Below are 49,971 nucleotides of genomic sequence, written 5' to 3' on the forward strand. Positions count from 1 at the left end.
TGTATCAAGTATACAACCTGTAAAGTTAAGAGAAATTATAAAAACAACTAGGTATTTTATTAGTATTTTTATTTTCATTTAAATGGCTCCTTGTAATATAACGATTGAAATGAGCCAATAAATTTCCCGCAGGGTCAAATATTTCTCTCCAATGATTTGTTATATAATTATCAATTTTTTTTATTTAATAGATTCTTTTTTCTTTGTTCAAAATAGTTTGTATTAGATTGATACTTATTTTTTATAATCGATACTTTAATAATAGAATACATAAGAACGAATATAACTAAATAAGGTAAAAATAGTTGCAACATATAGACAGTGTAAAACTCTAATTCAGTACCAACAGTACTTAAATATAATGCAATTCCAAAAAGTGTAAAAATATAAAACCTTGAATAACGATACAAATCATTACAATTATAATTTCTAAAATCTTTTTTAATAAAATATTTATAATACACAATAAATCTAAAAAATGCAAAAACAATTGCACTTAAAATCAGCACTACATATCCCACAAACGTAAAATGGTTAAATAATGGATTTTGAGATAACGTACTATTTGTAATAATTGCAATTATTAAAGATAAGCCAAAATACAATGGATGCCCAAACACCATAATAAAAACTAAAAAATAATTAAGTAATTTATTTGAAAATTTGTACTTTTTCAGCAATAAGTCTAATAAAATACCTGAAAAAAATAAAAGAATAAAATATTTCAATCAATTTGCCTTTATATAATGTTTGAATTAAGTGGACGAGGGTATTGACCACTTGATTATTTGAACTACATTCTAGCTTTTTTAGGCTTTAAAGCTTAAATTATCGCAAGTATACCCTCGTTCACTTCTAGGATTTGTTATAATTCTTTTTGAGACAAAATTGTTCTTCGACTATAAACTTCACTAGATTCCATATTCATTAACATTATTTGATTGATACAATTTTTATAATAATGAATTACTATACCAATTTTTGAATTACCTTGAGTTATTTCCCATTGAAATCTTGGTGAATCTTGCCTAATTCTAACTACAGGTACTTGAGGTTTTATTTTTATATAATTTAGTAATTTTTGTTCACTATTTTCAATTGCTAAAGTATCTAAAAATACAATAAGTTTTTCATTACTTTTGGGAAACTCTTTTGTAATATCATCAATTAATATACGATTTGATATTCCTTTTTCCCATGATTTTACTTCAGCTAATTTATTACAATATTCTGTTGCAAAAACAATAGAAAAAGAGATTAGCAACATAATTAAAGTTTTCATTTTCTTTTCTCCAAATTATAACTATTTATTGAATATACATTATATAAATAAAGTACTTAAATTAACTTGTTTATTATATATTCATCTAAATAGTTTATTTTAAGCATTTTTACAGATAAATATTACAAAATGAAATATTTTTTCTATGTATATTTATTATAGATTATAATTATGATGTTTATTTTATATTGATATTTAGAACTTTAATATACATAATGTATGTTAAAAGTGAAAAATTTAACTTTAAATAACATTTTTTATAATATAGGAGTTATTATGGGTAAAAAACTGCTTGATATAATGAGGGATAAAATAAGATTTAAGAATAAAAACTAATCTCTCTTGCGCCCTTTCAGGGTCACGCCTTGTTACTTTTTCCAGCGATAAAATAAGTAACCAAAAAATCTGTTTTCAATTGCTAACGCTAATGTTAGCTTTCATTTGTATTGTTATATTATTATGAGATTAGGTGAAGTTTTCTATTTAAAAAAGTTAAAAGTTTTAGATAAGTATTAGAAATCTGAATAAAGCTGTATATTTTAGCTTCAGACAAGGAAGAGAAGAAAATCAGCGATTGAGCATACAAATAGTATGTGATTGAGCTGATTTTCTTATTTGACGCAGTATCAAGTTAAAAGATACTGCTTTATTTTATTCCCACTCAATTGTTGCTGGCGGCTTTGATGAAATATCATAAACCACTCTATTAATCCCATCAACCTCATTGATAATTCTTCTACTTATTGTCTCTAAAATATCGTGTGGGATATGTGCAAAGGTTGCTGTCATACCATCTGTTGCTTCTACTATTCTTACACAAACAGTGTTGTCATAAGTTCTGTTATCACCCATAACTCCTACTGATTTTACATTTAATAGTACTGTAAATGCTTGCCATGTTTTATCATAGTATCCAGTTGCTCTTAGAACATCTAGCATGATAACATCTGCTTGTCTAAGTAACTCTAAGTCTGGTTTATTTACATCTCCCATAATTCTAATAGCAAGTCCAGGTCCAGGGAAAGGGTGTCTTCCTATCATATCTTTTGGAATACCAAGTTCAAGTCCTAAAAGTCTTACTTCATCTTTGAAGATTTCTCTTAGTGGCTCTATTAAATCAAATGTCATCCAATCTGGAAGTCCACCAACATTGTGGTGAGATTTGATAGTTTTTGAAGGACCTTTTACAGATACTGACTCAATAACATCTGTATAAAGTGTCCCTTGTGCTAAGAATTCTATACCATCATGTTTTTTTGCTTCTTCATCAAATACTTTGATAAATGTTTCACCGATGATTTTTCTTTTAGTTTCTGGGTCTGTTACACCTGCTAGTTTACTTAAGAATTGCTCGCTTGCATCAACTGTGATTAAAGGAACACCTCTTGCTTTAAACATAGCTTCTACTTGTTCTCTTTCATTTGCTCTTAAAAGTCCATTATCAACAAATACTGGGATCAATTGATCACCTATTGCTTCTGCTAAAAGAGTCGCAACTACAGAAGAATCAACTCCTCCTGATACACCACAAAGAACTTTTTTATCTCCAACTTGATCTTGGATTTTTTTGATTTGTTCTTTTGCAAAAGAACCCATGTTCCATGTGCTTTCACAACCACAAATATATTTTGCAAAATTTTTAAGTAGTTTTGCACCCTCAACTGAGTGGTAAACTTCTGGGTGAAATTGAAAAGCATAAACTAATCTATCCAAATCAGCAATAGCTGCATAAGGAGAATTTTCACTTGTTGCGATTTTTTCAAATCCTTCAGGAATAGTTTCTACTCTATCACCATGGCTCATCCATACAGTTTGCCCATCTGTAGTATCTCTAAAAATATCACTTTGTTTTTCAAAATTTAATTTTGCTTTTCCATATTCATGATGATCAGCTGGTATTACACTTCCACCAAAATATTGAGAAATAAGTTGCATACCGTAACAAATACCTAAAATCGGTAATCCAAGCTCAAAAATTTTGCTATCTGGATGATATGAATCTTTTGCATAAACAGATGCTGGTCCACCACTTAAAATTATACCTTTTGGAGTTCTAGCCTTTATATCTTCTATACTTTCACTATATGGAACAATTTCAGAGTAAACTCCTGCTTCTCTTAGTTTTCTTGCTATGATTTGAGTATATTGACTACCAAAATCTAATACAACGATTGGTACATGTTTCATTTATTATTTTCCTTCATATTTTACACTTCTTGGTGTTTGGGTATTACAATTTTTAATGAGGGATTTTATCTAAATAGTTGTAAAAAATTGGTTAAGCGATTATTTCATCTTTTTTTCTTGAAGATTTGTTTTCCCACATTTGGGACAAGGATTTCCAGGGTTGCTATAACAAGAGTAACAAAACATAGCATCACAACCTTCACAAGTATGTTTACAATGCTTACAGACATAAGTTCTTGCTCTTTTAAATTTTTCTTTTTTAGAAGTTCTAAAAATCCAAGAAAACATTGAAACTCCTTTTAATAAAAAAAGGCTACTAAGAAAAAACTTAGTAACCTTTTATTTTGTTTATTGATAAACTATATAGTTTATCCTGCGTGATAAAAACCTATAATTTCGTATTGTAAATACCAAATAGCTACAGATGTAAAGTATCCAATTAAGATAGTCCAAGCATATTTCATATGTGAACCAAAAGTATAAATACCATGTAATTTACCCATAACACCAACACCAGCAGCAGAACCAAATGAGATTAAAGAACCACCAACACCAGCTGTCAACGTTACAAGCATCCATTGGTCAAGTCCCATTTCTGGTCCTGCTTTTAAAACAGCACTCATAACAGGTACATTATCAACTATAGCTGAAAGGAAACCAACACAAATATTTGCAATCGTTGGTCCTAAAACAGATGGTTGATAAACATGAACTGCTAATCCTAGCCATCCTATAAAATATAACGCACCAACTGCTGCTAAAATACCAAAGAAGAATAATAATGTATTATTTTCAATTTTAGCCATTGAATGGAAAATATTAAAGTGGTCTTTCCCATATTTTTTCTTTAAACCATAAGAATAAACTTTAAGTAAAGCTAAACCAAACATCATACCCCACATAGCTGGTAAATGTAATACTTGGTGTCCAACAACTGCAGAAAAAATCGTAAATATACCAAGTCCCATAACTACCTTTGCACCTTCAGCCATAACTGGAACTTTTTCAGTAGAAACATCAAATGCTGGAACTTCATTTGGAACAAATCTTGATAAAATAATTGCTGTAACTAAATATCCACCAATAGCTGCTGGAAATAAGAATAAGAAATCAGAAAAATCACCTTTTCCTGCTGTCCATGCCATAAGAGTAGTAATATCACCAAAAGGAGACCATGCACCACCTGCATTTGCAGCAACTACGATATTTATAGCACCTGGAACTAAAAAGTCTTTTCTAGTCTTTTCAATAGTGATAAGAACTGTTGATAAAATCAAGGCAGTTGTTAAGTTATCAGCAATTGGTGAAATAAAGAAAGCCAAAAGACCAGTTACCCAAAAAAGTTTTCTATATGTATAACCTTTTGATACAAGATTATATTTTAACTTATCGAATACACTCATATGAATCAAAGATTCAATATATGTCATTGCAACAAATAAGAAAAAGAAAATACCAGCAATCTCTAAAATAAGATGTGATGCTTCATTGTGTACAGCATCCATATCTAAGCCATTCATTGCGTAATAAACAGCAACTAACATGAACATCAATGTACCTATTAGTAAAGCAGGTTTCGCTTTATCAATTTCATATTTCTCTTCTGCAGCTACAAAATAATAACCTATAACAAAAATAAACAAACATGAAATACCAACCCAAGTCATAGTAAGATCAGGGTTTACTTGTGCTTCTCCTCCACCACTAGATGCAAAAGATGCAACAGTAAGTAAAAGTAATGACACCAAAACTTTTAACATTAATTCTCCTTAATAAAATGTGCACCCAACGATTTTTTTCGTCCAAGGGCACTAGTTAATATAGATTTTGCCGTAAGCAATCTTAAAAACAACAGCCTACCAACATCTTCTTTTAAAAATATTTCTATTTGATTTAAAGCAGTGCGTAAATCTGACTCATTTCGTACAATAGACGCACTTTCCCACATAAGTTTTCTTAATAAATCTTTTATATCTTTATCGATAATTTTATTTCTTATATGGGTATTTATTTTTTTATCATATGATTTTGAATCTATTTCGAAGTGATTTTTCATACTATGCTCAACTGCAATTTTTGAGAAAACAATTCCTTCTAATAAAGAGTTTGAAGCCAATCTATTTGCCCCGTGAACACCAGTACAAGCACATTCACCTATTGCATATAGGTTTTTCATACCTTCTACTTGTGCATCTAGATTTGTAGGAATTCCTCCCATTGTATAATGAAAAGCAGGAGAAATTGGAACTTTTTCAAATGGAAGTTCAAAACCTAGATCTTTTAGGTTTGCATATATATTTGGGAATCTTTTTTTGAAAAATTCTTTTTCAAAGTTTTTAAAAGAGAGAAATACACCTTTGCCAGTTTTTGTAGCATAATCAAATATTGCACGACTTACAATATCCCTTGGTGCTAACTCTCCATCTTCATGGTATTCAAATAAAAATCTTTTATCATCATCATCAACTATATGTGCACCCTCACCTCTTAAAGCTTCACTTAAAAGTGGTTTTCTAGCAAAGTGAGTTCCCCTTACAACCGTTGGATGGAATTGAATCATCTCCATATCTTTTAGTGAAATACCTTTTTCCAAACATATACCTTGTAACTCACCAGATATTGAAGTTGAATTTGTATGATATTTATATAAAGAACCTACTCCTCCACTTGCTATTATTGTATTGTGGGCATAGGCAACTTTTTCTTCTGTCTCATTTATAAAGTATTGAACTCCATAACAAACATCATCTTTGATAAGTAAATCACTTACAACAACATTTGTAACTAACTCATGGGGAAAGTGTTCTATTAAGAACATATGTATCATTCTTCCTGTTGCATCACCATCTGCATGTAAAATTCTACTTCTACTATGGGCTGCTTCTTTTGTAAGTGCAATTTGTCCTTTTGCATTTAAGTCAACTTTTAAACCAGCTTTTATCATGTCATTTACTGCTTCATTTGACTTTTCACTTAGAAGTTTTACAGCAGCTTGATTATTATGATGAACACCCGCATTTAAAGTATCTTCTATGTGAGCTGGGATATCTTCCCTATCAACAGCAAAAGCAACACCACCTTGAGCCCAAAAAGTATTGCACTCCCAAGGAGATTTTTTAGACAACAAAAGTACTTTTTTATCTTTAGGGATAAGTCTTGCTGCATTTAAACCAGCAACCCCAGAGCCTATAATTACATAATCATAGATCACTTCTTAATTACCTCTTTTGTATTGTCAACATACTTAGGATCAGCCTTAAAACCACATCCTGACAAACTTAATAAAAATAGTGTTATAATGATTGCATGAAAAATGCTAGCGAAATTCTTACTCATTTGAAATATTATCCTGAATTTAAAAAAATTAATACCAATATTACAATAGAAAGATTAATTAAGTCCTTACCTCTAAAACTAAATAAAGGCATAAAATTTGGTTATATAAAAAACCAAACTCTTTTTTTCGTATTAAAACATCCTGTTTATAAAATGGAGTTTGAGTATAACAAGAGTTTGATAAAATCACTTTTAAAAAAAGCAAATATTGCAAATGTAAATGACATAAAATTTTTCGTAACCAATGTTATTGAAAAAAAAGAAGAAGTAAAAAAGGATGAAGATTTTTACAAAGAACGTTCTTATGGTATCTTTGAAAACTTTTGTGAAAATGAAGATTTACGAAAGAAATTTGAAGATATTAGAAAGATAATTAAAAAGTCTTAAGTACTTTTTCGCAATTTTTATACTCAGGGCAGTATATTTCCACCAAATCCCAAAACTTTTTAGAGTGATTTTTATGTTTTATATGAGCCAATTCATGAATTACAACATATTCTATGACATTTGCTGGAAACTTTAGTAAGTTTAAATTTAAATTTATAGTGTTGTCATAAGAGCAAGAACCCCATCTTGACTTGTTGTTTCTATATTTAATATTTTTGGGGAAAAGTTGCATAATTTCTGCTTGATTATTTACTATTGGAGTTATGATTGAAGAGGCTTTACTTTTGTAAAAAGTAATTAAATCAAAATCAGTAAAATCTTTTTTTTCAAAAGCTTCACCCAAATAATAAAATTTATCAGCAGAAATTTTTGTCGATTTTTTATTCAAATGCTTTAATATCCACATTTCTTTTCTCTTTATCAAATCTTTTGCTTCATCTACGGAGAAGTATTTATTAGCTGTAATTTGAATAGAATTATTCTCTATTATTCTTAAATAACAATGTCTTACATTTCTTTTATTTATTAATTTTGCATCTACTTCTTTTTCCTGCAATAAAACTTTAAATTTCAATATTATCCTTAAGTATTTTTTTGATAAAATCCGACAACTATTATATTCAAATATAATAAAAAATACATTGAGGAAAATAATGAAAATTGCAAAAAGAATGGAGAACCTATCTCCGTCGGTTACAATGGCTATTACTGCTTTAGGAAGAGAGCTTAAAGCACAAGGTAAAGACATTCTAAGTTTTAGTGCTGGTGAACCAGATTTTGACACGCCTGATATAGTAAAACAAGCAGCAATAAAAGCGATTCAAAATGGTCATACTAAGTATACGGCTGTTGAGGGTATCACAGAAACTAAAAAAGCAATCATTAATAAACTAAAAAAAGACCATGGATTAAATTATACTTTAGATGAAATAATAATCTCAAATGGAGCAAAACACTCTTTATTTAATCTTTTTCAAGTATTAATTGAAGAAGGTGATGAAGTTATTATTCCTTCGCCTTATTGGGTAACTTATCCAGAACAAGTTAAATTTTCAGATGGAGTACCTGTTTTTATTGAGACAGATGATACTACAAGTTTTAAAGTAACTGCTGATCAAATAAAAGAAGCTATTACTCCTAAAACAAAAGTGTTATTATTAAATACTCCTTCAAATCCAACAGGAGCTGTTTATACTAAAGAAGAATTAACTGCTATTGGAAAAGTTTTAGAAGGTACTGATATTTTAGTTCTTTCTGATGAAATGTATGAAAAAATTATATATGATGGGAAAAAGTTTTGTACAGCAGCTGAAGTAAGTGAAGATATGTTCCAAAGAACAATTACTATCAATGGACTTAGTAAAGCAGTTGCTATGACTGGTTGGAGATTTGGATATCTTGCAACTCCACAAAAAAACTTAGTAAAAGCTATGATAAAACTTCAAGGTCAAGTTACATCAAATGTAAACTCAATCACTCAATATGCTGCAATCCCTGCACTTGAAGGTGAAGCTGATGATACAATCGAAATCATGAGAAAAGAGTTTGAAAAAAGAAGAGATATAGCTGTTGAAAGATTTAATGCTATTAAAGGGATCACTTGTCTTAAACCAGATGGTGCTTTTTATCTGTTTATAAATATCAAAGAACTTACATTTGATTCTATGAAGTTTTGTTCAGATTTATTAGCAGAAAAAGGTGTAGCAGTGGTGCCAGGTCTTGCATTTGGTACAGAAGGATATTTTAGATTTTCTTTTGCTACAGATTTAGATTCTATTTTAAAAGGTATCACAAGAATAGAAGAGTTCGTAAACGAGAACTACTAATATTATGTCTCCACAAAGGAAAGCAACCGTTATATCATCTAGCGTTGCAGCAATTCTTACACTAATAAAATTAGCTGTAGGAATTGCAAGTGGATCTGTGGCAGTTTTAGCTTCTGCTGTTGATTCAATCTTAGATATGTTTGTATCTGTTTTTAACTACTTTGCTATTTCAAATGCAGAAAAACCAGCTGATAAATATTTCAATTATGGAAGAGGTAAAATTGAAGCCCTAGCTTCCGTTATTGAAGGTACAATTATCACTCTATCTGGATTTTTTTTATTATATCAAGCCATTGAAAAAACTATAACAGGAGAAGTTTCAAAGTACTTAGAAGAGTCTTTAACTGTGATGATAATTTCTTTAATTATTACTACATCTTTAGTTATTTATCTTAATTATATAGCTAAAAAAACAAATAACATGGTTATAAAAGCTGATTCTTTGCACTATAAAACAGATGTATATACAAATGTTGCAGTATTGTTATCTTTAGTTTTAGTTAAATTTACTGGATATGAAATAATTGATATATTTATTGGTGCTTCAATTTCATTATATATCATATATTCGGCCTACGAACTAATCCAAAATGGAGTATTAGTATTATTAGATAAAGCTGTTTCTCAAAAAATAGTAAAAAGAATTGAAAATATTTTTATTGCAGAAGAGAGGGTAAATAATCATCATCTACTTAAAACAAGAGAAGTTGGAAACAAAATATTTGTTGAAGTTCATTTAGTATTTGATTGTCTTATTACTTTAATGGAAGCACATAAAATTTCAGATAAAATAGAAAATAAAATTAGAAAAATTGATAAAAAGAAAAAATGGGTTATCAACATACACATGGATCCATATGATGATTTTGATTCAAATGACGAAGGGAATGAGTTACATTAATGTAAACAAATACAATGAAAAATAAAATTATAAAAAAAGTATTATTATACTCTTCTATTTCAATACTTCTTTCTTTATTTCTTTCATTTACTTATATATTTTTCCCACAACTACCCCAAACCTTTGATAATAGTATAAGAGATAGCCTTTTTAAAATAAGAGGAGAAATCCCAAATAGTGAAAATGTTTTTATTGTTGATATTGACGAAAAATCTATCCAAGCTTTAGGTCAATGGCCTTGGTCTAGAAATAAAATAGCTAAAATCTTAGAAAACCTTACAAACGCAGGGATTGGACTCATCGCATTTGATGTTGTTTTTGCAGAAAAGGATAGAAGTTCTCCAAAAGAAATATTAGAGAAATATAATATAAAAAGGGACGATGTACCAGATTATGATAAAATTTTTGCAAAAACTGTAGCAACTACACCTACGATATTGGGCTATCAATTTAATCTAGAAAAAAATAATAATCATACAAATAAAAAAGCTCCTTCTATCCCTGCAATTTTTATAGAAAAGAATAAGAACCCAGAACAAAATTATCTTATAAAAGCCACTGGAACTATTTTAAATATTCCAATGGTTCAAGATAATGCATACTCAAGTGGATTTTTTAATAATGTTCCAGATGAATCAGGAATTATAAGAAGTGTACCCTTAATCATCTCATATAATGATATTATTTACCCTTCACTTGCTTTAGAAGTATTAAGAGTCATTACTGATACAAAAAGAGTTATCATAAATTATGACGAAGATGGTGTTGAAAATGTAAAATTAAATGACATAACAATTCCAACAGATAGACATGGAAGAATAATTGTAAATTTTAGAGGAAAAGAAGGAAATTTTAAATATATCTCTGCATTAGATATATATAATGAGAATTTTGATAAAAAATATATAGAAGGTAAAATAGCACTTGTAGGAACTTCTGCTGCAGGATTACTTGACCTTCGAGCCACTCCTTTTGAGTCTGTTTATCCAGGTGTTGAAGTTCATGCAAATGTTATTGATAATATTTTGACAGGTGATTTTATTTATAAAGCGTCTTGGATAGATGGAGCAAACTTAGTGATAATTTTTATATTATCTTTAATTCTTATATTAGCTATAACTTTTACACCTTTTTGGTATAATCCTTTTATCACAATAGCATTTTTAGCAGCTACTTTTTATACTTCTTATTATGCCTTATTTACGAAAGGCTTGGTATTTAATATATTCTTTCCTTTGATTACTATTATTTCAGCAGCTATTATTTCTACACTTCTTGATTATCTTTTTGAAATAAGACAAGAAGAAGCTATAAAGAAAAAATTTGCTTCAAAAGTATCAAAAGATGTAATGGATAATTTACTTAAAAATATGGATAATAAAGGTTTTCAAGCTATGGAAAAAGAAGTTACTGTCTTTTTTAGTGATGTTAGAAGTTTCACTCAAATATCTGAAAAAATGGGAGATGCCAAAAACTTAATTAAATATTTAAATCAATATATGGAACCTATGAGTAATATAATTACAAAATACCAAGGAACTATTGATAAATATATTGGTGATGCTATCATGGCGTATTGGAATGCCCCTGGAAATGTGGAAAATCACCCAGATAAAGCTGTTCTTGCTGCACTTGAACAAATAGCTCACCTAGAACCTTTAAATAAAGAGTACGACAAAGATAACAAACCCCATATCGATATAGGAATTGGTCTAAATACAGGTATGGCAATTGTAGGAGAGATGGGAAGTAGTGGAAGAAGTGATTATACTGTTATTGGAGATGCCATAAACCTTGGTGCAAGATTAGAATCCCTATGTAAATTTTATAACTCAAAACTAAATATCTCAAACTTTACAAAAGATGCTTTAAAAGAAGACTATATCTTTAGGTTTTTAGATTTAGTAACAGTAAAAGGTAAAATAGAACCCGTAGAAATTTGGCAAGTATATGGAAAAGGTCAAGCACAAGGGGCACAAAAAGAAGAGTTAGAAAAACACCATGAAGCAATTGAATTATATAAAAACTCACAATTTAAAGAGGCTTTAGTTATTTTTGAAGAGTTAGAAAATAGCCAAACAAAAACTAATAATAATGTTTATAAAATCTATATAGAAAGATGTAATGAGTTTATAAAACACCCACCAGAAAACTTTATTGGAGTTTACGAGCACACTACTAAAGGCTAAATTTTCAATTTCTTTTCAATTTGGTTATACTAAATAAAAAGGATAAGAAATGCAAACAGCTATAATTTTAATCTATATTGTTATGTTTATAATAGCCTTTTTCTTAAGTCTTTCTAGTGTGAGATATTTTATTACTATGTGGAAGTATAAAAATAGAAAGAAAGATGGAAGTGAAGATAAGGATTTTAAAAAGTTTGATTAAACTTTTTTATGACCATAATTGCAATTTTGGCAAGTGAGAAACTGCTTTTAAAATATCTGTTTTAGAGATAATTCCAATTAAAATATCATCATCAACGACAGGAATAGCATCAAGTTTATAGTCAATCATAACTTTAGCCACTCTTCTTATATCAGAAATTGGATCTGTTGTTATAACTTCAGGTAAAAATATATCCTCTAATGTTCTATTTAATATTGCAGTTGAATTATCCATATCAGCCATCAAAAGGTTTAGTATTATTTTTTTACTTATCAAGCCTATTATTTTTCTCTCAGTTGAGATTACGGGTATTTGCATTACTCCATACTCTTTTAAAAGGTTATATGATTCTTCTATACTTGCTTTTGTATCAATAGTAAATACATCTTTTGTCATAATATCTTTTACTTGGTAAATAGGTTCAGATGTATCCATATTTGCTATTTTTTTATAGGAATTTATTACTTCATCATTATTTCTAGGATTCTTTTTTTTATGTGAAAAATGTTCAACAAGTTCATCATCTGGACTAAATTTTGCCCCAGTTGATTTATCAATTGGTTTAACTTTATATAAATCATCAGCTGTTGTCTGAACACCTATTATTCCATTTTCATATATTGTAAACATTGTATTTCCTTTTAAAAGTTATTAATTGTAACATCATTTAGAGATTAAATACAAATTATTTAATATAAAAAAATCTGATTAAGTTCATTGTACCTTTTTCATATTTCATTTTTATCTTTTAAGCTTTCTTTATGGAACAAAAAAATATCCTCTTGAAGACTTAGCAGTCTTCGCTTCTCTTACTTTTGTATTGACGAAAAGTAAGCAAAAACAACTACGGCTTCGAAGCCAAAGGTTCCCTCACTTATTATTTTTATCTTTTCTGATTGGTAAAACTCGTTTATTAAAACTTGCATTTAGCAACTTTTAAACACTCAGGCAGTTACCAATCTTATTTAGAAAAGAGAAAAATAAACGCTCGGCTTCTGTAGATGTAGCAATATTCTTTGATGTCGTAGCATTACTTTATGAATTCACAGTTAAGATTCTAATGGATTTCTTTCTGCCTTTGATGAAGCTAAGATTTTAGGCTTTATTTTCGGTGAAAAGTGAGAATATGTCTGAGCGTGAAGAAAGAGTGCTAAACGCACTCTTTTAGTGAGTCTTCGAACGCAGAGAAGAAAGACTAAAAGCTTAGGTAGCTTTGCCTTCATCAATTTGGCAGTCTTTTTTGCTTACTTTTTTGAGACCATGCGGGAACGCAGTGACTAAATCCCGAAGGGTAAAAAGTAAGAGAAACGAAGACCGTCAGGTATTCATGATAATTTACTTAAATAAAGAACCTTCATCTATTATCTTTCTAAATTTCTCTTTTGTCCAAATTAAATTATAATATACATGTTCACTATATTGAATTGCTTTATTATAAGATTTTTCATCTTTTGGGATAAATAAAGCTCTTACTTTATTTATACAGGCATCTTTAAATATTTTATTATCCCTTGTCATAAAAATTGCATTATTTACCTTTGATAACAAAGCAATAAATCTATCATTTCTATGTTTTTCTGATGTATTATTTATAAAGTCATCATATTCATTTGAATAAAAAGAACCTTGCCCAAAACCTAATGCATTTGGGTTATCAGCAAAACCAAAAAAACCAATTCTTTTAAATTCTATTTCTGATAATTTATTTATAAGTTTTTCTTTTTTAGAATTTAAAATTTCATTCTTAACATAAGTTGGAACCCAAATTTCAATATCTAGTTTTTCAAAAAAACTTTTTGTCAAACCTAATTCACAACAATAATCTATTATATTTGAATCAATAACTAATCTATTCATTAATATTATTTCCTATCTTTATATAATTATAACCAATAAGTTTTAATGTAACTAATATCTTTATAAATATTAAAAGCAGGATATAACAGATATTTAGATACTATACCTACCCAAATTAATAAATAATATATAGGATTTTAAAACTCATATGGCACTAATAGACTTACAAAACATCTCAAAACAATACGACATCAAAGTAATACTTAAAAATGTGAACTTTACACTAAACCAAGGGCAAAGAATCGCTGTCATTGGACAAAATGGTCAAGGAAAATCAACCCTTCTTAAAATCATCACTGGTGAAGTGGAAGTTGATAGTGGGGAAATGGCTATTGATAAATCTCTTAAAATAGAGATGCTAGCCCAACAACCAAAATTCAAAGACAACTTGATGGTAAGAGATGCTATTGAAGAGCAACTTGTTGAAGTAAAAAGTGCTAAAGATGAATATGAAGAGATATCTAATAAACTAATGACTGATTATGAAAATAATGCCCTCCTTCATAGACAAAGTGAACTAGCTACATTTTTAGAGTTTCACAATGCTTGGGACTTGGATAATCTGATTGAACGAGTATTGATAGAGTTCCACCTAAAAGAGTTTGAACACAAAGATGTAAATCTCTTAAGTGGAGGAGAACAAAGACGAGTTAGTCTTGCTGGATTGTTACTTAGAAAACCAGATGTTTTACTTCTAGATGAGCCTACCAATCACCTTGATGTTTATATGGTAGAGTTCCTTGAAGAACTACTTATTAAAAACAACTTTACACTTATCTTTATCTCACATGATAGATACTTTATAGATAATATTGCAACTGAGATTATAGAAGTAGAAAATGGTGAAATCAAAAAATACAAAGGTGGATATACTGCTTACTTAGAACAAAAGCAACAAATGCTAGAAATCATGGAAAAAGAACACCACAATCTAATAAGAATGGTAAAAAGAGAAGCTTACTGGATGCAACATGGAGTTACAGCTAGAAGAAAAAGAAATGAAAGAAGAAAATCAGAATATTTTGACCTAAAAAAACAAGCTAGATCAAACCCCTCACTTATAAAAAAGATGAGTGTAGAACTTCAAAGGGAACAAAAAGCATTTAATAGCGAAGATGTAAAAATTCAAAATAAAAGAAAGATGCTTTTTGAACTAGATGACATATCAAAAACACTTGGAAATAAACTTCTCATCAAAGACTTTACAGCAAGAATCCTACAAAAAGATACTATAGCAATAGTAGGACCAAATGGTACTGGAAAATCAACTATGCTAAGAATCTTTATGGGCAAACTTCAAATCGATAGTGGTAGCTTTAAAAAAGGCGATTTTAAAATCGGATATTTTGACCAACATAGAGAAATGCTAGATGATAACAGAAATCTTTTAGAAACCTTTTGTCCAAATGGTGGAGATAGAGTTGTACTTCCAGATGGAAGAAACTTACATGTATTTGGATATTTAAAAAACTTTTTATTTCCTAGAGAATATTTAGATAAAAAAATTGGCGTACTAAGTGGTGGTGAAAAAAATAGAGTTGCCCTTGCCCTACTTTTTACTAAAGATATTGATTGTATGGTTTTAGATGAACCTACAAATGACCTTGATATTCCGACAATTAATATCCTTGAAGAGTATTTGCAAAATTTCCAAGGTGCACTTATATTTGTATCACATGATAGGTATTTTGTAGATAAGATTGCAAAAAAACTTTATGTTTTCAAAGGTAAAGATGGTGAGATTTTTGAATCATTCCAACCATATACTGAATATCTTGAGATAGAAAAAGAGATAAAAGAATTAGAAGCTTATGAAAAAGAGTTAGCAAAAGAAGAGACTACAAAAGCAAAACAAACAACTAACACTAAAAAGCAAACAAAACTAAGCTACAAAGACCAAAGGGATTATGATAATCTCCCAAAAGAGATAGAAGACTTAGAATCAAAAATAGAAGAGATAAATGAGTGTTTATCAAATCCTTCTTGTTATGAACAAAAAGGAATAGTAGCCGTTTCGCAAGAATTAGAAGAGACAAAGTCAATCTATGAAAAAAAAGTTGAGCGATATTTAGAACTTGAAGAACTAATAGAAAGTTTTAACGCATAGTTTGCTACAATAAATAAATTTATAAATTATAAAAGGATTACTAATATGAGTTTAAAAGAACAACTAAAATCAGATTTAAAAGATGCTATGAGATCAAAAGAGATTGTAAAAAGAGACTCTATAAGAGCTATTAATACAATGATAAAACAAATCGAAGTAGATGAAAGAAAAGAGTTAAATGATGAAGATGTTATTAAACTTGTACAAAGAGGTATCAAACAAAGAGAAGAAGCTTCTATCCAATATAAAGATGCGGGAAGAGATGATTTAGCCCAAGTAGAACAAGAGCAAATCGAAGTATTTAAAATATACTTACCACAACAACTAAGTGATGAAGAACTAGAAACTGGAATGAAAGAAGTAATAGCAGAAGTTAAAGCAACAACTATAAAAGATATGGGAAAAGTTATGGGAACTGCAAGTAAAAAGTTTGCAGGCGTTGCTGATGGAAAAAGAATAAATGAAATGGTAAAAAAACTTTTAGCATAAAAAAGGGAACTCATGACAAATATTGAGAAGATAGCTACCAAGACATTAGAAGTATTAAAAGAGCGAAATATTCAACCAACTCCTAATGAATACAACAAAGAATTTTGTAATCTTGCAAAAGAGCAAAATGAAAAAATAGAAGAATGTAATTTATTTAAAAACTTAGTTAGTAAACTAACACCCCAAGAGAGGGATGAATTAAACGCAAATGATGTTCAGACATTTGAAGAACTTATTGCCCTACTTTTAAAAAGAGTTCATATTAAAAATGTCTCAACATTAGCTTCTATTATAAAACAAGCATTATCGCCATCAATCAATATTCACCTTGATGAACAACTCACAAATTTTTCTATTAAAATCGGTGATTCTCCAGAACTTATCTTTGAGGAAGATATACAAAAAGAGATGCAAAAATTTTTAGAAAAAAGATTTACAACAGATCAAACCCTACTAAAAGAAAAAACTGCTGATATAGCAAAACTAGTAACTCTTATGGGAAAACACCTAAAAGAGGCAATTAACAGTAACCAAAATAGTTCTAGCAATGTAACCAGCATAAAAGATGAACTTACATCAATAGATTTAGAAGATAGTAATATTTCAGAATTAGTAGCTTTACAAAATAAACTTATAAGTGCTGCTTCTAGTATCGAAACAGAGATGAATGAAGTAAATAAAAAATTATCAACTGGTGAAAACCATGTAAAAGACTTAGAAAACAAAGTTCAGAATTTAGAATCTCAATTAAAAGAAGCAAAAAAAGAGGCAATCATAGACCACCTTACAGGACTTCTTACAAGAAGAGCTTATGATACAGAGATAAAAACTATAGATAAAAATTTCGAGCGAGAAAATATACAATATGCAATAGTCTTCTTTGACTTAGACCACTTCAAAAATATAAATGATTCATTTGGTCATGAAGGTGGAGATACAGTATTAAAAACTTTCTCAAAAATACTAAAAAGTCAAACTAGAGAAAATGATATCTTAGCTAGATATGGTGGAGAAGAGTTTGTAGCAACTGTTGAATATAAACTAAGAAGAGAAGTTTTACAATACTTAAAAAGAATAAAAAATATTGTAAATGAAAATAGCTTTAATTATAAAAATAATAAAATAAAAGTGACCTTCTCAGCTGGTGTAGTTCTAAGAAATGACCATAAAACTTACCATGACGCGATACAAAAAGCAGATATACTTCTATATCAAGCAAAAAATGATGGTAGAAATAAAATAATACTAGAAGATGGATTAGTAATATAAAACTAAGTTATGGCTAAATCATCATCAAAGATGATTTAACCTATAAAAATAAAAAGTAACTTAGAATGTCATACCAAGTTGTAACATAAATCTTGTATTATAATCATCTCTACTAGTAACTCTAGCAGCTCCAACTTTATGAGCTAAGTGAGTATTCATAAAAAAACTCTTATATGAAGCACTATAACTCACTCCAATATCTTGCAAAGTTCTACTTTTATCATTTGTGACATTTCTACTCATATATACTCTTCCCACATCGTAAAAGATACCAATTTTTGAATTTAACTCATTAAATGAAGGTAAAGAATAAGTTAACTCAGTAGTATAAATATATCCATTTTCAGCACTCTCTTCTCCACTAGGATAAAATTTAACTCCATTTATTCCACCTAAACTCAAATCTTCACTTCCATCTAGATTTTTATTTCCAAGAGCATATTGAAGTTGAAGTTTATTTTTCCAATTTATTTTCTCATTAAGTAAAGTATTGTTTTCTAATTCAATATTTATTTTTGAGAAGTTTCCATTTGTATTTGCTCCTTTTTTATCATCTGCTTCATCAACTGAATTATTAAAATTCAATCTACCAAGACTAAGAGAAGTATCTATTTTTGTTTGTGAATATTTACCAAAAATAAGATGGTTTTTTGAATAATCAACTCCAACTTTAGAAACTACTGTATTCTTTTTTACATTTGATGAAGTAGCTCTAATCTCATCATTCATTTTATTATATGATGTTCTTAAGTATGTATTTAAATTCTCACCGTTTGAGCGAATAATCGGATAAGTAAATAAAGCTACAAAACTATCAGCACTTCCTAAAGCATCAAGATTTTCATATTTATCTCCTAACTCATAAGTAGTTTTAGAGTAACTTACTTCTCCCCTCAATCCGTTTTCATATATGGGAAATCCATACCCTACTCTTCCATTTAATAAACCCATATTTTCAGAACTCAAAGCAGACAAAGAGATTTTATCTCCTATTTTAAAAGGAGAGTTGATATCTACTCCTGCCATTATTCTATGTTTACCTGTATAATCTGAACCATAATTATCCCCAATAACATAACCATTGTATGGTTCAGTTGTTTGAGTTCCTATTATAAAGTCACTTGTGCCCACTTCTTTTCCAGCAGCAATTTTTGTACTACTTACTTTTACCCCAGGAGTATCATTGATTAAAAGCAATGCTCTTTGTAAGTCTTTTCTAACGATTACTTGTTTATTTTTTGCAACATCAAGTGTAGCTTGTAAAATAGAGTCTTTTACTAGGGAACTGTTTTCTAATTTAAACTCTCCATACTCCCCTTCGATAATTGCTATTTTAAGAACCCCATCTTGTGCTTGTAATTCTTGAGTAGGTATATAAGCTCTTGCTACAAAATACCCCTCATCCCTATAGGCTTTAGTAATAAGTGCTACTATCTCTTGAATCTCTTTAAAGCTTAACTCTTTTGATTCATAAGGTTTTAAAACAGTCTGTAATTTTTTAGTGCTTAGTTGAGTATTTCCACTTATTAAATAACTTTTGATAAATACTTTTTTGCCATCTTTAAAACTTTTTTTATACTCATCACTCTCTTGTTGTAAAGGAGGTAGAACCTCTTTTTTCTTTTCTATCTTTGGTGGTTTTACTTCATTTAAAACATCACCGATATTTGGTATAGGTGCTGAATACAGACTTAATGTTGTTGCTAATAGTATTGATGTTTTTTTCATTTTTATTTCCTTTTATATTTTTCTTTTTAGATTAATTTCTTTTCTTTATCATCATTTTTATCATCACTCTCTAAATTAAACTCTTGTTTACTTCCAAAGGGAAGATTGATACCACCATTTAGTACTTTCATCACAATTCCGGGGATAAGTGCTAGTTCATTAGTATCTAGTTGTTGTAAGATTGTTTTTATATCTATTCCACTTTTTAGTAATGTTTCTATATCTTTATTTGTTAGTACTGTTTTATTTACTATAGTTGAAACTATCGTACTTAAATCAGGTGTTGTAGTTTTAGCAACAGGTATAGCTCCTATTTGCACACTATTATTAGCTGAATATGCTAAAAGTGATGGAAGTTCATAGTTGCTAGCTAGTCCACCATTTTCTCCATCTTGTATGATAATCTCTTTTATAAAGTTATCTGCTATTGGATTACTTGAATTAGCTTTTGCTTGTGTATACTCTAATGTCTCAGCTCCTACAAGATTCCCAAAGCTTACAAAGCCTGTGAGATCAGCTGTTCCATCATAATCTTTTTTTGCTTCTAAGGTTAAGGCTCTTTTTGTTATATCTGCAGTTGCAGAGTTTGTAGTAGAGATAGAATAATTACCTGAATCAACTCCAGCTAAAGATATCCCTGCAATATTTACAGTTTTTCCAGTCCCTGCATTTTTATCTATGAAGTTTGCATTTTGAGATAAAGCAACAGTATCTCCAGAAACTATTCCGTTTAATGTTCCATTGACAACTGCATTTGTATTTCCATCATATACTTTATTAGCTGCTGTGTAGTTTGCTGTTATAGATTTTTTATTTGTAGTTAAAGTACCTGTATCATATTTTATAATATACCCTTGTTGAGAAGAGTATAAACCATCTACATTTATTGTAGCTGTTCCTGCATTTTTTAAATCACCACTTGAAGTATAATTTAAAGTACCATTTACTAAAGAGTTATCGTAAGTTGGATTTGAGTAAGTCACTCCTGCACTTCCACTATAAGTTGTACCATCATAAGTTCTTGTAGCATCATTTGCTTTTACAGTAATTTCTGTCATAAAAGCTCTTAAAAGTGGTCTTGTATGACCTTCATAGATTATCCAATCATTTGTAAAGTCAAAGCCTGTATAAGTATCTTTACTAAAAGCATTTATTGTATTGGTTGAGCTGTAGATTCCTGTAGCTCCAGCTGAACTTCCATTTCCTACGCCATTTGTTTGACCTGTGGTGTCTATATCCCAATATGAGTTTGTGATGTTTGATTTAAAACCCCAACTTCCAACTAATCCTCCACGAAAAGAAGAAGAACTACTTCCATTTACTTCTGCTATCACATACGAATTTGTGATTGTTGTTGAACCAGTACTTCCAACTAATCCTCCAACAGAACTATATCCTGTTATCTTTCCTGTTACATATGCGTGGTTGATAGTTGAATATAGATCCATTCCAACTAGTCCTCCAACAAAAATATATCCTCTAATATCCACATTGGTAAGTCCTACATTTGATATAGTTGCTGCATTACTTGTCGTACCAAACAACCCTACTTTATCTTCACCACCTCTATTGATATACAAGCCATCTATAACATAACCTTTACCATCAAAGACTCCTGTAAATTGTGTATCTATATTAATTGTAGAGTTATCTCCTAATTGTTTAAATCCATAGTAACCACCACTTCCATCACTATTCCAATTTCTCGTATCACTTGCATCTATGTTTGAACCTAATTCATATCTACCATTTAAAGCTTGACTTATCCATTGGAGTTGATTGATATTATTTATGATTACTTTTCCAGTAGTTGCATCAAACTTTATTGCTGCATTTCTATTAACTGCATTAAAGTAAACTCCACCATTAGTATTATTGGTATTTTCTATAGTTGCATTTACATATATCTCATCACCAGCAGTTAAAGTAAGCTTTGTAGCATCACCCCAAGTGATATTTTCATTTACAGTTATATCTTGATCTGCTTGAAGTTCTACATCAGCAGAAGAAAGAGCACTTTGAATTGCTGTTGCACTTACACTTCCTCCACTTAAGTCAGTTCCTCCTGTAGATTCTATAGTCATATTAACTGGATCTAAAAGCCATTTTGAAGTTTCTATAGAAGTTGTAGAAGCTACATTTAACTCTTTTCCAGAAGTCTCTACAAACCCACCTTTAGCTTTTATAGTTCCATCAATGTTTGCAGTTCCCCCATGGGCATATAGTTCTACATGTCCGTTTATTCCATCTAGTGAGTTTGCTTCTATGATTCCTGTATTATTTACAACTGCTCTTAGAAGTTCATCTACTGCATGGGTAGTTAGATATACTTCTCCACCATCTGCTAGTATAGTTCCTGAATTTTCTACTAGGGCATCTAATGTTCCTTTATCTACAGACAAGTCTATTAAAGAGTTACCATTTAGATTTATAGTATATTCATCAGCTGATGTAAGTTGTACTCTTCCTTTTACTGCTTCTATAGTTCCACTATTTTTCGCTTCATTAGAAGCAAAGATTACATAACCATTATTTTTAACTTTTATAGTACCTTGGTTGATAACAGATTCTGTAGAATCTCCTGTAAAACTATAGTTTCCTTTTTGAAAGTTAGTATCTGAGATATCTTTAGTTGTAGCTAATAAGCCTGCAGTGTTTATACTTGCATTTTTACCAAAGAGTACTCCATTTGAGTTTAATATCCAAACTTGACCATTTGCATTTAAAGCACCATCTATAATACTTCTTTCATTTCCTATTACTCTATTGAGAGTTATACTATTTACATTTGGTTGATTGAAGTTTACTGTTTCATGGGAAGCTATATTAAACTTGTTCCAGTTTATACTAGCCTTTTGTGTGGATTGGTTTATATTTGTTGTATTTCCACTTTGGTGTATACTTGCAGACCCTGATGTTACAACTCCCCCAGAGGGAGCTGCAAAGCTAAGAGTTACGCCACCTAGTAGTGCACTTACTACTAGACTTACTTTTCCCCCTTTTAGGATTCTAAAACGGGAACTATAATTTAGATTTGCTTTCATGATATATCCTTAAATTAAGAAGAAGATAGATTCTTCTTTTTCTATTTAAGTATTATATTTAGCTATCGTTATTTTCATCGTTATATTTTTGAATTTTATTTTTAAACCATAAAGATATATGTGTTCCTTTATCAACTTTTATATCAAGTTTTCCTTCTAATTGTTCTGTTGCAAGTGATTCAACCATCATTTCGCCAAAGCTTGCTTCTGTGTTATGACTTTTCCCTACACCATTATCTGAAACTTCTAGGAGTGTCCCATTATTTACACTATGTAGTGAAATTTTTATGATTCCCCCATTTGAATCAAAAGCATGCTTGATGGCATTGGTCACCAGTTCATTTACAATAAGACCACAATAAATTGCCTCTTCTATTTCAAGAAAAGAGTTTATATCAAGCTCACATTTGATATTTTCAAGTTCAAAACTCTCCTTTATGTTTTGTAAAACTTTTTCAAAATACTCTTTGGCATCAATATTTACAATATCTTTTTGATTGTAAAGCATCTGGTGAACGATACTCATCGCATGGATTTTTCTCTCCACATCATGCAGTTTTTCTTGAATAAATTCATCGTTATTGTCATTGAGTTTAAGTGCATACAGTGAAGTGATAAACTGCATGTTGTTTTTCACACGATGATGTAACTCTTTGAGTAAAAGTTCATTTTGTTTTAATTCATTGTTTAACTCTTTGGTTCGTTTGTTAACTATTTTTTCTAAGCGGATAGATTCATTTTGTTGTTGTATTAAAAGTGATTGTGTTAAATCATTTTTTTTATTTTCTAATGTTTTGATACGATATGCCAATGATATAGCAAATAAAATAACCTCTGCTGCAATAAGAGTTTCAAAAGTATATTCAAATATATATTTGATTGGAAAGATACCCATATATTGAAAAAACAGTGAAAGCCATGCTAATAAAGCAAAACTCCACCCCAATAAGAAAAATTTTGCTTGAGGATTTTTTTTGTATAAAGCATAAAAACCTATCCATAAAAAATAATATGGGGTAAAAAACTGAAAAAGAACGACTTGTGGAATGGTAAAAATATTAAACAGTTGTAAAACAAAATATATAGGAATGATATAAATAAGAAGCTTCAAACTAAAATCTATTTTAGGATAAAGAACCGTATCTAAAAACTTTCTTATAAACAAAGCCATTGTAAAAGTAACGAAAACATTTACATAAAAAACATTTACATAAAAAATCTTTTTAACAAACTCAATATCATCCATAGGGAAAAGATAAAGTTTTGGGTATATAGAAAATTGACCTTGTAATAAAGTTGCGATTAGATATAAAAAATAATACAGATAAATTTTATCTTTTGTAAAAATGAATAAAAAAATATTATACAAAACAAGAGAAAATATACCACCAAAAAAAAGTGCCCATATAATTTGACGAAAAGTATCTTCTTTGTAAAACTCTTTTGGCGCATAAAGTTCTGGCTTGAACCAAAGTGAAAGTTTTTCATTTTTCACATTCAAATAATACATCTCATAACTATTTGCCTTGATAGCAATTGGGATATTAAGTGTAACAAGACCATGGAATTTTTCAAGATAGTAAATGCCTGTTGTTTTCGTTGATAATACTTTGTTATTTGAAACTTCATATAAATCAATTCTTTCTATAGAGAAATTATCTATTTTTAGAATCTTTTGTATAGCTTTATTTGTTGGGTTTTGAAGTTCAAATTTTATCCATACACCTTCAGGAACTAAATTACAATAATCAATAGCTTTTTTATTGGTTGTAATAAATTTATCATCATTTTTTAAAATAGTATTTATGGTCTCATGATTACCCATATCATGGTATATTTTGGAGTGGGGTAATAGCTCTATAGTTGCTTGTGTATTAACAAGAATAGTTGCTTGTAAATTTATATATAAAAAAACTAATAAAATAATTAGATAACGCATAAGACTCTTTTTTTCAAAAGTTTAACATAAAAAAAGTAATGTTTTTACAATATAACGATAAATATAACGCAGAAGTGTTAAAATACTTACATGAAAAAAATTAACATATTAATCATAGAAGATACAACTTTAACTGCACAAAAGATGAAAAGAACATTAGAATGGGCAGGATATCATGTAGTTGCTATTGCAAGTAGAAGTGAAAATGCTTTAGAGGCAATGTTTAAAGAGCATGTTGATATTATCATCGCAGATATCAATATCAAAGGGGAACTAAATGGAATTGAAACTGCAAAACTTATCCAAAAAAACTTCAATGTTCCAGTTATATTTTTAACATCATACCACGATGATAATACACTCTCTGAAGCTTCTAGCGTCAACTTTACAGGATACATTGTAAAACCATATTTAGATGCTCATCTTCTTAGAGAAGTAAAACTAGCTTCTCTTCGTTTTGGGCTCAATAATAAAATTGAAGCAATTAAACTTGATAATGAATATGTTTACGATGTACAAAATAAAGTTTTATTGAAAAATAATAAAGAGATAACTCTAACAAAAAAAGAAGAGCAATTTTTATATATGCTAATACAAAATAAAAACTCTGTAATATCCAATGAATATGTTGATTTAACATTATGGCATGACAATGCAACTTATGATGAAAATAGAAGACAATTACTTTTTAGACTAAGAAAGAAAGTACCAGATTTAGATATTCAAACTATAAAAGGTGTAGGTTATATTTTAAAAACAAATACCCCTGATATATAGTATAAATTTCAGTTGTGATTAGTTATATTACCTACTTATTAGATTCTATCAACTTCTCTTGACCAATTCTATAAAGCGCAAAGTCATACTTTATAGGGTCATTTTTATCAAACTGTTTTAGTTTTTTAGTTAGTAAATATGAAGCGTATAAATCGCAATTATTCCTACTTATAAGTCCAAGTTTATTTGATACATTGAAAGTATGAGTATCTAGTGGCATTAGTAAGTCTTCACTTGATACACCGCTCCATAATCCCATATCTAAATTATCTTTTCGAACCATCCATCTTAAATACATAAACCATCTTTTGTATGCTGCATTTCCTACTTGTTTTATATTGTTTTGTTTATCTCTTTTAAAGTTTGACCCAAGTAGGAATTTGTAGCCTTGGGATGTGTGTGGATTTATTTCATTTATTTTACTTATTATGTTATCTATTCCTTCACAGACATTATTATTTATTTTGTATTTCTCCACAAATAGTTCATTTAGTGTTGTTTGTTTTTTTAGTCTTGATAAGGCTATGAAAAACTCTTGGATATCTTTGCTATTTTGAAATCTATAATAGTGTTTTTCAAAACTTTTTCTAATACTCTGTTCATCTTTATTCAAAAGTGAAAAATCCAAACTATCTAAAAACTTTATTATCAAAGATGCTTTTCCATAGGCAAATAGTGCACAAATAAGTGAGATATATTCGTCATTATGTCTTTTTGCTATAAATAGTGGGTCTGGTCGCTCTAGTGTCAATTCACAGTCATTGTTTCTATTGGCAACTTCTATATCTAATAGGTTTTTGAGTTCTATATCTTTTTTGTTCATAGGCATCTTTGGAAGTAAAATCTTTTTCGATATAATAGCATCTTAGAAAAAATATTAGGTTAAAAATGGCAAATATATTAATAACAGGCTGTTCTTCTGGAATAGGATTAGAAACAGCAAAACTTTTAAAAAACAATGAATATAAAGTATATGCAACTGCACGAAAAAAAGAAGATGTGCTTATGTTGCAAGAGTTGGATTTCATAGCTTACAAACTAGATGTCACAAACCAAGCAGAGATAGCAGAAGTTTTAGAAAAGATCTTAAAACTAGACAAAAACTTAGATGCAGTTTTCAATAATGCAGGATATGGACAACCAGGAGCGATAGAAGATGTATCAACAGATACTCTTAAAGAACAATTTGAAACTAACTTTTTTGGTCTACATGAAGTTACACTTCAAGTTATGAGAATATTTAGAAATCAAGGTTATGGAAAGATTATTCAACACAGTTCAGTTCTAGGAATCATCTCTTTGAAATTTAGAGGTGCTTATAATGCAAGCAAATATGCAATAGAAGGTATTGCTGATACCTTAAGACAAGAAGTTATAAATGATAATATCTTTATAAGTACTATAAACACAGGTCCAGTAACTAGTAAATTTAGGGAAAACTCACTTAAAAAGTTTAATGAGAATATCAATATAAAAGATAGTTTTCATAGAAAAACTTATGAAAAAGAGTTAAAAACTAGACTAGAGAGCAAGGATGATGGAGGTTTATTTAATCTACCACCTTCAAGTGTGGCAAAGGTTGTTTTAAAAATCATGAAAAGTAAAAATCCAAAACCTAGATATTATGTTACAAAAGCAACTTATATTCTAGGTTTTGCAAAAAGAATACTTAGTACTAAATTATTAGATATGCTATTAAATAAAATTTAAAAGAGAAGTAATACTTCTCTTTTTTATGCCTCTTTAGGCAAATATGTTTTCCCATAAAACCTTACAGTCAAGGATAAGACTACTAAAGCTATAGGAATCAAATAAGAGACTGAAATTCCAAGAGCTGCTGGGATATATCCAAATACTACAGAAACAACACCTACAAATACAGCATAAGGTAGTTGAGTAGAGATATGGTCCATATGATCACAACTTGACCCCATAGATGAAAGAATAGAAGTATCAGAAATAGGAGAACAATGATCTCCAAAAATAGCACCTGTCAAAACAGCTCCAATATTTAAAATAATATACTCATTTAAAGCATTAGTATCTAGTCCATAATTTATTCCAATGGCATTTGCTAAAGGAATAGTAAGTGGCATCAAAATCCCCATTGTCCCATAAGAAGTACCTGTAGAAAAAGAGATTAAAGAACCAAAAATAAAAATTGCAGATGGCAAAATAAATTGGGGCGTATCGTGTGATAAGATTGATACTAAATAAATAGAAGTACCTAACTCTTTTATAACAGCAGAAATAGACCAAGCAAGTATCAAAATAACAGCAGTAATCACTAATGCTTTTACCCCATGAACCCAAGTTTCTAAAGCTTCATTTAGGTCAAATATTTTTTGTTGCATTCCCATTGCTATAGCTACAATTGAAGCAAATAAAGCAGCTTCAAATAATACAATAGAAGCATCAGCTCCACCAAAACAATCTCTAATTGAAGCAAATGAATAAGGATCTGATTGTACTGCTTTTAAAGCCTCACCTTCTAGTGAATGTAAACCATTAAAATAAAATCCTAAAAATGAAACTACAATCAAAACTGAAATTGGAATAATTGCATTCCAAATAGAATATTCTACATTTTTTTTAGGAGCCATAGTTGAAGACTCTTGATTTAAATGTTCTTCTTCATGTCTTATATGTCTTGATACTTTTCCTGTACTTGCAGCTCTAAGAGCTGCTTTATGCATAGGACCAAATTCTCTTAAAAAGTATGCTGTAAAAAATACAAATGCCAACATAAAAATATTATAAAATCTATAAGCAATCGTATCCACAAAGATTGAGTAAGCATTTATATCAACTTGCCCTATTGTTGCATAAGCATCTTTTATCAAAGAGATTTCATATCCAATCCAAGTAGAAATAAGAGCAATACCAGCTATTGGTGCAGCTGTTGCATCTATAATAAAAGCTAATTTTTCCCTTGCTATTTTTAATCTATCTGTAACTGGTCTCATAATAGGACCGATAATTAGTGAGTTTGCATAATCATCAAAAAAGATAAAAAATCCCATCACCCAAGTGTAAATTTGTGCACTTGCAGGAGTTTTTGCCTTTTTTGCAAGAGCTTTTGCTATAGCTCTTGGTCCACCCATTTTAGTAATAACTGCAATCAAACCACCGATAGTTAGAACTTGTAAAATAATACCTGCATTCCATGAATCTGCCATTGAACCAATCATTTTACTAACCATATCCATAAAACCGCCAACAAAAGCAGCAAAAATATCACCATTTACAATATTTACTAAAAATGTTCCACTAAATATTCCTATAAATAAAGAAAATATTACATTTCTAGTTATAAAGGCTAACAAAATAGCGACAACTGGTGGGATTAAAGTCCAAGCCCCAAAAAGCTCGGCATTTGCCTTATTATCTGCAAGCAGTATAATTGGCAAAAATGCTAAAAATAATATACTGTTTTTTAATTTATTCAAATTTTTCTCCGTGTTAAATTTTATTTTAAATAGTTAAATATTAAGAATAAAGATGTTCTAAAAGTATTTTAAGTCCAATACAAATCAATACAACACCTCCTAGTTTTTCAGCCTTGTCTTCCAAAAAGCTTCCACCTTTTGAACCAATAAATACACCAATAAAACTAAATACAAATGTAACAAGCCCAATAATAAGCATAGAGATATAAGGGTTAATATCTAGTAAGTTTAAAGTAAATCCAGCAGCCATAGCATCAATACTTGTAGCAATAGCTAATATAAATAAGACTTTATTTGTGATAAGGCTTATCTCATCTTCTGTATTTTCACCAAAACTTTCATAAAGCATTTTCCCACCAATCAAACTTAAAAGTAAAAATGCGACCCAATGATCAATCGACTCTATTAAAGTACCTACTCCTAAGCTAGCCAAATGACCAATTAAAGGCATCAAAGCTTGAAAAAACCCAAAAAACAAGGCAGCTTTAAAAGCTAAGACTTTGTCAAACTCTTTTTTCTTTACTCCAAGACCTATAGAAACAGCAAATGCATCCATAGCCAATGCAAATGCTAAAAGTAAAACTTCTAATATAATTTATCCTTTTTGTATCTCTTTTGTATTTATTTTACTTTGTAAGAAATCACTTATTTGCATCAAACAAAAAGTAACTATAAATATCATCAAACCAGGGAAAAAACTTACCCACCAAGCAATATCAAGCACAGCTTTTCCATCACTTAACAAACTTCCCCAAGACATTTCAGGAGAATTAACACCAAGTCCCAAAAATGACAATCCAGACTCAGCTAAAATAGCCCCACCTACTCCAAAAGTAAATGAAATAAGAAAAATAGGTGCTAAAAGTGGTGTGAAATATTTGAATATGATTTTAAGGCTACTTACATTGGCAAGATTTAGAACCTTTATATAAGGTTTTGTACCAATAGAAAAGCTTTCACTTCTTATCATTCTTGCCATTCCCATCCAACCAGTTATTGAAATCACTATTATCAAGATGATTGATGAAGCTTGGATATAAGATACTAAAGCAAGTAATAAGAAAAATGTAGGAAATGTCAAAAATAAATCAATAATTATGGTAATAGTTTTATCAACCTTACCCTTTAAATATCCAGCATTTATACCAATAAAAAGACCAAAGATAGAAGATATGGCAGCACTTAAAAACCCAATAATCAAAGAAGTTTGACCACCATTTAATATTCTTGCAAATATATCTCTTCCTAATCTATCTGTTCCCATTATATGGGATAAACTAGGAGCTTGTAATATTTTACTTGGATTTAATTCATAAGCAGACACAGTATAAAAAAGTGGCATAAAAAAAATAATAGCTACAAAAAAAGCTAAAATATAAAATGCCACTTTATTCATACTAAGCTAGCCTAAAGTATGTAAGTGTAGTTTTACCAAACTTTTTAGACTTGCATTTTTCAAATTTACCTAATACATCTGGAACTTCTACAGTTGAAACATGTTCAAAACATATCATTAGAATATTGTCATTTTCAATCTCTTTTACTAAGTCAAATGATTTTTCATAAATATCTTCCATACCATCTCTATAATCAAAAGGAGGATCAATATAAACAATCAACTCATCACTAGAGTTTTTTAGTGAATTTAATATACTTGGTAATTGCACAAAAGTATCACCCAACATTGTTTGACACTTATTTATATCTATAGATTTACAGTTGTTTACTAAGATATTATATGAACTTTTATTTAATTCTATAAAATAAGACTTTTTTACATCCCTTGAAACTGCTTCTAAACCAATGCTTCCACTACCTGCAAAAGCTTCTATAAATACTTTATCGATAATATCAAATTGAAGAACATTAAAAAATGACTCTTTAACTCTTGCTTTTGAACTTCTTGTTACATCTAAAGAAGGAAGCTCTATCTTTTTTCCTTTGTATTTTCCCGCAATAATTTGTGTTGTTAATATATTTTTTTTCATTACTCTTCTACTAATTTTTTGTAATTATAGTTAAATATTGTTGAGGGTTTGATTTGGATAGAGATTATTTTATTAAATAATATATATAATTATTTTCAATGCTTTAAATTAGTTTAAATTATATTAATTTAACTATTTTATTATTCCTTTGATATATTTAAATTTCTTTTTGTGATGTAAAATATATGTATACATTTGTAAAGGATTGATTATGTTTATTTATGCAAGAGAGACTGAAAGTAATTTAGTTGCACAAAACTCGGTAGATACTTATTCTCAAGATAAAAGTAAATACAAAAATGAAAAACAAGACACAAGTGATTTTCAAACTACTTTAGACAAAGAACAAAACAAAGCAGATAAGGCTAACACGCGAACAGATGAAGAAATATTAGCAAATATGAAAAAACTTGTTGAAGATATTAAATCAGTTATGCAAACAGGTATGACTAAAGATGAAATAAAAATGTTAGAAGATATGATTAAAGAGATTAAAAAGGAAATGAAAGAAAAAAATCTTACAAAAGAAGAATTGAATGATATGATGGAGGAAATAGAGAGAAGAATTAGGGAATTTAAACTAAAACTTACAGGACAATCAATCACAAAAGCTGAAGATGTAAAAGAGATGAATGAAAAACCATCAATTGAGGATATTAACACTAGAATTGAAAAAGCACAAAAAGATGTAAAAGAGTTTAGCACACAATTACAAAAAAAAGATAGTGACAAAATTATTGAAGAAATAAAATCAATACTAAGAACAGGTATATCACCTGAGGAAGTAAAAGCATTTGAAACCTTGCTTGAGAGAATTAAAGATAAGTTAAAAGATAAGAATTATGATAAAAATGAACTTACTAAAATGATAGAAGAACTCCAAGAAAAAATATCAAAATTTAAAAGTAATATGGCAGGAGAATCTGTATTTAAAGCAGAAGATGCCCTAAAAGAAGCAAAATTAAATAACAGTATAGAGGAAGAAGCAGAGACTTCTCATAATAATGTTGCTAACAATCAATCACATAATCAATTGGAGTTTTTACAAAGAATAAAAAGTCACAATTAAAATAATTCCCATAAAATATATTTTTGTTATAATTAAATAAAAATATTGGATTTACCATGAATATACCAAAACTTATATATGGAACTGCCTGGAAAAAAAATGAAACAGCAAGATTAGTTGAACTTGCTGTAAAAAGTGGATTTAGAGCTATAGATACAGCTTGTCAACCTAGACACTATAATGAAAAAGGCATTGGTGATGCTTTGCAAAACCTTTATAAAGAAGGTTTTAAAAGAGAAGAGATATTTTTAGAAACAAAATTTACCCCAAAAGATGGACAAGATTTAAATAATATTCCTTATAATCCAGAAGATTCTTTAGAAAAACAAGTTTTAGACTCATTTGAAGTAAGTCTTAAAAATCTTCAAACAACATATCTTGACTCTTATATTCTACACTCACCTATTTTTCCTTTTATTCATTTGATGAAAGTTTGGAAGATTTTTGAGGGCTTTTATGAAGAAGGCAAAACTAAAAATATCGGTATAAGCAATTGTTATGATATAAGAGTTTTAAAAGCTTTATATAAAGAAGCAAAGACAAAGCCAACAATACTTCAAAATAGATTTTACAAAGATAGTGATTATGATAAAGACATAAGAGAGTTTTGTAAAGAAAACAATATCACTTATCTTGGATTTTGGACACTAAGTGCCAACCCTCATATTTTAGGCTCAGAAGAAGTTATAAATTTAGCAAGAAAATACAAAAAAACTCAAGCGCAGATTTTTTATAGATTTTTAACACAAATAGGCGTTACTCCTCTAAATGGAACAACATCACAAGAACATATGAAAGAAGATTTGGATATTTTTTCTTTTGAGTTGGAAAAAAGTGATATAAAAATAATATCATCTTTTATAAACTAATAAATGAAGTTAACTTCATTTATTATCTAGCGTAAGATTCTGCTCTTATCTCTCTAATTACATTTACTTTTATCTCACCTGGATATTGAACTTTTTGTTCAATCTCTTCTGCTATTTCACTTGCTAGCAATATAGCTTCGTCATCATTTACAAGTTCAGCTTTTACTATTACTCTTACTTCTCTTCCTGCATTAATTGCAAAGGCATTAATAACACCTTTTTTAGATGTTGAGATATTTTCTACTTCTTCTACTCTTTTTAGGAAGCTTTCAAGTACTTCTCTTCTAGCTCCTGGTCTTGCCGCACTTAGAGCATCGGCAGCACAGACAGCAGCACTTTCTACATTTATAGGTTCTTCATGTCCATGGTGAGCATAAATAGAATTAATCACCGTTGCTGGTTCATCATATCTTCTACACATTTCTGCACCTAAATCCACATGGGATCCTGGTAAATCATGGGTCAAGGCTTTACCAATATCATGTAAAAGCCCTGCTCTTCTAGCTAAAATAGCATCTCCGCCCATTTGTGAAGCTAATAATCCTGCAAGATGTGCAACTTCTAGAGTGTGTTTAAGAGCATTTTGACCATAAGAAGCTCTATATCTCAATCTTCCTACTAAAATAGTAAGTTCAGGATGCATAGACTTAATTCCTAACTCCATTACAACATCTTCACCCTCTTTTAACATATTTTTGTCAAATTCAGTTTTTACTTTATTGTAAATTTCTTCTATTCGAGCTGGTTGAATTCTTCCATCTTCCAACAACTCTTCAATAGTCCTTGTAGCAACTGCCCGTCTATAAAGGTTAAAAGATGAGATAGTAATAGTATTTGGAGTATCATCAATAATAATATCAACACCTAAAAGCATCTCTAGTGCTTTTATATTTCTTCCTTCTTTACCAATAATTTTCCCTTTTGTTTCTTCGTCATTTATTGGAATATTGTTTATAAGTCTTTCAGCTGCAAATTCCCCTGCATATCTGGTTACTGCATGAGAAAGCATATTATTTATCTCTTTTTTAGCGTTATCTTCTGCTATTTTATATTTTTTTCTAAACAGTGAAGCTATTTTTGCCCTAGAATCTTCTTCTACTTTTTCAAGCATCAATTCTCTTGCTTCTTCAACAGTTAATCCAGATGCATTTTCTAAAATTTTTAAAGTTTTTAAAATATTTTCTTCATAAGTTTTACTTTGTCTTTTCAATCCTTCTTTTAAAGAAGCAATTTTTTTATTATTTTCAACAATTTCTTCTTTTTCTTTTTTGATAGCTTGAAGTTCTGATTCTAGATGATGATTTAACTCTTTTTCTTTTCTTTCGATTTTACAGAACATCTCATCATATTCTCTTTTTGCACTTTTAAATTCCCTTTCATAATCCCTCTTTGCCTTTAATTGGGCGTCTTTTAAGATAACTTCAGCCTCATGCTCTATGACATTGGCTTTTGCTTTTGCTTGTTCAATATAAATATCGATTTTTGCTTTATTTATCTTTTTAATCACGAAAAATGTAATTGCTGAAGCAAGAATAGCAACTACAAATCCTTCTATAAGTAACATATCCATATTATGACCTTTTATCTTTTACTAGAAATTATTATATCAGCTTGAATATCGTAGTTATTACTTAAAATTTTTGAAGTCTTACAAAGTTTTCTTTGAGTAAAAAGTATTGTTGGTTTATATTTTAGTTTATAAAAAAACCTATCATACATACCTTTTCCAAAACCAATTCTTTTATTTAGTCCATCAATCCCCACAACAGGAACTATTGCTAAATCTATTTTAACATTAGCAAAAGAATTATTAGGTTCTTTTATACCAAATTTTTTAGTTTTTAAAGGCAGTCTGTATTTGACTACTTTAAAACTAAGCCCTTCCATATATGGTACAAAAACTTGAACTTTTTTTTCTCTTCTTAATCTTTTTATCAAAGGATATATATCCACTTCTAAGTCAAGGGGAATATATAATAAAACATTCTTTTTTTTTAATTCACAAATAGTTTTATATATTTCATCTACTATTTTTTTATCTTTATAACACTTTGTAAATCTACTAACAAATTTTAATTTTTTAATACACGATTTTCTAAAATCACTCTTGTGATTTTCTAACATATTTAAGCCTTAGTTAGCTAAAATTCTTAGCTTCAAATATTTTACCAAAAGGAATTAAAATGCAGTTTAAAAAAATAGCATTTTTAACATTTTTTATAACAATATTTTTTGCAGCGTGTGGCTCAGATAATTCAAAAAATGATAAAAAAGTGCAAAATGTAGAAGTAAAAGATTTCAGACTTACTACTACAGATGCTCAAACACTCAATATAAAAAAGCTAGATGATGGCTTTGCTTTCCAAGAATACAATGGAAAAGCCGTACTTGTGAACTTTTTTGCAACTTGGTGTATGCCTTGCAAAGCTGAAATTCCAAATTTGATTCATCTAAAAGATAAATACAAAAATGATTTTGAAATAGTTTCTGTTTTATTAGAAGATAATAAACCAAATAATGAAGTAAAAGATTTCGTAAATGAGTACAATATTAATTATGTTGTAACAAATTCAAAACAAAATGCAACATTTGCAGATGCAGTTGGTGGAGTAAAAGCAATTCCAACTATGTTTTTATATGACAAAAAAGGAAAGCTTGTTCAAACTTATGTGGGAATAGTTCCAGAAGAGATGATAGATGTTGATATCCAAAAGGCAATAAAATAGATGTTTAGTTTTTTTAAAAAAGATAAAAAAGAGGAAACAATTGAAGAGAAAGAAGAGAATAAAAGTTTCTTTTCTTCTGCCTTATCAAAAACATTTGAAAATATAAAATCAGTAGTTCCTCAAAAAAAAGAGAAAATCTCTTTTGAAGATATAGAAGAGTTGCTTATTGAAGCTGATATGGATTATTCTATTATCGAAAAAGCTATGGATGGACTTCCTGAGATGATAAATAGAAAGCAACTAAGACATAGACTTGTTATGCTTTTCGAACATGCGCCTGATGTTAATATGGAAAATCTACCCTCTCCTTTTGTTCAACTAATAATTGGAGTTAATGGTGCAGGTAAAACGACAACCATTGCAAAACTTGCAAATTTATACAAAAAAGACAATAAGTCAGTTATTTTAGGAGCTGGAGATACTTTTAGAGCAGCTGCTATTGAGCAACTATCTATTTGGGCTGATAAATTAGAAGTTCCTATTATAAAAACAAAACAAGGACATGATCCAAGTGCAGTTGCATATGATACTATCTCTTCTGCCGTTGCTAAAAATATTGATAATGTTATAATTGATACAGCAGGAAGATTACAAACTCAAACAAACCTATCAAATGAGTTAAAAAAGATAGTAAAAGTTTGTAACAAAGCAAAAGAAGGAGCTCCGCACCAAAAGCTTATGATTCTTGATGGAACACAAGGTAATACTGCAATTGAGCAAGCAAAAGCTTTCAATGAAATGGTTGGAGTTGATGGTATTATTGTAACAAAACTTGATGGAACAGCAAAAGGTGGAGCGCTATTTTCTATATCAAATAGACTAGAACTTCCAATTTTTTATATTGGTGTTGGTGAAACAATGAATGATTTAGTTGAGTTCTCTCCTGATAATTTTGTAGATTCATTATTGGATGAAATATATATTTCAGAATAAATCATAATAAAAAGGAAATACCTTGGATATATTAAAATCAAAGTCAAACAAGTATTTTCTTTTTATATCCTTGCTTGCTTTAGTTTTAGTATCTTTTATCTTTTATATCTTGCTAAATATCAATAATCAAAAAAAACTAATATCAAATCTTGAAAATTCTTTAGCAATAACTAAAAATTTATTAGAAGAAGAAAAAAGATATGCCCTTTCTTTATCAATTTTACTTTCACAAGATGAAGAGCTTATAAATGCCTATGAAATCAATAACCGAAAAAAAGCCTTTGATATAGTAAATAAAAAAATAAATGGACTTAAAAAACTTCAAAATAGTCTTTTTGAAGTACAAATTCATACAAAAGAGTTAAATACCTATCTTAGAAGTTGGGATTTTTCAAAAAAAGATATTCCATTATCATCTTTTAGAGAAGGTTTAGTCAAAGTAAAAAAAGAAAATAAACCTTTAGTCTCTATTGAATTAGGTAAAAGATTAAATATTAAAGCTATTTCTCCTATACCAAGAGATGGCAAATTTATAGGTTCTATTGAAGTAATTATTGGTTTTGATTATTTAGAAAAAGAGTTAAAAGACAAAGGCTATAGCCTAGATATTTTACTAAATAATAAATATCTAAATATCGCAACAACACTAAAAAATAATCCAAAAATTGGTGAATTTACTTTAGTAAATAAAAAAACACTTAATACAAATTTTAATACAAATACACTAGAAGATTATGGATATTTTACAGATGATGATAATGCTTTTAGCTATTTTACCTATTATTCACTCAATAGAGAAAAGCTTGGGTATTTTATTATTTCATTAAAAAATAGTTCAAAGCTTCAATTAAATAATAATTATGAAAACAGATATATCAATACAAATAGTAAGGTAATAATTCAATGAATATACTTTTATTAGAAGATGATTTTGATTATAAAATAAGTATCAAAGAGTATTTAGAATCACTTGATTATAAAGTAGATGATTTTGAAAATGGAGAAGAAGCACTAAATGCAATTTATGAAAAAAATTATCACCTTTTGATTTTAGATATAAAAGTTCCTAATATAAGTGGTTATGATTTAGTTAGAACTTTAAAAAAAGATGAAAAAAACATTCCAGTGATTTTTATCACTTCATTAACTGATATAAATAATCTAAGTATGGGTTATGAACTAGGATGCAATGATTATATAAAAAAACCTTTTTCATTAAAAGAGTTAAAATATAGAGTTGAGCAAGTAATAAAATCAGTCTATTTTAATGCTAATGAAAATATTCTCAAACTTGCTGAAGAGTTTTATTATAATACTAATAAAATGGAACTTCTAAGAAAAACAGAAGTCATAAACTTGACAAAAAAAGAGCATGAAGTGATTTTTTCTCTTTTAACTCATAAGAGCCAATTTGTAACCTTTGACACCCTAAGAGAAGAGGTTTGGGATAATAAATATATAAATGAATCTGATATTCGAGTATGCATAAAAAATATAAGAGCAAAAACCTCTAAAACATTTATTTTAAATCAAAGAGGACTAGGATATAAGATTGTTAGAGATTAATACAAAGAATTATATTTTAAAACTAGCCCTTGGTTACTCTTTTTTGATTATTATTCTTATTTGTATACCTGCATATTTTTATACACAAAGTGAACTTGAAAGTTATAAATACAATCAAGATAAACTCTTAAACATACATACTTCAAATATACAAAGAAGTATAAGTGACTTTTCTGATTCTAAAAGCGATATTTTTAACTTTCCAAAATCTTTTAGTTTTGATAGCTTTTTATTTAATAAAAATAACCAATTAATCTACTCTACAACAAATAAACGACTTGATATAAATAAACCACATCAACTTATAAAAAAAGTATCACTAAGCCCAAATAGACTAAATGCAAACTATCTTATAGTAACAAAAGTATTTACTTATGAAGAAATTTATATAAAAATGTCACTTTTAACTCTTATTCTTGGTGTATTTATTTTTATCTCTTTGTTTTTAATTTTAAAACAAAGCATTACTCCATATAAAAAAGCAAATGACTATCTTGACGCTTTTTTTAATGATGCAATGCATGAACTAAAAACACCCCTTGGAGTAATACAAATAAATCTTGAAATGCTTCAAGAAAAACAAAAAGACTCAAAGGAGATATCGCGCTGTTTAAATGGGCTAAAAAACCTTCTTTTTGTATATGAGGATATAGAATATCTAATAAAAAATAAAAGAATAACTTTTACAAAAGAAGAGTTAGATTTATCTTTGTTTTTAAAACAAAGAGTTGAATTATTTGAAAGTTTAGCAAAATCAAAAAATATCACTTTTGATTTAGATATAGAAGATAATTTATTTATCTTTATAAATCGTGCTCAAATACAAAGAATAATAGACAACACCCTTTCAAATGCAATTAAATACTCTAAAGAAAACAAAAGAATAATTATAAAACTAAAAAAAGAAGCTCAAATCATACTTTGTATTCAAGACTTTGGAAAAGGGATAATTGATACTTCTACAATATTCAATAGATACTATAGGGAAGACACTATAAAAGGTGGCTTTGGTATTGGATTAAATATTGTAAAAAACATTTGTGAAGAAAATGATATAAAAATAGAAGTAATATCAAAACTAGAAGAAGGTAGTACTTTTACATATTTCTTTAAATATTAACCTTTCCTTAATATATATATTTAAAAACAAACTTTATACTTACATTCAATTGTTATAATATCTCTAAAGAATAAGGAGACAATATGAAAAAATTACTTTTATTAATTGCTTTTAGCTTAATCGCTTTTGCACAAACACCAGAAGTACCTAAAAATTACCCAAATGGAGAATTGGGAAGAATGGTAAAATTAGGTGAAGCTATTATGAACGAAACTAATACTCACCCTCTAACAAAAGACTTAGTAGGAAATAATCTACAATGTAAAAGTTGTCACTTAATAGGTAATGACGGAAAACCTGGGACTATGACTACTATTGGAACATTTAGAGGAACAGCTGCATCTTTCCCTGCATTTTCAAAAAGAGAAAAAACAGTACAAACTCTACAAGACAGAATCAATAACTGTTATATGAGAAGTATGGATGGTAAAAGACCAATTATTGATACAGAAGCATCTGTTGCTATGGCTGCTTATATTACATGGCTTTCTACTGGTTTTGAAATCAACATGGATGAAAATAGACCATGTAGTGTACTTACAAGTAAAAGATGGGCAACTGAACAAAAAAAATTCGCAGCTATTCAAAAAAAAGCTACTCATGAAAACTACTTAGCTGGTAAAAAAATATTTGAAACAAAATGTGCATCATGTCATGGTATGAATGGTGAAGGTGTTGCAGTGTTTCCTCCATTATGGGGACAAGATAAAAATGGTAAATGGCTATCTTATAATACAGGTGCTGGTATGAGTAAACTTAACAAAGCTCCAGCTTGGATTAAAGAAAATATGCCATTAGGTCAAGGTGGAACATTAAGCGATCAAGAAGCTGCTGATGTAGCACTTTTTGTTGATGCACAACCAAGAGCTAGTTTTGATTTAAAAGACCATTTACTTCCAAAAGAAGAAATGGGACATTATAATTCAAAAGTACATGAAGAAAAACACTCAGTTGAATCAAACTTCAAAGCATTTGGACTTGATTTACAAAAAATAAAAACAGGTAAATAATACTTTTAAATTAGGTGCTAAAAGATTTCTTAGCACCTATTTTATTTATTGGCATCAAAAAGAAGTTTAAATCCTACCAATGAAAAAGTAACTCCTACAAAACTATCAATATACTTTTTAAAATCAAAATACTTATTAACTACTCTTTGGTTAGAAAACATAAAAGCGTAAGCTATAAATATCACTATTCCAAAAGGTAAACAAAGTATTACAGGGAAATATATTGACATACTATTTTGTTCATTTGGCAAGGCTATTGCAATAATTGCAATCCATACTGCAATCGCTTTTGGATTTAGCAAATGCATCATTATGCCTGAGAAAAAATATTTTTTATAAGAATTTTTAGACTCTTTTATTTCAACTTTTTTATACTCTTTTTTTGTAAGCATTTTAAAAGAGTTATATGCCAAATAAAGAAAATATAAACCACCTAAGATTTTTAAAATATACAAAATATCAGAATATTTATTGAGAAGTGGTTGTAAACCAGAAGCTGCACAAATTCCCCAAAAAAAAGAACCAATAGTTACTCCAAGAGCAAAATAAACCCCTGCTTTTCTTCCTGCATATATTGAAGTTTGAGCAATAGCAAGATTGCTAGGTCCAGGACTTGTAATACCCAAAATATAAATAAACAGTGCAATTATAATATTAGAAAAAATTTCCATATAAATATCTCCTAGGATAAAAACTCTCTCAAAGCTTTTCGTGAAGCTTTATCAACCAAGTTAAAAAGTCTATCGATGTCATCTTTTTGACTTGAACTCTTATGACCTTTTACTTTTACAAATTTACAATGTGTTTTATCACATATTTCAAAAAACTTTTTATAAAGCTCTTTATTTTTTATCTCTTTTCCAGTACTACTTTTATAAAAGTTTCCTTCTAGCTTTTCTCTTCTATTTTCTAAGCCTAAAATATTTTGGCAATCAGTATAAATAATTATATCATTACTTATGGTTTTTTCATCTTCTAAAGCCCAAAGGAAAACTTCTAATTCTAACTTTGTAGAAGAGGTATTTTCAAACTTTTTGAGTCTTATATTTTGTATACTTAAATTCTCATCATAGATAAAATAAGCCCCAAAGCCTATTTTTGATTGGGGATTTACACTTCCATCACAAAATAGTTTTAAAGGACTCATCTAAAGAAAAGAGTTATTTTTCTAAAATATCTTTCAACCTCATCAAAACTATGACTACCACCTTGCTCTATTATAAGCTCTGATTTTGGTAATTTTTCAACTGCATCATTGAAATCTAAAACCTCATCATCTTCTTGAAGTAATACCATAAAATTTGATTGCTCATTTATTTCAGCTACTTCTATTGATTTTAGATATGTCAAATGCTCTTTTATAACTTCAAAACTTGAATAGTCATAATAATTTGTAGCTGTTCCAATTTTATCTAAAGTGTCATATGCATGAACGGCAGGATTAATTAAAACTGCTTTTAAATTATATTTATTGGCTAAATAGATAGCATAATATCCACCCAAAGAAGAGCCTACTAAATAAACCTCTTGTTCTAAGCTAAGATAAGATTCAATAAGTTGTTCTAAGGTATCAATAGCAAGTGAGGGAACATATGAAAGTGATGGAGAGATTAACTCTTCATCAAAATATTCTTTAAAAAGTGCTGCTTTGTCACCAAGTCCAGATGAGGCAAAACCGTGTATATATATAATCATTTCTACTCTTTTTAATTGTTTTTAAGGTGAGTATTCTATATTATTTATACTTAAGCTCTATTTGAAGTTGATAATTAAATAACTTTGTTAGATAAATAGCATGACAAAAAGTCATACTATTTTTTAAAATTTAGATTTTTGTACTTCTTCTACGACTTTATCAGCCATACTGTGTACACTTTTTACTACTTCATTGATTTCAGAAGCAATTGCAGCATTTTCTTGTGTTGTTTTATCTAATTGTCCCACTGCTGAGTTTATTTGTTCAACTCCTATCATCTGTTCTTTTGCATTTGTTGTAACAGTATCAACAATAGAAGTGGTATTTATTATATTGTCATTTAGTTTTTCATACCCCTCATACATAATATTTACTATATCTTTACCTTCATTAGAACTTTTTGTCGCACTTTCAACTAAAGCTTTTATCTCTTTTGCTGCTTCTGCACTTCTTGTTGCCAAGTTTCGCACTTCTCCTGCAACTACTGCAAATCCTTTTCCTGCTTCTCCAGCGGTTGCAGCTTCAACTGCTGCATTAAGTGATAAAATATTTGTTTGAAAGGCTATTTGATCTATTATAGCAATAGATTCAGTTATTGCATTTACATTATCATTTATTTGTTCCATTGAATTACTTGTTTTTTTAGATAACTCTTTACCTTTATTTACTTCATCTCTTAGTGATATAGAGTTAGAAGATAGTTCATTTATATTATTTGAATTTGCGCGCATAGTCTCTGTTATCTCTTCTAATGCTGCGGCTGTCTCTTCTAAACTTGCAGCTTGTTCATTTGCACTAACAGTTAGTCTATTCATATTAGATGTAAGATTATTTGCATTTTTATCTAATACTTCTGAATTCTCAAGATTTGTTTTTAGCATCATAGATATTTCTTGTCCAAGTTTATTCACTCCACTTGTCAATGAACAAAGTTCACCCTTACATGAAATAGTTGTTTGCTTAGTAAAGTCTCTACTCTCATATGATTTTAAAACATCAATTGTATGATTGATAGTATTATAAAGACTTCCAATCATGATGTTTAAATCTTCAGTTAATTCATTTATTACTGCATTTGTAGTTTTTGCTTCTACTTTTTTAGTCAATATTCCAGAACTAACATCATTTACTACTTTTGTAACATCTTCAATAACTTTTTCATCTTGTTCTATTGTCTGTTTTACTTTTACTATATTTTCATTAATTCTTTTTGTCATAAGACCTATTTCATCTTTAGTTGTAACTTCTATCAAACTTACATCTTTTTTCTCTTTATTTAGAAAAGATAAAAACGACAATAATCCCTCTTCAAATGTATTCAATGGATTTATTAGAGTTACTTTAGAGATAAAAGAGACAACAAATACAATAACAATCAATAACACAGTAATAATAGATATTAAAGTATATATTAAAGAGTTTACACCGCTATTTATTCTTTTTCTCTCTTTTGCAATATTTTTTTCTATATCATCAACATATATTCCTGTTACAATAGTCCAATTTAACTCTTTAACATATTTAGAAAAAGAGAGTTTTTTTATAATTTCATCACTATTTGGTTTTTTATAAAAATATTCTACAAATTTATTATCATCATTTGCAGTATCAATTAACTCTTTTCTAAATTGAAACCCTTTTATATCAGGTTTAGTAATATCTGTTATAGTGTCATTTAGTTTTTGATTAGTCCCATGAAATGCAAACACATAATCATCTCCTTTTTTTTCATATGCAAAAAAGTAACCACTTCCGTTTAAATATCTTGATTGAGATATCACACTTATAACTTTTCTTTTTGCCTCATCAATAGTTTTTGAATTTCCAATTATTGCTTCAATAATTGTATATACAGTTAGAACTTCATTTTTTAAAAGTTCTTTCTTTTCATAGAGTATACTTTTTTCAAATTCTACTATTATTTTTTCACTATTATCATAAGTTAAATTTATACTTACAATAGTTGTAATAATTACTATTAATAGAACTGGTAAAATTACCAGTGCTAATAATTTTCCCCTAATACTTTTAAACACCCATAAACTCCTAAGTTTTATTCTAATATTTTTCTTAAATAATAATTATAATATTATTATTTATATTAAAATAAGATAAACTAATAATTAATATTAGTATTATTTGCTTATTAATATGAAATAGTATAGAATCTACACATTATAAAAAGCACTAAGGTAAAAAGCATGAAATACAAGATTTCAAATAGTATTTTAGAAGTTTCAATAAAAGATTTTGGTGCAGAACTTTGTAGTCTAAAAAAAAGAAATGATTCTATTGAGTATCTCTGGCAAGGTGATAAAAAATACTGGAATCGTCATGCGCCTATTTTATTTCCTATTGTTGGAAAACTAATAGATAATGAATATATTTATAACAATAAAACTTACAAAGTGGGACAACATGGTTTTGCTAGAGATAAATTATTTGAAGTTTTTGCAAAAGAAAATGATTACATTTCTTTTAAACTTACAAGTTCAAAAGAAACACTTGAAATCTATCCTTTTAATTTTGAATTATATTTAAGTTATAGATTAATAAATAACTCTCTTAAAATATCATATAAAGTAGTAAACAAATCTCAAAAAAAGATGTATTTTTCAATAGGTGCTCACCCTGCTTTTAATTGGCCTTTGGAAAAAGGAAATAAAGGTGATTATTACTTAGAGTTTGAAAATACAAAAGAGTTAGAAAGATTACCTTTAACTGTAGATGGTATATCTGAGAAAAAAGAGATAGTTAATTTAGAAGATAATAAATTACATTTAAATGAAGAGCTTTTTAAAGATGATGCCTTAGTTATACAAAACCTAAAAAACAAAACAATCACTTTTAAAAACTCTAAAGATGATAAAAGTATAAAGATGTCATTTGAGGGTTTTGCTTATCTTGGACTTTGGTCAAAACAAAGCGGTGCGCCATTTATCTGCATAGAGCCTTGGCATGGTATTGCTGATTTTATAGGACATAATAAAAAACTTGAAAACAAAAAAGGAATAATCACTTTATTAGAAAATGAGATATTTGAAAGTAGTTATACTATTTCGGTATAACTTATACTCCAATATCTTCATTCCAAAGTTCTGGATTATTTTTTATAAATGTTTCCATTAAATTGATACACTCTTGATTATCCATAACTTTTACATCTACTCTCCTTGATTTTACATACTCTTCAGGTCCTTGAAATGTTTTGTTTTCACCAATAACAACTTTTGATATTCCATAAAGTAAAACTGCTCCACTACACATATCACAAGGTGATAAAGTAGAATACAAAGTTGCTCTTTTATAATCACTTGCCTTTATGCGTCCTGCATTTTCTAAACAATCCATCTCAGCATGTAAAACTGCGCTTCCATTTTGGACTCTTCTATTATGTCCACGACCTACTATTTTATCATCAATAACAAGTACTGAGCCAATAGGTATTCCACCCTCATCCAAACCTTTTTTTGCTTCTTCAATTGCAGCTTGTAAGAATTTGTCCATAGTATTGCCTTTTATATTCTAACTTTAGCAAGATAAATAGATGTTTTCCCCTCATGTGAAGAGTAATAACTTATCCACAAAATATCCTCTTCATATACCATTCCTGCATAACTTGTATCACCACCTGAAGGTAAAGTTAAAGATTCTCTTAATTCTCCATTTTCATAGTCAATCCAACATAAAGATGTTCTAGCACTTTGATTTCCATAAAGACGAACTGTAGCTAAAAACTTATCTTGCTTTTCCATATAAATCATCTTAGGTCCACCAATAGGAACATTTAAATCACTCCAAGACCATTCCTCATAAGGAAACTTAGAAAATCCAAGTACTGATGTATAACTTTGAGAATCTCGTCGTAAAAGTACATATAAATCGCCATTTTCTAGAAAGACTAGAGAGCTTTCACTCCAAGAAGAGTTTTTAGTAGGGAAAAGTTTATCTTTTACTATTTTCCATTTTTTACCATCTTTTGTACTATATAAACAGCCTAGTTTATCTTTCCCTGTATATCCTATACTATATGCTGTCTTTTTATGCCAAGTTGTACTCCATCGCCAAGTTCCAAGACCTGTAGGGCAAGCAAAAACTTCACTCCACTTTGTGCCATCATTTGATAACCAAGTTATTGAACGAGTATTTAAACCATCAATTGATTCAACTAATCGCACCCCAGCATTTAACATAAGTTCATTTTTAGGTGTAATTGAAAATTTACCATCGCGAACGTCACCACCATCAAATCCTAAAAGTGCAACAGAAGACCATCTTTTACCATCTTTAGATCTTATGACTCTAAGTTTACCATCCATAGACATGTGTTCATTGGCTTCTCTAAAAGTACAATAAAGATAATCACCAAAACGTATCAAATCAGTAAATGCATTGTGAGGTGATTTATTCCATATTTTTTTAACTTTTAGAAATTCCATTTATGATTCCTTGTTTATCTATGTGTGTAATTTTATATATTATATAGAAAAGAAGAAAAAAAGTAGATGAGTTGAGGAAGGTAAAGTTACCTTCCTTGTTTTAAATTTTGAATATTATTTACAAATAGTTTATTTCATATTTTGTTTTATATATTCTTTTTCTTTAAGTTCTTTTACAATCTTTTGAGCAATTTCACGACCCCATTGTTGACCTGCTATCATTGATTCTTGCATTATTTGAGGTGTTTGTTTTATTAGTTTTTGTCCAGCTTCTGTTTTATAAAATTCATTTATAGCTTGGATATCTTCTTCATTTAAATATTTTTGATAAATAGGAATAGTTAACTCTACCATTTTATCCATATCAATTTCTTTTGTCATTTTATCCCAAAACTCTTCAGGTGCATCTGGTGCAAGTCTTTTTAGGTTTGGCAATAGTTGATTCATAAACATTTTTCCTATATTTTTAGAACCTGATAACTCTATTAACTCTCTAACACTCTCTTCTTTTGCAGGGCTTGCAAATAGTGTAGTTCCACATAAGAACATAAGAACGATCATACTTATAATTTTTTTCATTTTTTCTCCTAATTTCTTTAAAATATTGTTATGAATTGTATTGGAAATAAACTTTGAGATAATTTATAACAAGTAAAAATAATTTTTATTCTCTTGAAGAGGTAAATCTTTCCTCTTTCTTACTTTTTTTCAATAAAATAATATTGACAATTATTTTTTTTAATGATACAATTCTTTTAATTAGATTAAAGGATTAATAATGATTATAGAAAATTCACAGGTTTCACTCTATTCTAAAAATGATTTTGCCCTTAAACAAGTACAAAATAGATCTCTTGAAAATTCAATAAGTAGTAGTTATCAAAACAAAACCACCTATGAACATTCTGCAATAGTCTCTACGAATAATTCTACTGGAGATAATGATTCAGAGAAAAGTAGTGTTCAATCCAGCTTAAAAATAGAAACCTCTGATTCTATTATGATTCAAAATAATCGTGCGATATATAAGTATGAAGATCATCTCAGTTTAGAAGACCGCATCAAAAAAATTATGATTGAAATGCTGATACTGCGACTTGACCCAAAAATAGAAGCACTCCACTATCCCAATCAAACATCTACATCAGAACAATCTATTTCTGATTTTTCAAATCCTTATAACCCCCAACAAAAAACAAAAACAGTAATGACACTCGTTCAAACCCAAGAAGAGTACCATCAAAAACAGACCATTGATTTTTCTTCATCAGTTGCAATAAAAACACCGAACAATACCTTTAATTTTAATATCGATATCTCTTTTTCAAAAGAATTACACGAATCACGAAATACCAAATTACTCACAGACCAAAAGCTAGCCATTGATCCTTTGGTGATTAACTATGATGAAGATGTAAATGCTTTTGATAACATAAGCAATCTGCATTTTATGTTCGATTTGGACAATGATGGAAGCACCGAAATGATCCCTCAACTTATGAAAGGAGCAGGATATCTGGCTTTGGATAACAATGAAAATGGAAAAATTGACAATGGCAGTGAACTGTTTGGACCAAATACCAACGATGGATTTGCAGAATTAAGACAATATGACAGCGATGGAAATAACTGGATAGATGAAAATGATGCCGTTTTTGACAAACTAAAAATATGGAGTATTGATGAGAGAGGACAACACTCTTTAGTCTCACTGCTTGATAAAAATGTAGGTGCCATTTATCTGGGAGATGTTCAAAGTGGATTTAAGTATCAAACTGCCATCAATGAAACCACTGCCGTGCAAAAAAGCAATGGAATCTTTGTGAAAAATGATGGTTCAGGGGCAGGAGTTGTAAACTCAATTGATATCATGGCCTAAAGCTAAGTTTGCCTTTTGATAGTTAATCAGAAGAAAAATATTTTGGGAAATAAATATATTGAAGAATTAGACTTAAATGAGTTAAAAAAATGATGACTCTTTTTTGTCATAAAAAATTTATTAATGACTTCAAAAAAGCAAACTTATCAAAAACAATGGTAAAAAATATTTTGTATCATAAATTGGATTGGAAATATACTTTATGATAATTTATAATTGATAAAAATAATTTTTATTCTCTTGAAGAACAAGTTCTTCGCTTTCTCACTTTTTAATTGTAAAAAGTAAGACAAAAAGCAACCAGACGAGTTGATGAAGGCAAAGCTACCCTACAGTTATATATTTATTTCCTGCCCTGCAAAACTCGCTAAAGAGTGCATTTAGCACTCTTCTTAACGCTCAAACAGTTTCGGGCGTTACCGAAAATAAACATCTAATTTCCGGCTTCATCAAAGTCTGGAAAGAAGAAAAGTTCAAACTATAAGTTGTAAATTTACTAAATAGAAATTATAAGCCTAAACAAATCAAAAATGTAAATGTCCTTATCCCCTCTTTTCCAACCCCTATAGAAGCTGAGCGTTTGTTTTATTTTTCGAAAAAGGCTTACAACTGTTTGAGCATAACAAATATCTTGTGGTATATGATATATACAAGTTTCTACTCTCTTGAAGAGGTAAACCTCTTCGCTTCTCTTACTTTTACCTTTCAGGATTTACTCACTTCGTTCCAGCATGTATTGACGAAAAGTAAGCAAAAGCAACTACGGCTCGGAGCCAAAGGTTCCCCTCACTTATTATTTTTATCTTTTCTGCTTGGCTTGTGCTTGCACTCTCTTTGAGAAAACTCGCTTATTAAAACAGTTGCCAATCTTGTTTAGAAAAGAGAAAAACAAACATTCGGCTCCTGCAGATGTAGGAAGAAATACCTTCGGTTGTAACTTTATCTTAAAAGTTTAAACTCTCTGGTAATAATTAGAGAAAATAAAAGTAAAGAATCTAAACAAATCAAAAATGCAAATGTCCTTATCCCACCTTTTATTCCAACATTTGCAAAAGCCGAATGTTTATTTCTCTTTTCGGAAAAGAGTTACAACTGTTTGAGTAAATAAATGTGCTAAATGCACATTTATTTATGAGTTTTGTAACTCAGGAAAGATAAATAATAAGTGAGGGAACCCAAAGGGCTTTGAAACTCTGTTGGTGGTTTTGCTTACTTTGTCCACACAAAGTAAGAGAAAGCGGAGACCTTTAGGTGTTTATGAGAAAAAAAAATAAATTAGTATTCTGTTACCAGATTTTTGCCATTACCATTTTATTTTCATATTGTTTCCAACATGCTTTGATAAGAATATCCATCATTGTAGTACAATCATTTTGATCAATATCATAACATTCTACATAAAGTTGATTCTTTTGACATAAAATTTTGGGAGATTTTTCTATAATTGCATTTTTAAGATTTAAAATGTCGTTATTATCTTCGGCAAATAAAGATACTATTAATATGCAAAGAATAATTAGTCTTTTCATTATTGTTTTCTTTTTTTAGCTAACGGTTGAGTTGAGAAATATTTGAGCCACAGGGTCAAATATTTCTCTCCAAAGTTTTGTTATATTTAATTAGTTGATAATCCATTTTTAATTTTTTGTGATAATACTTCTAAATATCCTGGCAATTTCTTTTTTTCAAAATATTGAGATGTTGAAC

46 protein-coding genes and 1 pseudogene are annotated in these 49,971 nt (G+C 28.9%); 20 read left to right on the forward strand and 27 right to left on the reverse strand.

From position 1 onward, the window contains the following. Positions 1 to 170: 170 nt before the first annotated feature. The 6 genes from CRU95_RS13275 to nadB all read right to left on the reverse strand — a co-directional run bounded on the left by CRU95_RS13275 (position 171) and on the right by nadB (position 6,680). Positions 171 to 728, reverse strand: a complete 558-nt coding sequence (locus CRU95_RS13275) for a hypothetical protein (RefSeq protein ID WP_129101599.1) — start codon at positions 726 to 728, stop codon at positions 171 to 173. A 137-nt stretch (positions 729 to 865) separates the two neighbouring features. Continuing rightward, complete coding sequence (locus CRU95_RS13280; protein ID WP_129101600.1) at positions 866 to 1,282, reverse strand: hypothetical protein; 417 nt, start codon at positions 1,280 to 1,282, stop codon at positions 866 to 868. 651 nt (positions 1,283 to 1,933) lie between these two features. Continuing rightward, positions 1,934 to 3,469 carry a glutamine-hydrolyzing GMP synthase gene (gene guaA / locus CRU95_RS13285; protein ID WP_129101601.1) on the reverse strand — a complete coding sequence of 512 codons (1,536 nt, stop codon included), beginning with the start codon at positions 3,467 to 3,469 and terminating at the stop codon, positions 1,934 to 1,936. A 99-nt stretch (positions 3,470 to 3,568) separates the two neighbouring features. After that, a complete protein-coding gene (locus CRU95_RS13290; RefSeq protein WP_129101602.1) occupies positions 3,569 to 3,757 on the reverse strand; it encodes a hypothetical protein in 189 nt (62 codons plus the stop codon). Positions 3,758 to 3,837: 80 nt separating this feature from the next. Beyond that, positions 3,838 to 5,229, reverse strand: coding sequence for a sodium:proton antiporter NhaD (gene nhaD, locus CRU95_RS13295; protein WP_129101603.1), 1,392 nt, complete (start codon positions 5,227 to 5,229; stop codon positions 3,838 to 3,840). Then, a complete protein-coding gene (nadB, locus tag CRU95_RS13300) occupies positions 5,229 to 6,680 on the reverse strand; it encodes an L-aspartate oxidase (RefSeq protein WP_129101604.1) in 1,452 nt (483 codons plus the stop codon). Before nadB ends, nhaD begins: the two co-directional genes overlap by 1 nt. Positions 6,681 to 6,775: 95 nt before the next feature. Between nadB and CRU95_RS13305 the strand changes: the two genes are divergently transcribed. After that, positions 6,776 to 7,192, forward strand: a complete 417-nt coding sequence (locus tag CRU95_RS13305; protein WP_129101605.1) for a DUF721 domain-containing protein — start codon at positions 6,776 to 6,778, stop codon at positions 7,190 to 7,192. Here CRU95_RS13305 and CRU95_RS13310 read toward each other — a convergent pair. Further along, a complete protein-coding gene (locus CRU95_RS13310; RefSeq protein ID WP_129101606.1) occupies positions 7,179 to 7,766 on the reverse strand; it encodes a M48 family metallopeptidase in 588 nt (195 codons plus the stop codon). The genes CRU95_RS13305 and CRU95_RS13310 overlap by 14 nt on opposite strands. A gap of 79 nt (positions 7,767 to 7,845) precedes the next feature. Between CRU95_RS13310 and CRU95_RS13315 the strand changes: the two genes are divergently transcribed. Genes CRU95_RS13315 through CRU95_RS16655 form a run of 4 tightly spaced genes read left to right on the forward strand, consistent with a single transcriptional unit; the run spans position 7,846 to position 12,310 of the window. Next, the gene (locus tag CRU95_RS13315) at positions 7,846 to 9,018 is read left to right on the forward strand and encodes a pyridoxal phosphate-dependent aminotransferase (RefSeq protein WP_129101607.1); all 1,173 of its coding nucleotides are present in this window, start codon (positions 7,846 to 7,848) and stop codon (positions 9,016 to 9,018) included. Between the two features lie 4 nt (positions 9,019 to 9,022). Further along, positions 9,023 to 9,919, forward strand: coding sequence for a cation diffusion facilitator family transporter (locus tag CRU95_RS13320; protein ID WP_258238725.1), 897 nt, complete (start codon positions 9,023 to 9,025; stop codon positions 9,917 to 9,919). A gap of 14 nt (positions 9,920 to 9,933) precedes the next feature. Continuing rightward, entirely contained in the window at positions 9,934 to 12,108 is a 2,175-nt protein-coding gene (locus tag CRU95_RS13325) for a CHASE2 domain-containing protein (protein ID WP_129101609.1), read from the forward strand. Between the two features lie 49 nt (positions 12,109 to 12,157). Continuing rightward, positions 12,158 to 12,310, forward strand: a complete 153-nt coding sequence (locus CRU95_RS16655; protein WP_164969791.1) for a hypothetical protein — start codon at positions 12,158 to 12,160, stop codon at positions 12,308 to 12,310. 6 nt (positions 12,311 to 12,316) lie between these two features. On the opposite strand, the gene CRU95_RS13330 is transcribed toward CRU95_RS16655, so the two are convergent. Continuing rightward, positions 12,317 to 12,940, reverse strand: a complete 624-nt coding sequence (locus CRU95_RS13330) for an HPP family protein (RefSeq protein ID WP_129101610.1) — start codon at positions 12,938 to 12,940, stop codon at positions 12,317 to 12,319. Between the two features lie 705 nt (positions 12,941 to 13,645). After that, positions 13,646 to 14,167, reverse strand: coding sequence for a hypothetical protein (locus CRU95_RS13335; RefSeq protein WP_129101611.1), 522 nt, complete (start codon positions 14,165 to 14,167; stop codon positions 13,646 to 13,648). Between the two features lie 148 nt (positions 14,168 to 14,315). Here CRU95_RS13335 and abc-f point away from each other — a divergent pair, with 148 nt between their 5' ends. From abc-f to CRU95_RS13350, 3 genes are read left to right on the forward strand one after another with little or no spacing between them, the layout of a single operon-like run. Beyond that, complete coding sequence (gene abc-f, locus CRU95_RS13340) at positions 14,316 to 16,274, forward strand: ribosomal protection-like ABC-F family protein (protein ID WP_129101612.1); 1,959 nt, start codon at positions 14,316 to 14,318, stop codon at positions 16,272 to 16,274. Between the two features lie 45 nt (positions 16,275 to 16,319). Then, entirely contained in the window at positions 16,320 to 16,763 is a 444-nt protein-coding gene (locus CRU95_RS13345; RefSeq protein ID WP_129101613.1) for a GatB/YqeY domain-containing protein, read from the forward strand. Between the two features lie 12 nt (positions 16,764 to 16,775). Continuing rightward, on the forward strand, positions 16,776 to 18,032 hold the full coding sequence (locus CRU95_RS13350; protein WP_129101614.1) for a GGDEF domain-containing protein: 1,257 nt from the start codon (positions 16,776 to 16,778) through the stop codon (positions 18,030 to 18,032). Between the two features lie 60 nt (positions 18,033 to 18,092). On the opposite strand, the gene CRU95_RS13355 is transcribed toward CRU95_RS13350, so the two are convergent. The 3 genes from CRU95_RS13355 to CRU95_RS13365 are packed head-to-tail and all read right to left on the reverse strand — an operon-like array spanning position 18,093 to position 24,743. After that, a complete protein-coding gene (locus CRU95_RS13355; protein ID WP_129101615.1) occupies positions 18,093 to 19,760 on the reverse strand; it encodes a ShlB/FhaC/HecB family hemolysin secretion/activation protein in 1,668 nt (555 codons plus the stop codon). A 26-nt stretch (positions 19,761 to 19,786) separates the two neighbouring features. Continuing rightward, the gene (locus CRU95_RS13360) at positions 19,787 to 22,804 is read right to left on the reverse strand and encodes a filamentous hemagglutinin N-terminal domain-containing protein (RefSeq protein WP_129101616.1); all 3,018 of its coding nucleotides are present in this window, start codon (positions 22,802 to 22,804) and stop codon (positions 19,787 to 19,789) included. Between the two features lie 58 nt (positions 22,805 to 22,862). Beyond that, entirely contained in the window at positions 22,863 to 24,743 is a 1,881-nt protein-coding gene (locus CRU95_RS13365) for a 7TM diverse intracellular signaling domain-containing protein (RefSeq protein ID WP_129101617.1), read from the reverse strand. A 90-nt stretch (positions 24,744 to 24,833) separates the two neighbouring features. Between CRU95_RS13365 and CRU95_RS13370 the strand changes: the two genes are divergently transcribed. Further along, positions 24,834 to 25,520, forward strand: a complete 687-nt coding sequence (locus CRU95_RS13370; RefSeq protein ID WP_129101618.1) for a response regulator — start codon at positions 24,834 to 24,836, stop codon at positions 25,518 to 25,520. Positions 25,521 to 25,551: 31 nt separating this feature from the next. On the opposite strand, the gene CRU95_RS13375 is transcribed toward CRU95_RS13370, so the two are convergent. Further along, a complete protein-coding gene (locus CRU95_RS13375) occupies positions 25,552 to 26,343 on the reverse strand; it encodes a TIGR02757 family protein (RefSeq protein WP_129101619.1) in 792 nt (263 codons plus the stop codon). 65 nt (positions 26,344 to 26,408) lie between these two features. Between CRU95_RS13375 and CRU95_RS13380 the strand changes: the two genes are divergently transcribed. Beyond that, complete coding sequence (locus CRU95_RS13380; RefSeq protein ID WP_129101620.1) at positions 26,409 to 27,230, forward strand: SDR family NAD(P)-dependent oxidoreductase; 822 nt, start codon at positions 26,409 to 26,411, stop codon at positions 27,228 to 27,230. 23 nt (positions 27,231 to 27,253) lie between these two features. Here CRU95_RS13380 and CRU95_RS13385 read toward each other — a convergent pair whose 3' ends face one another. Genes CRU95_RS13385 through rsmD form a run of 4 tightly spaced genes read right to left on the reverse strand, consistent with a single transcriptional unit; the run spans position 27,254 to position 30,957 of the window. Then, positions 27,254 to 28,969 (reverse strand): Na+/H+ antiporter NhaC family protein, encoded by a 1,716-nt coding sequence (locus tag CRU95_RS13385; RefSeq protein WP_129101621.1) that lies wholly within the window; start codon positions 28,967 to 28,969, stop codon positions 27,254 to 27,256. A 40-nt stretch (positions 28,970 to 29,009) separates the two neighbouring features. Beyond that, positions 29,010 to 29,561 carry a manganese efflux pump MntP family protein gene (locus CRU95_RS13390; protein WP_129101622.1) on the reverse strand — a complete coding sequence of 184 codons (552 nt, stop codon included), beginning with the start codon at positions 29,559 to 29,561 and terminating at the stop codon, positions 29,010 to 29,012. A 3-nt stretch (positions 29,562 to 29,564) separates the two neighbouring features. Beyond that, the gene (locus tag CRU95_RS13395) at positions 29,565 to 30,365 is read right to left on the reverse strand and encodes an ABC transporter permease (RefSeq protein ID WP_129101623.1); all 801 of its coding nucleotides are present in this window, start codon (positions 30,363 to 30,365) and stop codon (positions 29,565 to 29,567) included. A gap of 1 nt (position 30,366) precedes the next feature. Next, positions 30,367 to 30,957, reverse strand: a complete 591-nt coding sequence (gene rsmD, locus CRU95_RS13400; protein ID WP_129101624.1) for a 16S rRNA (guanine(966)-N(2))-methyltransferase RsmD — start codon at positions 30,955 to 30,957, stop codon at positions 30,367 to 30,369. A 211-nt stretch (positions 30,958 to 31,168) separates the two neighbouring features. Here rsmD and CRU95_RS13405 point away from each other — a divergent pair, with 211 nt between their 5' ends. Together CRU95_RS13405 and CRU95_RS13410 are read left to right on the forward strand one after the other, a co-directional pair. Further along, positions 31,169 to 32,026 (forward strand): hypothetical protein, encoded by an 858-nt coding sequence (locus CRU95_RS13405; protein ID WP_129101625.1) that lies wholly within the window; start codon positions 31,169 to 31,171, stop codon positions 32,024 to 32,026. A gap of 56 nt (positions 32,027 to 32,082) precedes the next feature. Then, the gene (locus CRU95_RS13410) at positions 32,083 to 32,895 is read left to right on the forward strand and encodes an aldo/keto reductase (protein ID WP_129101626.1); all 813 of its coding nucleotides are present in this window, start codon (positions 32,083 to 32,085) and stop codon (positions 32,893 to 32,895) included. A 22-nt stretch (positions 32,896 to 32,917) separates the two neighbouring features. Here the strand turns inward: CRU95_RS13410 and rny are convergent, their stop codons facing one another. Both rny and CRU95_RS13420 read right to left on the reverse strand, forming a co-directional pair. Then, on the reverse strand, positions 32,918 to 34,459 hold the full coding sequence (rny, locus tag CRU95_RS13415; RefSeq protein ID WP_375153689.1) for a ribonuclease Y: 1,542 nt from the start codon (positions 34,457 to 34,459) through the stop codon (positions 32,918 to 32,920). 17 nt (positions 34,460 to 34,476) lie between these two features. Next, positions 34,477 to 35,019, reverse strand: coding sequence for a 5-formyltetrahydrofolate cyclo-ligase (locus CRU95_RS13420; protein ID WP_129101628.1), 543 nt, complete (start codon positions 35,017 to 35,019; stop codon positions 34,477 to 34,479). A gap of 59 nt (positions 35,020 to 35,078) precedes the next feature. Between CRU95_RS13420 and CRU95_RS13425 the strand changes: the two genes are divergently transcribed. The 6 genes from CRU95_RS13425 (at position 35,079) to CRU95_RS13450 (ending at position 40,250) form a co-directional block, all read left to right on the forward strand. Beyond that, the gene (locus CRU95_RS13425) at positions 35,079 to 35,621 is read left to right on the forward strand and encodes a TlpA disulfide reductase family protein (protein ID WP_129101629.1); all 543 of its coding nucleotides are present in this window, start codon (positions 35,079 to 35,081) and stop codon (positions 35,619 to 35,621) included. Next, complete coding sequence (ftsY, locus tag CRU95_RS13430) at positions 35,622 to 36,554, forward strand: signal recognition particle-docking protein FtsY (protein WP_129101630.1); 933 nt, start codon at positions 35,622 to 35,624, stop codon at positions 36,552 to 36,554. Between the two features lie 22 nt (positions 36,555 to 36,576). Continuing rightward, positions 36,577 to 37,461 carry a cache domain-containing protein gene (locus CRU95_RS13435; protein WP_129101631.1) on the forward strand — a complete coding sequence of 295 codons (885 nt, stop codon included), beginning with the start codon at positions 36,577 to 36,579 and terminating at the stop codon, positions 37,459 to 37,461. Beyond that, the gene (locus CRU95_RS13440) at positions 37,458 to 38,120 is read left to right on the forward strand and encodes a response regulator transcription factor (protein WP_129101632.1); all 663 of its coding nucleotides are present in this window, start codon (positions 37,458 to 37,460) and stop codon (positions 38,118 to 38,120) included. The genes CRU95_RS13435 and CRU95_RS13440 overlap by 4 nt, the downstream gene beginning before the upstream one ends. After that, positions 38,107 to 39,240 (forward strand): cell wall metabolism sensor histidine kinase WalK, encoded by a 1,134-nt coding sequence (locus tag CRU95_RS13445; RefSeq protein ID WP_129101633.1) that lies wholly within the window; start codon positions 38,107 to 38,109, stop codon positions 39,238 to 39,240. Before CRU95_RS13440 ends, CRU95_RS13445 begins: the two co-directional genes overlap by 14 nt. Before the next feature lie 83 nt (positions 39,241 to 39,323). After that, on the forward strand, positions 39,324 to 40,250 hold the full coding sequence (locus CRU95_RS13450; protein WP_129101634.1) for a c-type cytochrome: 927 nt from the start codon (positions 39,324 to 39,326) through the stop codon (positions 40,248 to 40,250). 41 nt (positions 40,251 to 40,291) lie between these two features. Here the strand turns inward: CRU95_RS13450 and CRU95_RS13455 are convergent, their stop codons facing one another. The 4 genes and pseudogenes from CRU95_RS13455 to CRU95_RS13470 form a co-directional block, all read right to left on the reverse strand. Beyond that, on the reverse strand, positions 40,292 to 40,921 hold the full coding sequence (locus tag CRU95_RS13455; protein WP_129101635.1) for a LysE family translocator: 630 nt from the start codon (positions 40,919 to 40,921) through the stop codon (positions 40,292 to 40,294). Between the two features lie 11 nt (positions 40,922 to 40,932). Next, positions 40,933 to 41,397 carry a ribonuclease HI gene (locus tag CRU95_RS13460; protein ID WP_129101636.1) on the reverse strand — a complete coding sequence of 155 codons (465 nt, stop codon included), beginning with the start codon at positions 41,395 to 41,397 and terminating at the stop codon, positions 40,933 to 40,935. Continuing rightward, a complete protein-coding gene (locus tag CRU95_RS13465) occupies positions 41,394 to 41,945 on the reverse strand; it encodes a YqiA/YcfP family alpha/beta fold hydrolase (protein ID WP_129101637.1) in 552 nt (183 codons plus the stop codon). Before CRU95_RS13465 ends, CRU95_RS13460 begins: the two co-directional genes overlap by 4 nt. A gap of 123 nt (positions 41,946 to 42,068) precedes the next feature. Next, a pseudogene (locus CRU95_RS13470) lies at positions 42,069 to 43,862 on the reverse strand (methyl-accepting chemotaxis protein); the annotation flags it as partial. A 285-nt stretch (positions 43,863 to 44,147) separates the two neighbouring features. On the opposite strand from CRU95_RS13470, the gene CRU95_RS13475 reads away from it, so the two are divergent. Continuing rightward, positions 44,148 to 45,014 carry an aldose 1-epimerase family protein gene (locus CRU95_RS13475; RefSeq protein WP_129101639.1) on the forward strand — a complete coding sequence of 289 codons (867 nt, stop codon included), beginning with the start codon at positions 44,148 to 44,150 and terminating at the stop codon, positions 45,012 to 45,014. A 1-nt stretch (position 45,015) separates the two neighbouring features. Here CRU95_RS13475 and CRU95_RS13480 read toward each other — a convergent pair whose 3' ends face one another. The 3 genes from CRU95_RS13480 to CRU95_RS13490 form a co-directional block, all read right to left on the reverse strand. Next, positions 45,016 to 45,453, reverse strand: a complete 438-nt coding sequence (locus tag CRU95_RS13480) for a nucleoside deaminase (RefSeq protein WP_129101640.1) — start codon at positions 45,451 to 45,453, stop codon at positions 45,016 to 45,018. A gap of 11 nt (positions 45,454 to 45,464) precedes the next feature. Continuing rightward, a complete protein-coding gene (locus tag CRU95_RS13485; RefSeq protein ID WP_129101641.1) occupies positions 45,465 to 46,385 on the reverse strand; it encodes a sialidase family protein in 921 nt (306 codons plus the stop codon). A 129-nt stretch (positions 46,386 to 46,514) separates the two neighbouring features. Continuing rightward, entirely contained in the window at positions 46,515 to 46,964 is a 450-nt protein-coding gene (locus CRU95_RS13490; protein ID WP_129101642.1) for a DUF2059 domain-containing protein, read from the reverse strand. Positions 46,965 to 47,163: 199 nt separating this feature from the next. Here CRU95_RS13490 and CRU95_RS13495 point away from each other — a divergent pair, with 199 nt between their 5' ends. Further along, on the forward strand, positions 47,164 to 48,264 hold the full coding sequence (locus CRU95_RS13495) for a hypothetical protein (protein ID WP_129101643.1): 1,101 nt from the start codon (positions 47,164 to 47,166) through the stop codon (positions 48,262 to 48,264). 1,286 nt (positions 48,265 to 49,550) lie between these two features. Here the strand turns inward: CRU95_RS13495 and CRU95_RS13500 are convergent. Next, positions 49,551 to 49,793 carry a hypothetical protein gene (locus tag CRU95_RS13500; protein ID WP_129101644.1) on the reverse strand — a complete coding sequence of 81 codons (243 nt, stop codon included), beginning with the start codon at positions 49,791 to 49,793 and terminating at the stop codon, positions 49,551 to 49,553. Positions 49,794 to 49,971: the final 178 nt, after the last annotated feature.

The sequence above is a fragment of the Arcobacter sp. F2176 genome (genome assembly GCF_004116465.1).
GTDB classification, from domain to species: Bacteria; Campylobacterota; Campylobacteria; order Campylobacterales; family Arcobacteraceae; genus Arcobacter; species Arcobacter siniprincipis.

Excerpts from the sequence above, each read along its gene's own strand:
- CRU95_RS13345 (WP_129101613.1), top strand. The coding sequence starts at position 16,320 with ATGAGTTTAAAAGAACAACTAAAATCAGATTTAAAAGATGCTATGAGA.
- CRU95_RS13465 (WP_129101637.1), bottom strand. The coding sequence starts at position 41,945 with ATGATTATATATATACACGGTTTTGCCTCATCTGGACTTGGTGACAAA.
- CRU95_RS13365 (WP_129101617.1), bottom strand. The coding sequence starts at position 24,743 with ATGCGTTATCTAATTATTTTATTAGTTTTTTTATATATAAATTTACAA.
- CRU95_RS16655 (WP_164969791.1), top strand. The coding sequence starts at position 12,158 with ATGCAAACAGCTATAATTTTAATCTATATTGTTATGTTTATAATAGCC.
- abc-f (WP_129101612.1), top strand. The coding sequence starts at position 14,316 with ATGGCACTAATAGACTTACAAAACATCTCAAAACAATACGACATCAAA.
- CRU95_RS13480 (WP_129101640.1), bottom strand. The coding sequence starts at position 45,453 with ATGGACAAATTCTTACAAGCTGCAATTGAAGAAGCAAAAAAAGGTTTG.
- guaA (WP_129101601.1), bottom strand. The coding sequence starts at position 3,469 with ATGAAACATGTACCAATCGTTGTATTAGATTTTGGTAGTCAATATACT.
- CRU95_RS13305 (WP_129101605.1), top strand. The coding sequence starts at position 6,776 with ATGAAAAATGCTAGCGAAATTCTTACTCATTTGAAATATTATCCTGAA.
- CRU95_RS13500 (WP_129101644.1), bottom strand. The coding sequence starts at position 49,793 with ATGAAAAGACTAATTATTCTTTGCATATTAATAGTATCTTTATTTGCC.
- CRU95_RS13290 (WP_129101602.1), bottom strand. The coding sequence starts at position 3,757 with ATGTTTTCTTGGATTTTTAGAACTTCTAAAAAAGAAAAATTTAAAAGA.
- ftsY (WP_129101630.1), top strand. The coding sequence starts at position 35,622 with ATGTTTAGTTTTTTTAAAAAAGATAAAAAAGAGGAAACAATTGAAGAG.
- CRU95_RS13475 (WP_129101639.1), top strand. The coding sequence starts at position 44,148 with ATGAAATACAAGATTTCAAATAGTATTTTAGAAGTTTCAATAAAAGAT.
- CRU95_RS13335 (WP_129101611.1), bottom strand. The coding sequence starts at position 14,167 with ATGAATAGATTAGTTATTGATTCAAATATAATAGATTATTGTTGTGAA.
- rny (WP_375153689.1), bottom strand. The coding sequence starts at position 34,459 with ATGTTACTTATAGAAGGATTTGTAGTTGCTATTCTTGCTTCAGCAATT.
- CRU95_RS13355 (WP_129101615.1), bottom strand. The coding sequence starts at position 19,760 with ATGAAAAAAACATCAATACTATTAGCAACAACATTAAGTCTGTATTCA.
- CRU95_RS13425 (WP_129101629.1), top strand. The coding sequence starts at position 35,079 with ATGCAGTTTAAAAAAATAGCATTTTTAACATTTTTTATAACAATATTT.
- CRU95_RS13440 (WP_129101632.1), top strand. The coding sequence starts at position 37,458 with ATGAATATACTTTTATTAGAAGATGATTTTGATTATAAAATAAGTATC.
- CRU95_RS13410 (WP_129101626.1), top strand. The coding sequence starts at position 32,083 with ATGAATATACCAAAACTTATATATGGAACTGCCTGGAAAAAAAATGAA.
- CRU95_RS13370 (WP_129101618.1), top strand. The coding sequence starts at position 24,834 with ATGAAAAAAATTAACATATTAATCATAGAAGATACAACTTTAACTGCA.
- CRU95_RS13450 (WP_129101634.1), top strand. The coding sequence starts at position 39,324 with ATGAAAAAATTACTTTTATTAATTGCTTTTAGCTTAATCGCTTTTGCA.
- CRU95_RS13280 (WP_129101600.1), bottom strand. The coding sequence starts at position 1,282 with ATGAAAACTTTAATTATGTTGCTAATCTCTTTTTCTATTGTTTTTGCA.
- CRU95_RS13320 (WP_258238725.1), top strand. The coding sequence starts at position 9,023 with ATGTCTCCACAAAGGAAAGCAACCGTTATATCATCTAGCGTTGCAGCA.
- CRU95_RS13490 (WP_129101642.1), bottom strand. The coding sequence starts at position 46,964 with ATGAAAAAAATTATAAGTATGATCGTTCTTATGTTCTTATGTGGAACT.
- CRU95_RS13375 (WP_129101619.1), bottom strand. The coding sequence starts at position 26,343 with ATGAACAAAAAAGATATAGAACTCAAAAACCTATTAGATATAGAAGTT.
- CRU95_RS13495 (WP_129101643.1), top strand. The coding sequence starts at position 47,164 with ATGATTATAGAAAATTCACAGGTTTCACTCTATTCTAAAAATGATTTT.
- CRU95_RS13330 (WP_129101610.1), bottom strand. The coding sequence starts at position 12,940 with ATGTTTACAATATATGAAAATGGAATAATAGGTGTTCAGACAACAGCT.
- CRU95_RS13360 (WP_129101616.1), bottom strand. The coding sequence starts at position 22,804 with ATGAAAGCAAATCTAAATTATAGTTCCCGTTTTAGAATCCTAAAAGGG.
- CRU95_RS13380 (WP_129101620.1), top strand. The coding sequence starts at position 26,409 with ATGGCAAATATATTAATAACAGGCTGTTCTTCTGGAATAGGATTAGAA.
- CRU95_RS13395 (WP_129101623.1), bottom strand. The coding sequence starts at position 30,365 with ATGAATAAAGTGGCATTTTATATTTTAGCTTTTTTTGTAGCTATTATT.
- CRU95_RS13350 (WP_129101614.1), top strand. The coding sequence starts at position 16,776 with ATGACAAATATTGAGAAGATAGCTACCAAGACATTAGAAGTATTAAAA.
- CRU95_RS13460 (WP_129101636.1), bottom strand. The coding sequence starts at position 41,397 with ATGAGTCCTTTAAAACTATTTTGTGATGGAAGTGTAAATCCCCAATCA.
- CRU95_RS13405 (WP_129101625.1), top strand. The coding sequence starts at position 31,169 with ATGTTTATTTATGCAAGAGAGACTGAAAGTAATTTAGTTGCACAAAAC.
- nhaD (WP_129101603.1), bottom strand. The coding sequence starts at position 5,229 with ATGTTAAAAGTTTTGGTGTCATTACTTTTACTTACTGTTGCATCTTTT.
- CRU95_RS13420 (WP_129101628.1), bottom strand. The coding sequence starts at position 35,019 with ATGTTAGAAAATCACAAGAGTGATTTTAGAAAATCGTGTATTAAAAAA.
- rsmD (WP_129101624.1), bottom strand. The coding sequence starts at position 30,957 with ATGAAAAAAAATATATTAACAACACAAATTATTGCGGGAAAATACAAA.
- CRU95_RS13485 (WP_129101641.1), bottom strand. The coding sequence starts at position 46,385 with ATGGAATTTCTAAAAGTTAAAAAAATATGGAATAAATCACCTCACAAT.
- CRU95_RS13315 (WP_129101607.1), top strand. The coding sequence starts at position 7,846 with ATGAAAATTGCAAAAAGAATGGAGAACCTATCTCCGTCGGTTACAATG.
- CRU95_RS13455 (WP_129101635.1), bottom strand. The coding sequence starts at position 40,921 with ATGGAAATTTTTTCTAATATTATAATTGCACTGTTTATTTATATTTTG.
- CRU95_RS13325 (WP_129101609.1), top strand. The coding sequence starts at position 9,934 with ATGAAAAATAAAATTATAAAAAAAGTATTATTATACTCTTCTATTTCA.